The sequence below is a fragment of the Lysinibacillus sp. NPDC096418 genome (assembly GCF_044762775.1).
In the GTDB taxonomy this organism is placed as follows: Bacteria; Bacillota; Bacilli; order Bacillales_A; family Planococcaceae; genus Lysinibacillus.
In genome coordinates this window covers 1-40,483 of the sequence record NZ_JBIWEY010000040.1, presented here as the reverse complement: position 1 = coordinate 40,483, position 40,483 = coordinate 1, and the positions used below count along the sequence as shown (strand labels likewise).

The following is a 40,483-nucleotide window of genomic DNA, read 5'->3' as shown; positions in this document are numbered from 1 at the left end:
TCGCTGTCCGTCAGACTTCATGGAACCGCCGTATACGGATCCGTACGTACGGTGGTGTGAGAGGACGGGAGTTAGTCGCTCCCTCCTACTCGATTATTATACAGTGAGGAATTTCACTAATTTTTCGTTATCTAGTAAGTTACCTACGAAGAATGCACCGAACTCACCATAGCGAGCAGATACTTCGTCGAAACGCATTTCGTATACTAGCTTTTTAAATTGTAAAACATCATCCGCGAATAGCGTTACGCCCCATTCGTGATCATCGAAACCTACAGATCCTGTGATGATTTGTTTTACTTTACCAGCGTAGCCACGACCAATCATGCCATGTGAACGCATTAAACCTTTACGTTCTTCCATAGGCAGCATATACCAGTTGTCATTGCCTTGACGGCGCTTATCCATTGGGTAGAAGCACACATACTTAGAACGTGGAAGTTCTGGGTAAAGGCGTGCGCGTACATGTGGATTTTGGTAAGGATCTTCGTTAGAATCACCAGCTAGATAGTTTGAAAGCTCTACAACAGATACATACGAATATGTAGGAATTGTAAAATCAGCAATGGCTAATTTGTTGAAATCTGCTTCAAGTTCTTGAAGTTCATCCATTGTTTCTCGTAGAGTCATAATCATAAAGTCAGCTTTTTGACCCACAATTGCATAAAAAGCATGAGCGCCCGTTTTAGCCACATCTGCTTCATTTAATTTGTCTAAATATGTGATAAATTCTTCAACCGCTTCTTGACGTTCTTCTGCAGAAACTAGTTTCCAAGAAGCCCAATCCATTGAGCGGAATTCATGTAAAGCGTACCAACCATCTAACGTAATCGCTGCTTCATTCATAATTCAATACACTCCTCCTAAATGAAAATCATTCACAGTAAGTTTATCATAGTTTGTGCGAAAACAATAAGGTCATGTTAGCGATTTCATGAATTTGACACCTCGAGTAGATGCGGTATGCTAAAAGTGAGAGAAATAAAGGAGTACGACTAGATGAAAAATAGTTTACAACAATCAATCTGGCGTTTTTACGACCAATCTATTAGCGCAAAGAATAGCTCCCCGCTTGAGTCTTTTGCGATGGATGATACACTTTGCCAATTAGTTGGGCAACTGCAATCGCCACCAACAATACGTACGTGGGTTCATGATGCATCTGTTGTACTGGGTATACAAGATCATCGTTTACCATATATGCAGCAAGGGATGAAATTACTGCAATCAAAAGGCTATCATCCAATCGTCCGAAACTCTGGAGGTTTAGCAGTTGTACTTGATGCAGGTGTGCTTAATATTTCGGTTGTATTATCAGAGCAAACAGAAGAACTGAGCATTAATGATGGTTATGATACGATGGTTGCTTTAGTGAAGTCGCTTTTTCCAGAAGTAGCAGAAAAAATTGAAGCATATGAAATTGTTGGCTCTTATTGTCCAGGCTCTTATGATTTAAGTATTGGTGGCAAAAAGTTCGCTGGTATTTCACAACGCCGTTTGCGCCAAGGTGTCGCTGTTCAAATATACTTATGTATTGAAGGGAGTGGTGCAAAACGTGCAGAGCTAATCCGAGATTTTTATGCGGAAAGCTTGCAAAATGAGGAAACAAAATTTGCATATCCACAAATTGTGCCGGAAGTAATGGCATCGCTAAGTGAACTGGTTGATGCGCAACTTACGGTGGAGGCAGTTATGATACGACTGCAGCAAGTGTTGCACAATTTTTCAGATGAAGTCCGAGCTGAGCCACTACATGATGAAGAACTAGAATTATATGCTTTTTATTTACAGCGAATTTTCGAGCGGAATAAAAAAATGTTGGAAAAGTAAAATAAAAAAAGGCGATGCTGCTAACTAAGCACATCGCCATTTTCTTGTTGAAAAGCAGGACTGCTAACAACAAGGTTACCGTTTTTCTCCATTTTAAATACTGGTGCTACTCGCTCTTCCTCTTCATCTAGTGTCACTAGACGTCTAGCACGATTCATAATTTGGACAAACTGCTCGTAGTCTTTACGAATCGCTCTATTTTCCTCTTCTAATTGTGCAATTGTTTTCTCTAGTTTTTTATTTTTCTCAGATGTCACATGCACGAGTTGGCGCCATTTTGTAGACTCATTATTTAACTCACCAGAATGCTGTAAACGTAGTAAATAAGCTATAACAATATCAAGTGATAACGCAGAAAGAGGAATCGATTTACCCTCTGTATCTGCACTTACTGTAAACATATTAGAAGAACGACGTCTTGCTGGTGCTCCTAAAACTCGCATTCTTTCTTTTCTTTCTTTTTTTGCCTCTGCTAACTGCTCCTCATAAACCTTACGTACAACGGCATTCCAACGAAAACCACATGCTGCAGCTGTGCGATTAAGTGCATCACCAGCTTCTTCAAATGCATTTAACTGCGTACTACCTTCTGTAACGTGACGAATTACCGCATCTGCTAATAGTTCATCGTTTTCATCTAACCAAGCATCTTGTCTTACTTTACTCATCTTAAATCCTCCCACCTTCATTAAACTTTCTTTAATATATTTCTATCATGGCCAATCTTTTAACCTTTTATTCATCTATGTTTAAGGAATTATGCTTGAATGCAAGGTGAAAAATGCGATACAATACCCGTTGTAGGTTTGTACGTATTCTGCATACTTAACTATGTGAATGTAATACGCACAGTAGATAATTTTTGTATGAGAAAAATAACATATAGAAAGGGTTGTTGACAAAATGGCAAACGAATTTAAAGTTTGCGATGAATGTCAGGCCGTTAACTTAAAAACGTTAATTCCAAAATTAAAGGAAATCGATCCTGATGCAACCATCGAAATTGGCTGCCACTCATATTGTGGCCCAGGTCGTAAAAAAACATTTACCTTTGTAAATAGTAGACCTGTCGCAGCATTAACTGAGGAAGAGTTAATGGAAAAAGTTTTAACAAAGTTAAAGAATAAATGAAAAAAAACTATCTTCACGATGTTGAAGGTAGTTTTTTGTTTAGATGAATTAGTATATGCAATTTTACAGAAAAGGCTTGCTTTTCCTAGAAAACAGTGTAAAGTGTTGGTTTATTTCATATAATAGAAGAAATACAGAAAAAGAAATGGGGTGCTGTGCAAATGACACATTATGCAGAAGCAAAATTACAAGAGGAAAAAGTGTTTAAAGATCCTGTTCACCGCTATGTCCATGTAAGAGATCAGGCAATTTGGGACTTAGTCGGTACAAGAGAATTTCAACGTTTACGTAGAATTCGTCAGCTAGGCACGACCTTTTTAGTGTTTCATGGGGCAGAGCATAGCCGTTTTAATCATTCACTTGGCGTCTATGAAATTATACGCCGTATTGTCGATGATATTTTTGTAGGTCGTCCAGAATGGGATGAAAGTGAAAGACTACTAGTGCTTTGTGCAGCACTTTTACATGATTTAGGACACGGGCCATTTTCGCATGCTTTTGAAAATGTGTTTGAACTCGATCATGAATATTATACGAGACAAATCCTTCTTGGTGATACAGAAGTAAATACAGTGCTGAGAAAAGTATCACTAGATTTCCCAGAGAAAGTATCCCAAGTTATTGAGAAAACCTATCCAAATAAGCTTGTTGTTAGCTTGATTTCGAGTCAAATAGATGCCGATCGTATGGATTATTTGCAACGTGATGCCTATTTTACAGGGGTTAGTTATGGACATTTCGATATGGAGCGTATTTTACGTGTTATGCGTCCACGCGAAAATCAAGTGGTCATTAAATCGACTGGGATGCACGCAGTAGAAGATTATATTATGAGTCGCTATCAAATGTATTTGCAAGTTTACTTCCATCCCGTGTCACGCAGTGCAGAAGTAGTTTTGAATAATATATTAAAACGTGCGAAGCAATTGAGTATGGAAGGCTATAAGTTTAAGCATGAGCCGACTCATTTTAAAGCATTTTTCAAAAATGAGATTACGCTCGAAGATTATCTATCATTGGATGAAAGTATACTTTTTACATATTTCCAATTTTGGATGAAAGAAGATGATGCGATTTTAAGTGATTTAAGTCGTCGCTTTGTAAATCGTAAACTATTCCAATATATTGACTTGGACCCAATCGTTGAATTAGAGAAGTATCAAAGGCTACAAGCATTATTTAGACAAGCTGGTTTGAATCCAGAATATTATTTAGTACATGATACGACAGCCGACTTACCCTATGATTTTTATCGACCAGGTGAGGAAAATGTCCGTGTTCCAATTTTCCTTGAAATGAAAAATGGAGAGTTGTATGAATTATCGACTGAATCCATTATTGTCGATTCTATTTCAGGAAAAATGAAGCGCGATCACAAAATCTACTTTCCTATGGATTTCCTCGAGGATACCAGTACGCACGGTGTTTTGAAAAAGCAAATATGTAAGATATTAAAAGGTAATTAACAGTGTTATGCACCAGATGTGTGCATAACACTGTTTTTTATTTTGAGGGAAAATAAATGTTTGTATTTCACCGGAGGTGTTATAGAAGCAGAATTAATTGTACATAACGATTTAAATAGTAGAGAACTCGGTACGAATGCTCACGAAGGATGATATGCAATTATCACCATTTATATAGCAAAGAATATTAATTTTCCGTATACTGTTATTTTTTAAAAAAATTCGAGATAACACTGTTGAAAGTTTTAAACTATCGACAAACTGAAGATTACATTTTTTATATTTTTTAGGCTGGAGTTTATTAATAGTAAATTATAGGCTATTAAAATCCGCATGGGTGAGGGTATTATAACTGGTTGTTCAGAAAATGTTTAGTGCTGATATTTATAATGGAGAGAAAACCTGAAAGGGGGTGAGGCAGATTATCGTTGGCGCAGAAAAGTTAAATACGAATGCATGCAGATGTGTACATCATGGCTTTACATACATCAAGATTGCTCGCTTCTAATGGAGTACTTTTTAGAAAAACATGTATTCGAAAAGGCGATAAAAATAAAGGAAAGAGACTAACATTAAATAGTTTGTATAATCACTTACCTTAACTTAAGAGATTAGCATCGTCGACAAATTTGTTAGTTTTCGCCTTAGTAAGGAGAGAAGGATGAAGAAGAAACTAAATATCATTATTCTAACAATGTTAGTAGTGTTCCAAACGGTGCTTTCTCCAATTTCAGTGTTTGCAAGTGAATTACCCGCAGACAATGTAACTGCTGAGGAAAATACAGATGCAGGGTCGCAATTACTAGCAGAGCCACCAGCAGAGGACCTCGGAACTGATGCAACCACTACCTCTGGGGATTCGGCAACGTTGAAACCAATTGTACCACTATCACTATCCGAAGCAGCTGTTTTCGAAGATAGTGATGTAACGATGACTTTTGAAAAATTAACTGTTGCAGGTAAAGAGATTACTGCTGCAACGGATCCAGCTGATTATCCTAACCCTAAAATGGGGGATACGACTTCTATCCATTATGAATTTCAGTTAGGTGCTTTAAGTAAAAACTATGGTGTGGGTTCTACTTTTACATTTGAGTTACCCGAACACTTATTAGTATTTACACCAACTGCACTAAGCGGTAGTAAATCAGCAGACGGCGTTGACTACACTTATAGTACAACGGGCAATGTAGTGACGGTTACAATACAGACCGAACTAGAAGAAGCGTCGCAATATACTATCTTTTTCAATTTTGATGCGCATTTTGGGAATAGTGCTGATGACAGTAAACTAGAGCAAAATCTCATCATCCCTATCAAAGGTGGAGCTGCAGTTACACTGCCATTCGTATTTAAACCAAGTACGAATGAGAAGCCATTGACTAAGACATTTGATGCGATTAAACGTGATGCTGATGGTACAGTTCGCATCCCATGGACTATTTGGGTAAATAGAGGTGGAGAAACACTAATAGGCGCAGAGCTACAAGATACGATTGGTGATGGACATGTTTTAGATACTGACATTACAGTTGAGGAATATAGAGTGGGGTTAACTGGTAATGCTACGCTTGAGTCTAGCTTTACAGAAAATTCATTCCCGATTACTTTAGGGAATACAAACAAGGCGTATAAAATCACGTATAACACAAAAGTAGAACGTGAGCCTGCAAATCAAACTGAATTGTTCACTAACACAGCAACGCTTGTATCAGCTAATTTAAACCCAGCTCCAGTACCTGCTACCCAAGAAATCAAGTATGGTACACCTTTAGAAAAGAAACTAATTTCTAGCGGGGATTCTAACAAAGACAAGTACAAGGCAGAGTGGCAGATTAAATATAATTACTTGGGTCAATCAATCCCAATCGATAAAGCGACACTTACAGATACAATAACAAATAAACATAAAATAAAATATGATTCTACGTTTAAAGTATATAAAGTAACGCTAAGTGCGGATGGTCTAAGTGAACAATCAGCAGAGCTTCTTAGCGAGGGCAATGGTTATGACTTAACTACATCTGATGATCATGAGTTTGTCATCGACTTTAGCAGTAGTGCAGCTAATGGATCTGTTAAATCTGCCTTTAAGGTCGCATATGAAACTGAGCTTGTTGATGAATTCATTACAACAGCTAATCAAGGTACTGTTACAAATACTGTAACTACAGGTACAGGTAAGGAAGATAAAGATAATTTATCACTTGCACCAGATATCTTTAAAAAATCTGGTGGCTCAGGAACTGTTGACTATGTGAATAAAACAATCACATGGACACTTACGATTAAGGCAGAAAAAGACTTAGTAAATTTCCGAGTGGAAGATAACTTCACTACAGACAATAAAAATGGTAAATCATTGAAGCATACACTAACTGAGTGGAGCGCGACAGAACTTTACAACGTGTCAGGTGTAAATTCTTCAAATTATACAATTACAAATCCAGCTAGTGGTACTCCAGCGGCGGGTGATGAAGGATTTGTCTTAACGTTTACAAATACAATTCCAAAAGGCACAACTGTAACGGTTCAATACAAAACAAAATTTGAAATTGAACCAAATGGTGGTGTTGCAACTGCTTATACAAATACAGCAGATGCAACTTGGACAGGCAGTACGCCAGGTAAAACATTTGAAGCAAACGATACTAAAGATTACAAACCAGGGGGCACATCACCAACTGGTAATAACGGTTATAAAAAAGTTGATGTAAACCATCAAACACAAGAATTCTCTTGGAGAATTGGTGTGAATATTAATAAAAGGGATATCAATAACGCAACATTAACAGATACTCTGGGTGCTGGTCATCATATCGTGATTCCAGATGGACAAACACTAAAAGAACAAATTACTGTAAAACGTTTATCATTAACAACTGAAGAAGGTAAGCCAATTGGAGATTTAGATTCAAGTAAATGGAATGTTGAAACAGTGACAGGCGACAACGGAGCAGTAACAGCCTTTAAAATTACATTTGTAAATTTAGATACTGGTGACAACAACGAAGCATATTTGATTGAGTACAAAACAAAGGATTCTGATGATATTTTTGGTCAAGCAACAGGTGGTAAAGATAAATACACAAATAACGCTACGCTTGCTACACCATTTGACGGAAGTTATCCATACGATGCTACAGCTACGATTAAAAATGCAAATGAGCTAATTTCCAAAACGGCTAGTGTTAACAGAAATGACGAAACAATTACTTGGAAAGTGACTGTCAATAAGTCACATTCACATTTAGGCAATATTACGTTAACAGATACGCCATCAGCTAACCAAAAAATATTACCAAATACATTTACTAAGAAAGAAATAACAATGGCTACGGGTGGTGGAACTGGCCTTGGGACTTCTATGGAAATCCCTGAAAGCGAAGTTAAAGTAAATGCAGATGGTAGTTTTAGCGTTAATTTAGGTGATTTAACGCAAAAGGGCTATGAAATTGAGTACAAAACATTCTACATGGGTGGAAATGGCGAAACAGTTTCAAACCAAGCTTCAATTGGTTATGCAGGTGCAGAATCTGCTGGTACAAGTGATAAAGGTAACGCTAATGCAGTGTTTAACTATAACTCTTCTACTACAGATGTATCCGCTACAAAAGGTTCATTTAAATTAGAGAAAATCAAAGTTGATCCTGTTTCAGGTGTGCGAGAAAACTTTGAGGGTGTTGTTTTTGAACTTTGGAACAATGCGAAAACTGTAAAAATTGCTGAGGCAACAGCTGACGCTAACGGTTTAGTAACGTTTGAAAATGTTCGTTATGGAAAGTACCAAGTGAAAGAAAAAACACCAGCAGGTTACCATCCAATTTCAGATTTTGAAATTAAAATGGGGGATGCTAACAATATATTAAAACCTGAAGCTGCAAATGTTGTACTTCCTATCGAAAACGTTAAAATTGTTGATCCTAACAATATGTGTACAAACTTCGAATTAACAATTAAAGACGTTAATGGAAAGCTTGTAAAAAACAAGGACATTACACTACAAGACAACGGTGGCAACATTAAATTTACAGGCAAAACTGATAATTCAGGGAAAGTAAATATCCCACGCGAAGGTGCAGGTAAAGTACAAGCCGGTACCTACAAAGTATATGATGGAACTGTCCATTTAGGTGATGTAACTGTGAAATACGGCACAGGTGACTGTCAAGGCGAATTACAGCCTAAAAATACATGTACGGTATTCACAATTACATTAAAGGATGAAAATAATAATCCACGTCCAAATATTTCAGTAACATTAAAGGACAAAGCAGGTAAAGAAATTGCAACAGCAACAACAAATGAAGATGGTGAATTTGAAATACCATCTACAACACCAGCAGGAGAATATGATCTTTATGAAGACAAGCAGTTCCTTGAAGAAGTAACAGTTAACTATACTGATTGCCGATCAGACGTAACACAAAAACCAAACTGTCCAAAATTCACATTAACAGTGAAGGATGCAGATGGAGAAGTTCGTAATGGTGCAACAGTTACAATTCAAGACAAAGCAGGTAATCCAATTGAAACAGGTACGACTGACGCAAATGGTATCTTTAAAACAACTAAACCTCTTAATCCAGGTGAATACAATGTATATGAAAGTACTACCTGGTTAGGTAAATTTACTGTAGATACAAAATGTGAAGCAACAGTACAACCAGCGCCAGTATGTACAGAATTTACGATTACTGTAAAGGCTGAAAATGGTGATTTACGTCCTAACGTCTCAGTGACATTGAAGGACAAAGATGGTAAAGAAATTACTACAGCAACAACAAATAAAGATGGTCAAATCACGATTCCATCGACTACTGAACCAGGAAAATATAATCTTTATGAAGATAAGCAATTCCTAGGTGAAGTAACGGTTAGCTATGTGGATAAATGTGAATTTGAAATGACACAGGCACCGGAATGTCCAACATTCACATTAACAGTGAAGGACGTAGATGGGAATGTTCGAGATGGAGCAACAGTTACAATTAAAGACAAGTCAACTGGTAAAGATATTGCAACAAAAACGACTGATGTAAATGGCTCATTAACAATTGACAAGCTTGCACCAGGTGAATATGAGGTATACGAAGGTACTAACAAGCTAGATGAATTTATTGTTGATGCAACATGTGCAGAGGAAGTTCAACCCGCTCCGTCATGTCCACTATTCACAATTACATTGAAGGATGAAGAGGGTAATCCACGTCCAAACGTAGCTGTGACACTGAAGGACAAAGCAGGTAATGTCATTGTTTCGACTACAACAGATGCAGCTGGTAAATTTACAGTACCAAATACAACACCAGCAGGAGAGTATAACCTTTATGAAGGCGATCAATTCCAAACAGAAGTGACAATTAGTTATTTGGAAGATTGTGAGACAGAGGTGAAAGTAGCGCCGAAATGTCCAATCTTTACGCTTACTGTTCAAACAGTGTTGGGTACACCACGTCCAAATGTAGCACTTACAATAAAGGATTCAAGTGGAAATATTATTAAAGGTGCAAATGGCCAAGACGTTGTCACAACCGGAGTGAACGGCACGGTTATCTTCCCGAACGTAGCTATTACGAAGGGGACATATACTGTCTATGAAGGTTCCCAATCAATTGGTTCATTCACAGTAACAGATACATGTGGTGCACTTGTGAAACCAGATCCAGGCAATACGGGAGAACCAGGCAACCCAGGCAACCCAGGAGAACCAGGTAACCCAGGTAACCCAGGTAACCCAGGTAACCCAGGTAACCCAGGAGAACCAGGTAACCCAGGTAACCCAGGCAACCCAGAAGAACCAGGCAACCCAGAAGAACCAGGCAACCCAGGCAACCCAGGCAACCCAGGCAACCCAGGAGAACCAGGCAACCCAGGCAACCCAGGCAACCCAGGAGAACCAGGTAACCCAGGTAACCCAGGAAACCCAGAAGAACCAGGCAACCCAGGCAACCCAGGAGAACCAGGCAACCCAGGCAACCCAGGCAACCCAGGAGAACCAGGCAACCCAGGTAGCCCAGGAGAACCAGGTAACCCAGGCAACCCAGGCAACCCAGGCAACCCAGGCAACCCAGGCAACCCAGGCAACCCAGGCAACCCAGGAGAACCAGGCAACCCAGGTAACCCAGGTAACCCAGGTAACCCAGGTAACCCAGGAGAACCAGGTAACCCAGGCAATCCAGGCAATCCAGGCAATCCGAGCCCAGGGACACCAGGAAATACTAATGATGTGAAAAACGTACAAGATGTTATTGACCAAGGTAAAAAATTACCACCTTACAATGAAACAACAACGCCGAGTCAAAGTACTTTAGATAAGTACAAAGACTTCCTAAACAACTACTCTAAACTTTCAAAAGAAGATCAGTTGGCAGTAGGCGAATCTGTTGATATTGAAAAGATAAAAGCAGCTGTGAAGCAAATGGAAGCACAGTTAGCAAAAGGTAAGCTACCACAAACAAATGGTGCAGACCAAACAGGTATGATGGCCATTGGTTTATTATTAGTAGCGGCAAGTGTATTCTTCTTACGCCGTCGTAACGTTGAAACAAAATAGGGATCTAAAAAAACGCTCCAAGAGAAGAAATTCTCAAGGAGCGTTTTTATTGTTTAACGAAAAATCACTGATAACTAGTAACTATAAGCATAAAAAAATACTTATCTTTACTGGTCGATCATTTGAATGAGACTAAAATCATATGAATTCCTAACTTGTAGAAAATGCTTCAGAAAGCGCTTCGGGTGCATCAATCATTGGATACTGCGTAACAAAGTCAGCTTGCACCATGAGTCGCTGTTTGCCGTCCTCAGTGCATGTAATTAGTGTTAAAATGTTGCCTTCTGTATCTTCAATGACATAGACATCTGTTGCTTCAATTACTTCTTTTACAGAAAGTTTGTATTCATAGATATTTGTTAGATCTGTTAAGTAAATTGCATCGCCTATATTCGTGCGATAGAGAGGTCCAAATAATATATCTTTGCCCTCGAAATAATGGCTGGCTAATGCGTAGTTGCCTTTACCTAATTGTTGAGTAGGTTTCATCGTACCTGCTCCGACAGCGAGTGCAGATTTACCAACGCCTTTTAAAATAGGTAACTGTAATTGTACTTCAGGAATGACGATGCTACCGATAACAGGAAGTTTTTCAATAGATGCTTGAGCTTTTAATACTTCCGTAATGGATAAAGATTGTACTGCTTCAAAATCAAAATCTGCTTCCTTATCTAAATTGGCCTGCAAATCTTCCACAGTGTAATCAGTTGTGTTTAATCGATCACTCAAATGGGCTATGATGAAGTTTTGAATCGGATTAATGAAGATAAGAATAAGACCTATGATGAGCGTAAAGATGAGTAGTGTCATTTTGAGTTTCCTCATCATTATTGCACCCCCTAGTGTGTAGGATATTAAAAAATGGGTAGAGCTCAAAATTGCTCTACCCAGTCTAATTATTATTTATCGCTAAAGCGAACGCCAGCAACACCGTAATGGTTTTTAGACATTTCTTCGATGAAAACAGTAACGTTTTCTACTGGTGCGTTGACTGTACGAGAAACAGCTTCTGTTACTTCTTTGACAAGTGCGCGTTTTTGTTCTTCAGTGCGACCTTCTATCATTTTCACTGTAACGTATGGCATTATATAGCCCCCTTAATGGTATTTTGGTGTATATTTAAATAATAGCAGAATGGAGGGAATTAAAGTATGACAAAAGAAGAAAAATCAAAACAAAAAATGGGCTTTACCATTATAAAAAATGACCCTACAGATGGCCATAAAGGATTTGGTGTCGGTTCGCTTTCACTAGAGAACGTGTCACCAGTCATTATCGATATAGAAGAAGGCAAGGCTTCAATTGAAATTGGTGCGATGCATGCGCGTAGCGATGTGGAAAGAGGCATTAAGTTCACGACAAACCGTGAAGATTCAGAAGGTGGCAAAGCATATTGGTTAGTATGGGTGACGATTGACCATAAAGAAGACGGCCCTTACTATGCAGGTGTTACCGCTTGTGAGATGGTTGTTAATCGTGAAAAACGTCGTGGCTATAAAATTTTAGCTGATCATGTAAATAAAATGGATAAATCGATGAAACGTCATATTATCGTTGACCATATGGATGAACCATCTAAAAAGATATTAACAGACTTCCTAGAAGGTCATAATCCTGATATGTGGAAGCGCAGTACAGAACAGTTGCGTCAAGACTTATTTGTATAATTGACTTGTAATGATTGAACAATCTGTGACATTTTGCAATCGCTTTCGATATGTGGTTGAAACTGTCTAGGAAAAAAAGTACACTTGATGCAGAGCTTACAATTTAGTAAGCTAGGACACTTGGTCTCGCGAAATGTGATGAGCGCTATGCGGCATTTGAATTACCCAAGCCGAATGCCCCATGATGCTCACCCTTTCCGCTGACCATGAAACAAGAAAAGCTTTCTGTTCCCACGGACAAGTCTCCGGGGAAGAGAAAGCTTTTTTTAGTAAAGCGCACCTCAATAATTTGGTCGCTTACCAATTTCTATCATAACTGCTTTGTCGAGAGATTTCATTATAATTAAACGTTTAGGAACTGTAAAGGTTTCACTTATTGCTCATTATTTTTATTGCCTTTAAAAATAGAGAACGGCAACATATTCCAAAATTCACCCCATGTCTTACTATCCAATACATCAAAGTTTGAACATTTCTCTGTTGGAACATCTTCTGTTTTAAGGTACACAAGACGCTGCTTCGGGCATGCCTTACTTGCAAGCTTGCCTGTTTCAATATCGACGACTACACCTTTAACGCCTTTCGGCTTTGTGAAGTCTTGATTTTTAGTTCCGCTATTTACGTTTTCCATAAAATCTATCCATATTTGTTTAGTAGCAGCCATGTCTTCTTTTGCAGAAAGAGTTTTACCTTGGTCATAACCATTCCAAACACCAGCAGTTAGATTAGGTGTATAGCCAATGAGCCACTGGTCACTATTTGTAGATCCTGATTTCGCTGCATACGTATGTGTCATACGGGAGCGAATTGCAATCCCAGTCGCAGGCGAATAATCGCTGAATACAGGATCAAAAATACCTGTCATCATCTCTGTGAGCATATACGCATCTTTTTTCGAAATTACAGGTTCCGTTGCTTGTTCGATTTCTTTGTTTTCGTAGATAATTTCACCATTTGCATCTTTGATGGAAATGATTGTTGTTGGCGCCGTTTTTTGACCTTGTGACGCTAAAATATTATAGGCATTTGTCATTTGATATAGTGTTGTTTCTGCTGTACCAAGTGCGATTGATAAATTGTCTTTGGTACCAACATTAACGTCAAAGCGACTTGCCATCTCATGGAACGTTTTGAAGCCAATCTCTTCTAATGTTTTTACGGCATAAATATTATCGGAAATAGCAATTGCTTGTGCCATGGACATATCATGATCAGCAAATTTTCCATTAACATTTTTCGGTGCATATGTTTGGCGCCCCTTATCATAGGTGAAAATTGTTTCCCCCACATCAAGGAATGTTAACGGTGTATAACCGTTTTCAAGTGCAGCAGCGTACAAAATTGGTTTTATAGTTGAGCCGGGCTGACGTTTTGCCTGTGTTACACGGTTAAAAGAGCTTATCCCATAATCCCGTCCACCGACAAGCGCAGTTACTGCACCTGTTTTTGATTCCATACTGACAAATCCAGCCTGCAGATCATTTTTCGGCATATTATCTGCAACGGCTGCTTCGGCTGCTTTTTGATGAGCTGTGTTTATTGTTGTTTGTATTGTCCAGCCACCTTCACTAATATCCATATTCTTCGATTTCAGAATTTCACTTGCTTCTTGCCATGCAACGTCTAGAAAATACGGAGCAATTGATTTTGCTGCTACCCACTTATCATTTTTTAGGACAATTGCTTCTTCTTTAGCGCGATTTTTTTCTGTTTCAGAAATAGCACCTTGTTCAGCCATAAGGTTTAAAATAACGTGCTGACGATTTGATGCTTTTTCAAGATTTACGATAGGTGAGTATAAGCTCGGTCCCTTTGGTATACCCGTGAGCATTGCCGCCTCCGCAAGTGTTAAATCGCTTGCAGATTTACTAAAATAGTAACGGCTTGCTGCCTCGACACCATACATACCGTGACCGTAGTATACAGTGTTTAAATAGCCTTCTAGTATTTCGTCCTTGTCATAAAAAACTTCTATTCTATAAGCATAAAGTGCTTCGTTTAATTTACGTGTCCAAGATTTTTCATGTGATAAATATAAGTTGCGGGCGTATTGTTGGGTAATTGTACTCGCCCCTTGAACTTTACTACCAGCCTTAATATCAACTAAAATAGCCCCTGCAATACGAGAAAAGTCAAAGCCACTATGTTTATAAAAATCTTTATCTTCAACAGCGACAACGGCTTTTGTTAAATATGGTGACATTTCATCAAGGTCAACCCAATAACGACGCTCACTTGTAAAGTGGTCGCCAATTTGATTTTCGCTTTGGTCTAAGAAAATAGACGCTTTTGGTACAGTTAATGGAGGCGCACCAGCCACTTGAACATATATACGTAGTGCTATAAAACCTACTACAATTGCAGATGCAAAGGCGACAAAAAGCGTAAGTGCTTTACGTGTACGTTTTACACGCTTTTGCTTACGTTGATAGCTTTTTCTTTTCATCCTTCTTCACCCCGTTTTCTCACAACTTGAATTCAGTATGTGTCTGAACATTCGTATTTAATCGAATTTATGCATAAAAACTATTGCACTTTGTTCAAAAACATCTATACTTTTTTTGTATCTATTGGAAATCGTTATTTGGTTTTGCGAGATTCTATTATTCGACAAAATCGTCGCAGTTGTAGATATTACACGATTTTTATACAGTATGCCAATATAGTATACGTGAAAGTAGGTAAGAAGGTTTCCTACTCTGCGACTATATTGTAATAGAAAATATATGAAGCTGATTTCGTTTGAGCTTTAATGGAGGACTAGAAATGAGATTTGATGAAGCTTACTCAGGAAATGTTTTTATAAAAAGCCATCCGACTTATGAGGATGCGCAAGCGGTTATTTACGGTATGCCAATGGATTGGACAGTGAGTTATCGTCCAGGTTCTCGTTTTGGGCCACAACGTATTCGCGAAGTATCGATTGGTTTAGAGGAATACAGTCCGTATTTAAATCGTGAATTAGATGAAGTAAAGTATTTTGATGCGGGGGACATTCCACTTCCATTTGGTAATGCCGGGCGCTCTTTAGATGAAATTGAAAAATTCATCGTGAAGCTTTTAGAGGACGGTAAAATTCCAGTTGGTATGGGCGGAGAGCATTTAGTGTCATGGCCTGTAATGAAAGCAGTATCAGCAAAGTATGACGATCTTGCCATTATCCATTTTGATGCACATACAGATTTACGTGTTGAATATGAAGGGGAGCCACTTTCTCATTCAACACCAATTCGAAAAATTGCAGAGCATATTGGACCTAAAAATGTGTACTCGTTCGGAATTCGCTCAGGAATGAAGGAAGAATTTGAATGGGCAAATGAAAACGGCATGCACATTTCAAAATTTGAAGTGCTAGAGCCTTTAAAAGAAGTATTACCAAAATTAGCTGGACGTAATGTGTACATAACGATTGATATTGATGTATTAGACCCAGCACATGCACCTGGTACAGGTACGGTGGATTGTGGAGGTATTACATCAAAAGAGTTATTAGCATCTATTCATGCAATTGCAGCGAGTAGCGTGAATGTAGTTGGCTTTGACCTAGTAGAGGTGGCACCGATTTACGATTCATCTGAAATGACTGCTAATACAGCGTCTAAATTACTACGAGAAATGATTTTGAGTTGGGTAAAATAAATAGTAGAGAGTGTTCCATTATGTTTTTCGATGGAGCACTTTTTTAGTAGGTCATGATAATCCTGTTCTATTTGAATGCATTGCTTTGTTTAGCGTTTACTTCCTTCTTGAAAAACGACACTCATTCATCCTATAATAAGAAGGTTATAGTAAAAGATATAGAAGGAGCAATCCATGATGGCGAACGATACAAAATCGCAGGTGAACATTAAGCTCATTTCTACGATTTGTCCGATTGATGGAGAGTCCGAAACATTAGAAATGTGGTTAAATGGGCATCTACTTGAAAAAGCAGGTAGTATGTATTTGAAATATGAAGAGGTGCAGGAGAATAAGACAATCCGCACAACGATGAAGCTTGGCGAAGAGCAAGCACTCATTATGCGCGCGGGGGCTGTCAAAATGCGCCTACCACTAAATATAGTTGAACAACAAATTGGGCATTATGAAAGTGAAATCGGTTCAATACCACTCGTTATTCACACGACAAAAATGACGTTTACGCGACACGGAGTAAGCGGAGATTTTTATGTACAATACGACTTACTGATGAGTGGGCAGTCCGTTGGCAATTATACATTAGATATTAAATTTACGGAGGTACAATGATGAACGCAGTAGAACAAGTACAACAAGCCATTAAAGCAGCGATTGCGCAGGCAGTAGAAAAAGCAGGCCTAGTCGAAGCGGGCACAGAGTTAAATATTCATCTTGAAACACCAAAAGATAAAACAAATGGTGACTATGCGACAAATATCGCTATGCAATTGACAAAATTAGCGAAGAAACCACCTCGTGCGATTGCAGAAGCTATTTTAGAAAACCTTGAAACAGCCGGTACAGATATCGAGAAGATTGACATTGCAGGACCTGGCTTCATGAACATTACTGTTCGTAAAGATTTCCTTGCAAATGTAGTAACAGCAGTTCTTGAGCAAGGTGCTGATTATGGTCATTCTACTGCAGGTGCTGGTGAAAAAGTACAAGTGGAGTTTGTATCTGCCAATCCAACGGGTGATCTTCACTTAGGTCATGCACGCGGAGCATCTGTAGGGGATTCATTATGTAACGTTTTAGATATGGCAGGCTATGCGGTATCTCGTGAATACTACATTAATGATGCAGGGAACCAAATTAATAACCTAGCATATTCTCTTGAAGCACGCTATAAGCAAGCTTTAGGAATGGATGCTGAAATGCCTGAAGATGGCTATCATGGTGCTGATATTATCAATATCGCTGGTAAATTAGCAGAAGAGCACGGCGATTCAATTTTAGCTAAATCTGATGAAGAACGTTTTGCATTCTTCCGTCAACACGGTCTAGCTTTAGAATTAGAAAAATTAAAAACAGACCTTGCAAACTTCCGTGTAAACTTTGACGTTTGGTATTCTGAAACTTCATTATACGAAAACGGTAAAATTGAAGTAGCACTAGATAAATTAAAAGCGAACGGTCACGTATTTGAAGAAGACGGAGCGACTTGGTTCCGTTCAACAACATTTGGTGATGACAAAGACCGCGTACTAATCAAAAACGACGGTTCATTCACGTACCTAACTCCTGATATTGCGTACCACGAAGATAAAATTGTACGTGGTTTCGATAAATTAATTAACATTTGGGGTGCTGACCACCACGGTTATATTCCACGTATGAAAGCGGCAATCCAAGCACTTGGCTATGACCGTGACACACTTGAAGTGGAAATCATCCAAATGGTGCAACTGTATAAAAACGGCGAGAAGTTCAAAATGAGTAAACGTACAGGTAACGCAGTGACTATGCGTGAACTTGTAGAAGAAGTAGGCCTAGATGCTGTACGTTACTTCTTTGTGAAAACAGCCGGCGATTCACACATGGACTTCGACTTAGACCTTGCAGTATCGCAATCAAATGAAAACCCAGTGTATTATGCACAATATGCACATGCACGTATTTCATCGATTTTACGTTCAGCTGGTGAGCAAGGATTTGCGGCTTCACCTGACAACTTAAATCTATTAACGGCGGAAAAAGAGATCGATCTTCTGAAAAAAGTGGGCGACTTCCCGAAAGTCGTAGCAGATGCTGCGAAACACCGCACACCGCACCGTATTGCAAACTACATTCAAGAAACTGCTGCAACATTCCATAGTTTCTATAATGCAGAAAAGGTACTAGATGCGTCGAACAAGGAGCTAACAGAAGCTCGTCTAGCTTTAATTACTGCAGTTCGCACAACAATTGCCAATGCATTACGTCTAATCGGCGTATCTGCACCAGAAAAAATGTAAGAACGAAACTATCAAACAGTTTCTGATGAAAAATCAGAAACTGTTTTTTTTTATGTGGATTTAAGATAGAGACGGATAGATTGGTTGAACTGACGGATAAAACACCTGGATGATATTGTAGATAATTTACTTAGTGTGCCTTTTTCACTCTTTAATTCAATTATTTTGTTGTGGTTAACGTTAACGTCAATGATATACTGATGAAAATTGTGAAGGGGTGGTGGCGTGAAAACAATTCAAGAGGTAGCAAAGCAATTTAAAGTTTCGACGCGTACAATTCGTTATTATGAAGAACTCGGATTACTTAACCCCAATCGTTCAAATGCAAACCAACGAACCTTTTCAAAGAAAGAAATGGCAAAGCTCAAGCTAATTTTCCGAGGTAAGCGTTATGGTTTTTCATTGGATGAGATAAAGGAGATGGTGCTGTTATTTGATTTTGATCGTACAGGTATTCAACAATTGGAACGCACTGTCGCATACGGAGAACAAAAAATGGACGAGATTGATGAAAAAATAGCCGAGCTTACGCAAATGAAAAACGAATTGCAACAATTGCATAGCATGTTTAGTGAGAAGTTAACTACTTTAAAGGGAGAGATGCTAGATGAATAGTTCAAATTTATTAGCCCGCAATGCCCGAAAGTATCCGATGAATGAGGCTATTATTTGTCATGGTAGAAGAGTTTCTTATTCCCAATTGGATGAACAAGTGACACGCTTTAGTCATGCTTTATTGAAGCAGGGGATTGAACCTGGTGATAAAGTGGTCATTTTTATGCCAAATGTCTTGGAGTTTGTCGTAAGTTATTTTTCAATTCAACGTATCGGGGCGATTGTTGTCCCTGTAAACGCAAAATTTACATTGTCTGAAGTACTATTTGTCACGCAGCATGCGGGGGCAAAAGCAATTATTGCTCATGAAGCTATTTTTTCATCAGTCGAAAGTATATTGACAGTACCAATCAAAATCAAAACAGGTCAAGTCCAGGATGGATGGCTTAGTTATGATGCACTTATTCAAGAGGCGTGTTCAGAAACAATTGATTGTCAATTGAATGAGGATGATGCTTCTACAATTTTATATACATCAGGTACGACAGGTAAGCCAAAGGGTGTGCTCTTTATTTATCGAAATATTTTAGCAGTGGCACAAATGATTGCGATTGAAATGGAAGTAAAACCGGAAAGTCGCATACTATTAATGATGCCGTTAACACATTCAGCACCATTGCATTTGTTTTTTATGGCGGGCATGTTAGTCGGATCAACAAATGTATTAACACCTACGTTTACACCTGACTTATTCATTGACATGATCGAGCAGGAAAAGACGACGCATTTCTTTGGTGCGCCAGTAGCGTACTTATTAACGGCCCAAATGCCAAGGTTGCAAACAGCTGATTTGACGTCGATGAAATGGTGGGTTTACGGTGGTGCGCCATTATCTCAAAAAGAAGTTCGTTTTATTCAAAATGCACTCCAAACAGATAACTTAACTTGTGTTTACGGCTTAACCGAGGCGGGGCCAAGTGGGGCAATACTGTTTGGGCAGGAGCATACGCAGAAAGCAGGGAGCATTGGTAATCGTGCCCCGTTTGGTACAGAGCTCAGAATTGTTAATGAGAATGGTGGAGATGTGCTAGTCGGTGAGATTGGTGAAATCGTATTGTATGGTGAAGGAAATATGATGGGCTATTACAAGGACGAAGAAGCGACAAAGGTTGCGTTTATAGACGGGTGGATACGCACTGGTGATTTAGCTCGTTTTGATGAAGACGGCTATATTTGGATTGTAGATCGTAAAAAGGACGTTATTATTTCAGGCGGGGTGAATATTTATCCGAAAGAAATTGAAGATTGTCTATTAAGCTATGAAGGTGTTTTTGAGGTAGCGGTTATCGGTGTGCCGCATCCACAGTGGGGAGAGACGGTGAAGGCTGTCTATGCTTCGAAGGTAGATGTTAATGAAGAGGTGCTTGTAGCTTACCTAGGGGAGCATTTAGCGAAACATAAAATTCCACGTATTTTTGAATGTGTGGAAGCACTTCCTCGAAATGCAGCGGGCAAAATTTTAAAACAGTCGTTGAAGGGACAAGAGGTGAGCTAGCATGAAAGTATTACAGCAGGAAGTAGCACGAACAACTAATTTTTTTACGAATGATGAGACATTGCATAAACTATTAGAAACGATGCTAGATGAAGAGTTTTTAACATATGCAAAGCGTGAATTAACGGATTTTGGTGAACTTTGTGCAGGTGATATTGATGTGCGAGCCAAGCATACAGATCGTGAGGGTGAGCCTCGTTTACAACGTTATGACCAGTATGGCGAAGAAGTGTCAGAGGTTTGGGTGAATGAGGGGTATAAAAAAACGATTGAAGAAACATACAATACAGGAATTGTTGGTTATGTGCATAAGGATATTCCGCAGCTAGGTAGAAAAGGGAATTATGTGTATAGCTTTGCACAAGGTTATTTGTTGTCACATGCAGAGCCTGGATTTTATTGTCCTGTAACATTAACGATGGCAACAGCTTATTTACTCGATCATTATGCGAATGATGAGGTGAAAGAACGATTTTTATCGCATGTATGTGCAACTGGTGATACAGAACTTTATGAGGGTGCGACGTTTTTAACGGAGCGGCAGGGAGGGTCTGATGTCGGTGCAAATGTGGTGAAAGCTGTGCAGGACGGTGGAAGTTATCGTTTATATGGCGAAAAGTATTTTGCTTCCAATGCTGGTATGTGTGGAGTAGCAATGGTATTAGCACGCATGGAAGATGCTCCAAAAGGATCGAAAGGTTTAACTTTATTTGCGGTACCTTGGCGTAGTGAGGATGGCGCAGTTAATCATTTACGCATTCGCCGTTTAAAGGATAAACTAGGCGTTAAAGCAGTACCATCAGGTGAGGTTGAGTTCGATGGAGCAATTGCTTATATAGTTGGCGAGCCGAATAAAGGTATTTATTATATGCTGGAGGCGCTAAATTTATCGCGTATTTGTAATGCAGTTGCGTCGATTGGGATTATGCGTCGAGGTTTTTTGGAAGCGAAGCATTATGTAACGAATCGCCATGCGTTTGGTCAGCCTTTAATACAATATCCAATGGTTCAGGATTCATTAGGGAAGTTTGCGGCGAAGTTACACGTAGAAGTTGCTACAGTGTTTGATTTGATTCAATTGTACGATACTGTGACAAGTGGCAAAGGATGCGAACAAGATGTGATCATGAATCGTTTGAATATTGCCATTATGAAAAAAGAAACCGCAGAGCAAGCGGTGCATTATGCAAGTGAAGCTATTGAGTTACATGGCGGGAATGGCTATATTGAGGATTTTGTTACACCTCGTTTATTGCGAGATGCTCAAGTGCTAACGGTTTGGGAAGGAACGGCGAATATTTTAGCGTTAGAGTTAATTCGTCTAGTAGATAAATTTAATGCGCATGAGGTGTTTATCAATACGATGTTGAAACGCCTAGAAAAGCTTGAAACGAATCAATTAGTTGAAATAGTTCATAGTCAACTTGAGAAACTGACTGTTCAATTGAACAAATTTAGTAAACTTGATGATGCAATGAAAACATTTGAAGCTAAACAAGTTGCACAAAAAATGGCGCATCTTTATGAAAGTGTAGTAGCGGTTGAATGGGCAGTAAGGTATGGCGGTAAGTATGAAAAGTTAGCAGATATCTATTTAGAGGATACCTGGGAGTTACGTGAATTGGGCGGGCCAATGAAAACTGTCCAATATTTTGCATATATTGTTTAGTGTATGGGGGCTCTGTTGTAGAGTCCCTATTTTTTTATCGTTGTATAATTCTATTTTCATGTATAATAAGAAAAGATTGAATAAAATGATAAAGGTTCTTTATCTGCCAAGGATAAAGTGAAAAGGGAAATCGGTGTAATTCCGGTGCGGTCCCGCCACTGTAAGTGTGAGTTTTTTCAACCGATGCCACTGAAAATTTTTCGGGAAGGCATGAAAAAGCGTTTGTAGCACGAGCCAGGAGACCTGCCTTTATAGATCAACACGTAACAGCCTACGAGGATAGGGTGGTGATTTTTTGCGACCGTAATATCGTGCAAGCATCGCCCCTCGTTGTTTTCTGATGAGGGCTTTTTTATGTTTTGTAAGGTGGATGTCGATAAATTTGAAAATGTGGGCGATCAATATTAAAGTCCATCGACAAACCACGGAAATAGGGCAATAAATGCATATTCTAGGAGGATTCAGTATTGGACAATTATAGGGAAATAGAATTGACCGCATATAATATGAAAGAAGCGACAACAAATGAGCAGACTAATGCACAATTGGATGGGGAATTCGAGTGAGTAAAACATTCTTTGCCTATATGCTGACGATTACACTCTTAATCGTCAGCATATGGTGTGGTGTATCAATAGGTTCAGCCAACATTCCATTAGAGGTGCTATGGAATAAGGCTGCAGATGAAACAGCAGCGAATATTCTATGGAAGATTCGTATGCCGCGTGTGGTTCTAGCAGGGCTTGTCGGTGCATCACTTGCGATTGCAGGGGCGGCATTCCAAGGGCTATTAAAAAATCCACTTGCTGATCCTTATACATTAGGGGTTTCTTCAGGCGCATCGGTGGGAGCAGTCATGACGCTATTTTTCGGACTTTCCATTCCAGTTGTGGGTATTTACACGTTACCGACGTTCAGTATGATTGGTGCGGTCGTTACGATGGTAGCTGTTATGAGCTTTGCAAGGCTTATCGATCGTTCGCTGAAAATGGAGACGCTTATTTTAACTGGGGTTATTTTTAGTTCGTTTCTAGGCTCACTAATTTCGTTAATGGTCGCGTTAACGGGTGAAGAATTACGCCAAATTATTGGCTGGTTGCTTGGATCTGTGTCCATGCGAGGCTGGCCGTATGTGCAAATGATTGCGCCGTTTGTTGTGATTGGCTCAGTTATGCTATGGACGCAAAGGCGAGAATTAAATGCGTTATTGTATGGTGAAGAGCGAGCAAAACATTTAGGTGTGAATGTGAAACGAAGTAAGTATCTAATATTAGCAGGTGGCTCAATGTTAACAGGTGCAGCTGTTGCGGTATCAGGTACAATCGGCTTTGTCGGACTCGTGGTTCCACACATGACGCGTATGATTTGGGGTTCAGATCATCGTCATTTATTACCTTTATCGTTTTTAAATGGTGCAACGTTACTAATTATTTGTGATTTAGTAGCACGTACTATTATTATGCCACGTGAGCTTCCAATTGGTGTCATTACCGCATTTATCGGAGCACCCGTCTTCTCATACATTTTCTATAAACAAAGAAGAAGTAAGGGGGTACGTGCATGATTAAGGTTGAACAGCTATCAGGAGGTTATGGTGGCGTACCCATTGTTAAAGATGTAAGTTTTACCGTTGAAAAGGGTAGAGTGCTTGGTATTTTAGGTCCCAATGGAAGTGGGAAATCGACTTTGCTAAAAGTGATGAGTGGTATTTTGCCTGCAGCTAGTGGCTCGATTTTATTAGATGGAAAAAATATAAAATCTTATAATGCACGTTCATTAGCGAAGAAAATGGCGGTACTGCCCCAACTTCATGCAAATGCTTTTTCGAATACGGTGCGTGAGGCAGTTTCACTTGGTAGATATCCACATCAAACTGGTTTTTTCTCGAGCTGGTCAGACAAAGATGAGCAAGCCGTACAACATGCAATGGTGCAAACGGGTGTAATGCGCTATGAGGATACGCCGATGGAATTTTTATCGGGTGGTGAACAGCAACGTGTTTTTGTGGCGCAAGCATTAGCCCAAACAGCAGAAGTTTTATTATTGGATGAGCCGACAAACCATTTAGATATTGCTCATCAACGACAAATTTTAGATATGGTACGTAAAGAAGCAGTTGAATGTGGATTAACAGTAGTTATGGTATTGCATGATATGAACTTGGCGTCACTGTACTGTGATGAGTTATTATTAATGGAGAACGGACAAATGCGAGCGATTGGTGCGCCACATGAAGTGTTAATTGCTTCGCAAATTGAGGAAGTCTACCATGCGAGAGTAACGACGTATGCACATCCGGAAATTCCAAAACCGCAAATTACGATGATGCCTGCAGCGACTAAGGATCAACATCGAGCAATTATTACGGATGATAATTTCTCAGTAGTAGACGGATTTATACAGATGAAGTCAGAGATTCCGCTTAAAACAGTATCTTCAGCTGTTCATAACCCGGGTATAGGTTGGTATGAGTGCTTTTTAAATCGGTCAGTGCCAGGTGATTACATTATTAATGATGTAAAGCAGGAAGTAGCTGAGTTTTTACAAAGGAAGCATTTTTCTTCAACGGGAACAGTAGTGATGCTGACAGCTGTTTCAACAAGTCTTGTCGCTTTGAACGAATATAAAACCGATTTTGGCAGTGTGTTTGTCATGGTGACTGCTGGTGTGGGCAACGCTGTAGACGTATCTCGTACACATGAACGACTTGATCAGCCGTACGTTGGAACAATTAACACATGGGTTATTATTAATGGTTGTCTATCAGAAGAAGCATTTTTCCAAGCAATGATGACTGCCAACGAAGCGAAGACAAAGGCATTGCAATCGGAAGATATTCGTGATAATCGAACGAATACCATTGCGACAGGTACTGCAACTGATAGTCTGCTCATAGCAGCAACACAAAACGGGGAAGAAATGATTTATGGTGGCCCAATAACAGCAGTCGGCAAAATTATTGGTAAAGGCGTTTTTGAAACGACAGTGCAAGCCATTCAAAACTATAAAACAAAAGCTTAGGAGATGAGAAGGATGAAACTTTACACGAAAACAGGCGATAAGGGGAAAACGAGCATTATTGGTGGTCGCGTAGATAAAGATAACTTGCGCGTTGAAACATACGGAACAATTGATGAGCTAAATTCCTTTATCGGCAAAGCGATGAGCGAGTTAGATCGTGAATTATTTAAAGATATTTTAGGTGATTTAGAAACGATTCAGCATGAGCTTTTCGATGGTGGTGGTGATTTAGCGAATGTGATGAAAGAGCGTCATTATAAATTGACGGAAGCGCCGATTGAAGCAATGGAGGCTCGTATTGATGTGCTAACGGAAGAAGCACCACCGTTAGAACGTTTCATTTTACCAGGAGGCGCACCAGCAGCAGCTACTTTACACATTGCACGTACTGTAGCGCGTCGAGCAGAGCGCCAAATGGTAACGCTAATGAAAGAGATTGAAGATGTACCAGCGGTTGTGCAGAAATATTTAAACCGTTTATCTGATTATTTATTTGCTGCAGCACGTGTAGTCAATGCACGTTTAAAAGTTTCAGATGTAGAGTATGTTCGAAGTGCAAAGGTCTTTAAATAAATTAAAAAACTACCCTAAAAAATTAAAATTTTTTAAGGGTAGTTTTTTATAGCTGAAATGTATAATAATAAATTATCAGAAAAATTTATATTTTTATGTTGACTGAATGCTCATTCATTATTAGAATGTGAATATAATGGTAAAATGCCATACATTTACGTATGAACTAGCAAATTTACTACAAAGTGGGGTTCATAAGATTCTAAAGGGGGGACTAAATATGAGTCCATTATTAATTGCAAACATTGTGTTGACAGTTGTTGTTGTATTATATGCAGCTGGATTATTCATCTACTTGTTGAAAACACGATACAAGTATGTACAACTAGGGAAAAAGGTTGAATTCGATGAAAGTATTAGTGAGCGAATTCGTTATTTAATGGTCAATGTCCTTGGTCAAAATAAACTACTAAAAGATGCGAAAAGTGGTTTAATCCATGTGATGTTTTTCTACGGCTTCTTGATGGTGCAATTAGGTGCTATTGATTTGATTTGGAAGGGCTTAGCGCCTGAGTCACATTTACCACTTGGTGTTTTCTATGGAGTGTTCACATTTACACAAGAGCTAGTGGTGTTAATGATTTTAATCGCTGTAGTGTGGGCGTTTTATCGCCGTTATGTAGAGAAGCTTGTTCGTTTAAAACGTGGTTGGAAAAATGGCCTTGTGTTGATTTTCATTGGGGGATTAATGGTTTCAACATTATTTGCAAATGGTATGGGCTTAATCTGGCATGGCGAGGGCTTAACGTATACAGAGCCTGTAGCATCAGGCATTGCAGCCATCTTTGGTTTCTTACCTGAATCTGTAGCAGCAGGTGTGTTTTACGCTATGTGGTGGGCGCATTTACTTATCTTATTAACGTTCTTAGTATATGTACCACAATCAAAGCATTTCCATTTAATCACAAGTATGCTTAACGTCTACATGAACCGATTAGATCGTGTTGGAACATTAACACCGATCGACTTCGAGGCGCTAGAAGAAGCGGGCGAAAATGCAGAAAGCGAAGATGATATCCCATCAATTGGTGTTGGTCGTATTCAGGACTTTACACAAAAGCAAATGCTTGATTTATATTCCTGTGTAGAATGTGGTCGCTGTACGAATATGTGTCCAGCAACAGGAACAGGGAAAATGCTATCACCGATGGACTTAATCGTGAAATTACGTGACCATCTGACATTCACAGGTGCAGTTGTAACAAGACAAAAACCGTGGGTGCCATATCAAATGTTCACAAATACAAAGGGTAATCAGCTTGCAATGGCAGCAGGTGCTGAAGGCGCAGTGATTGAAGATATTTACAGCCCATCATTAATCGGTGATGTAATTACAGAAGAAGAGATTTGGGCATGTACTACTTGCCGTAACTGTGAAGATCAGTGTCCAGTAATGAATGAGCATGTTGATAAAATTATTGACCTTCGTCGTTACTTAACGATGACTGAAGGAAAAGTAAACCCGGATGCACAGCGTGCGATGACAAACATCGAACGACAAGGAAATCCATGGGGCTTGAATCGTAAAGAAAAAGAAAATTGGCGTGATCTTGATCCAACAATTAATATTCCAACAGTGAAAGAGCTAAAAAAATCAGGCGAAGAAATGGAATACCTACTATGGGTAGGTTCGATGGGTGCGTTTGATAACCGTTCACAAAAAATTACGCTTGCGTTTTGCCGATTATTAAATGAAGCTGGCGTGAAATTCGCAATTTTAGGTAACAAAGAGAAGAACTCAGGAGATACACCACGTCGTCTTGGAAATGAGTTCTTATTCCAGGAGCTTGCAACAGCGAATATCGATGAGTTTGAGAAAAATGATGTGAAGAAAATCGTCACAATTGACCCACATGCCTATAATATTTTCAAAAACGAATACCAAGACTTCGGTTGGAAAGGTGAAGTATATCATCATACGGAAGTTTTAAATAAACTGATTGAAGAAAATCGTTTAGTAATGAATTATGAGGTTGATGAAACAATTGTCTTCCATGATTCTTGTTACTTAGGCCGTTACAATGATGTGTACGATGCACCGCGTGAAATTTTACGAGGTATTCCGGGTGTGAAGCTTGTTGAAATGGAACGAAACCGCGAATCAGCAATGTGCTGCGGTGCTGGTGGTGGTTTAATGTGGATGGAAGAGCATGTTGGAAACCGCATTAACGTTGCACGTACAGAGCAAGCACTAGAAACAAATGCATCGGTAATTTCTTCAGGTTGTCCATATTGCTTGACGATGCTTGAAGATGGTACAAAGGCAAAAGAGGTGGAAGATACAGTTAGCACGTTCGATGTAGCAGAATTATTAGAGCGTTCAGTGTTTGGTGAAAAAGTGAAAGCCGTTGAGGAAGTGCCAGAAGAGGAGTCAATCCAAGAGGTTGTTGCGTCTGTTGAAGGTGCTGAAAAGAACTGAAAAGTCGATTTAAACGAAGGAATTTAATAGTTATTGGAGTAATATTATTATTTTCTGAAAAATTTAAATTGCATAACAAAAAGATATTTTGTAAAATATAACTAAGTAGAAATGGGAGTTTATTCAATGACTCCCATTTTTCATTGAAAACTGTTGAGCGAGCGTTCAGTCGTTAGGGATTTTCGTCGAATGCTTGTCGACAAGTGTAAAACAAAAGGGGTGTTTTACTTGAATAGAGCAGTGATTTTAGCGGGGGCACGAACAGCCTTTGGAAAATTTAATGGGAGCCTAAGTTCGTTAAGTGCTAGCGATCTTGGAGCAGTTGCTGTTAAAGGAGCGCTTGAAAAAGCAAGAGTTACTCCAGAATCAGTTGATGAAGTGATTTTAGGCTCAGTATTGCAGGCTGGTCAGGGACAAATTCCATCAAGACAGGCGGCTATTAAAGCAGGTTTACCGGTGGATATAAAGACTGAAACGATTAACAAAGTTTGTGCTTCTGGTATGCGTGCTGTAACACTAGCAGATCAATTAATTCGTTTAGGGGACGAGGAAGTAATTGTTGCGGGTGGTATGGAGTCTATGTCCAATGCACCTTATTATTTATTAAATGGTCGCACTGGCTTACGAATGGGCGATACAAAAATGATTGACGGTATGATTTATGACGGTTTATCTTGTGCTTTTGATGCTGTAAGACCACATATGGGGAGCTACGGTAACTCGACTGCCAAGGAATTCTCATTAAGTCGTGAAGAGCAAGATGCTTGGTCTGCGAGAAGTCATGAGCGAGCATTAGCGGCGATTGAAAAAGGCTATTTTGCAGAGGAAATTGTACCGGTGGAGATACCTCAACGAAAAGGTGAACCACTTCTTATTGAAATAGATGAAGCCCCGCGAGCGTCTACATCTTTGGAAGTGTTGGCAAAGTTAAAGCCAGCCTTTGATAAGGATGGGACAATTACGGCAGGTAATGCACCTGGTGTTAATGATGGCGCATGTGCACTTGTGTTAATGAGTGAAGAGCGAGCGCAGCGTGAGGGGAAGGAAGTACTTGCAGTTGTCCTTAGTCATGCGGAAATAGCAGTTGAACCAAAGAACTTCCCGCAAACACCAGGTTTAGTTATTAATAAGCTTTTAGAAAAGACTGGGAAAACTTTAGCGGATATTGATATTTTCGAAATCAACGAGGCTTTTGCGGCTGTTGCACTAGTTAGTAGCCAACTTGCTGAACTTAACCCAGACCAAGTAAACGTTAACGGTGGCGCAGTAGCACTAGGTCATCCAATTGGGGCATCTGGGGCACGAATTGTTTTAACACTTGCCCATGAACTAAAACGTCGTGGTGGTGGCATTGGTATTGCAGCAATTTGCTCAGGCGGTGGACAGGGTGATGCTGTAATGATTGAAGTACCAAAAACAGGGGGAAATGCATGATGGGAATTCAAAATGTAATGGTCATCGGTGCTGGACAAATGGGTTCTGGTATAGCACAAGTTTGTGCACAGGCCGGTTATAACGTCAAACTCAATGATATGAAGCAGGAATTTTTCGAGCGCGGTTTAGGTGTCATTACAAAAAACTTAACGCGTGACGTTGAAAAAGGCCGTAAAACAGAAGATGAAAAAGCCGCTATTTTAGGGCGTATTACGATGTCACTAGACTTACAGGATGCTAGTGAGGTAGATATCATTATTGAAGCGGCTGTAGAAAACATGGAAGTTAAGCAGTCTATTTTTAAGCAATTAGATAAGATTGCACCAGTCCATGCAATTTTAGCTACGAATACATCTTCTCTACCGATTACTGAAATTGCTGCAGTGACAAATCGCCCAGAGCAAGTAATCGGTATGCACTTTATGAACCCAGTGCCAGTGATGAAGCTTGTTGAAATTATTCGTGGGTTGGCAACAACCGATGAGGTGTACAAAGAAGTTGAAGAAATGACTGTGAAATTATCAAAAACACCAGTGGAAGTTAATGACTTCCCTGGCTTCATCGCGAACCGAATTTTACTGCCAATGATTAATGAAGCAGTATATGCATTGTATGAAGGTGTTGCGTCAAAAGAGGCTATCGATGACGTGATGAAACTGGGCATGAATCATCCGATGGGGCCACTAACATTAGCTGATTTCATTGGCTTAGATACATGCTTGTCGATTATGGAAATTTTACATGAAGGTTTGGGCGATAGTAAGTACCGTCCATGTCCACTATTACGTAAATACGTGGCAGCAGGCTGGCTTGGGAAGAAGTCGGGTAGAGGCTTCTTCGTTTATGAATAATTTAAAACTTCAAGCGATGGCTGAGTAAATCCTATTTGGATGGGAGTATGTTGTATTGCATTCAGCAGGCGTCCAAACGTCTACTGAATGCAGTTAGAGACTTGACGGATTTGACAGAGTGGGGTGACATAGATGCATTTACAGTTTTCAGATGAGCAAATCATGATGCGTGATATGGTGCGTGATTTTGCGAAAGAAAAGATTGAACCTTGGGTAGAGCGTATGGAAGCTGGGGAGTTTCCGCGTGAGTTACTTTCGCAAATGGGCGAACTTGGTTTAATGGGTATTACAGCTCCTGAGAAATTAGGCGGCTCTGAGATGGATTTCACCTCGTATATTATTGCTATTAATGAGTTATCGAAAGTTAGTGCAGTAATGGGTGTTATTTTATCGGTACATACGTCAGTTGGAACGAATCCAATCATTTATTTTGGAAATGACGAACAAAAACAACGCTATGTACCAAAGCTTGCCTCGGGAGAGTCTTTAGGAGCATTTTGTTTAACGGAGCCAAGTGCAGGGTCAGATGCAGGGTCATTACAATCAAAAGCGATAAAAGATGGTGATGATTATGTGATTAATGGTTCGAAGGTGTTCATCACAAATGGTGGAGAGGCAGATGTGTATATCGTCTTTGCTTCGACCAATGCAGAGGCCAAAACGCGTGGTGTGTCAGCATTTATTGTTGAGAAAGGAACACCAGGTTTAGTTATTGGGAAAGACGAAAATAAAATGGGTTTGCACGGCTCACGTACGGTGCAATTGACGTTCGATAATTGCCGTGTGCCAGCGAGAAATCTTCTTGGGCATGAAGGGGAAGGATTTAAAATTGCGATGGCCAACTTAGACGTAGGTCGTATTGGTATTGCAGCGCAGTCTTTAGGTATTGCAGAGGCCGCGCTTGAAGCAGCAACAGCTTATGCAAAAGAGCGTGTGCAATTTGGGAAGCCTATTGCGTTACAACAAGGAGTTGGTTTCAAGCTTGCAGATATGGCAACAGCTGTGGAAGCGGCAAAACTACTTGTGTACCGTGCGGCAGATTTACGTGCTAAAGGTTTACCATGTGGGCAAGAAGCATCGATGGCGAAGATGTTTGCATCGCGTACTGCGGTTCAAACGGCAATTGAGGCAGTCCAAATTTTCGGTGGCTACGGCTACACCGAAGATTATCCAGTGGAGCGTTATTTCCGAGATGCGAAGGTAACTGAAATATATGAAGGTACAAGTGAAATCCAAAAAATTGTTATTAGTAAACATTTACTTAAATAAAAAGGGGATATGACCGATGAATTTTCAATTATCAGAAGAACATGAACAATTGCGTGAAATGATTCGTGACTTCGCAATTAATGAAGTAGCACCAACAGCAGAGGCACGTGATGAACACGAAGAATTCGATCGTGGCATTTTCGACAAAATGGCTGAGTTAGGCTTAACAGGGATTCCATGGCCAGAAGAGTATGGTGGTGCAGGCTTCGATTACCTTGCGTATGTAATAGCAGTAGAAGAATTATCACGTGTATGTGCTTCAACAGGGGTAACGTTATCGGCGCATACATCATTAGCGGGGTGGCCGGTATATAAATACGGTACAGAAGAGCAAAAGCAAAAATATCTTCGCCCAATGGCAGAAGGTAAACATATTGGAGCTTATGGCTTAACTGAGGCTGGTTCAGGTTCAGATGCAGGAGGCATGAAAACATATGCTAAACGTGATGGCGATGACTATATATTAAATGGTTCAAAGATCTTTATCACAAACGGTGGTGTGGCAGATACATATATCGTATTTGCAGTAACTGACCCTGAAGCAAAAAATGGTACATCTGCATTTATCGTAGAAGCAGGTTTTGAGGGCTTCTCAGTTGGGAAGAAGGAAAAGAAATTAGGTATCCGTTCATCACCAACGACTGAAATTATTTTCGAGAACTGCCGTGTACCTAAGGAAAACTTACTGGGTGCAGAGGGCGATGGCTTTAAAATCGCAATGACAACACTTGATGGTGGACGTAATGGTATCGCTGCCCAAGCAGTAGGGATTGCACAAGGTGCACTTGATGCTTCTGTTGAGTATTCGAAAGAGCGTGTACAATTTGGTAAACCAATTGCGGCAAATCAAGGGGTATCATTTAAGTTAGCGGATATGGCGACATCGATTGAAGCTTCAAGACTTCTAACATATCAAGCAGCTTGGTTAGAGTCAAATGGCTTACCATATGGTAAAGCATCGGCAATGGCGAAATTAATGGCTGGTGACACGGCAATGAATGTAACAGTAGAAGCTGTTCAAGTATTTGGTGGCTATGGTTATACAAAGGACTATCCAGTAGAGCGCTATATGCGTGATGCGAAAATAACTCAAATTTACGAAGGTACACAAGAGATTCAACGTCTTGTTATCTCGCGTATGCTCACTAAATAATTTATGACTGAGAAAACAAAAGGTCCACAAGTTCAGTCTACTGTAAAAGATGAAAGTCTAATTGCCATTCGTCGGGAGCAAATGATTCAAGGTGCGATAAAGTTGTTTAAAGAAAAAGGTTTTCATCGTGCAACGACGAGAGAAATTGCCAAGGCTGCGGGTTTCAGTATCGGCACACTCTATGAATATATTCGCACGAAAGAAGATGTTCTCTATCTCGTTTGCGATAGCATTTATAAGCAATCGATGGAGAGTTTAGCAAGCTTTGAAATTAAAGAAGGTACGGTTGAGGAGCTGAAGGCGGCCATTCGTGAGTATTTTTTACAAGTGGATGGCATGCTAGATGAATTGACAATCATGTACCAAGAGACGAAATCTTTAGCAAAAGAAGCTCAAATCTATGTGTTTAGTAAGGAGTTTGAAATTGTTGCTGTATTAGAACGTTTACTGAAGCGTTGTGTGCAGACAGGGGAAATTTCAATGACTGATAAGCAAATTCATATGGCAGCGAATAATTTAGTTGTTCAAGGACAAAGTTGGGCGTTCCGTAAATGGGCGCTTCATCGTCAGCATACGCTCGAAGAGTATATTGATATGCAAACAACACTGTTCATTTCAGGAATTAAGGGGTTTTAACGTAAGTATTACTAGGAGAAAAGCCGGTAATTGCATAGTGCTACATTGCAATTACCGGCTTTTTATTCATACTAAGTTAATTTTAGTTAATCATCAAAAGTCAGGGTGACATTTGGTTAAAGAGCATAACGATATTAGAATGCTCGTTGATTGAAGTGGAGGCTGGGCGACTCCTTGGAGCGAGCATCTAGAGGAGCGAAGGCTAATAACGTCACGTCCTGTGACAATTTATCTGCGCGAAAGCGAAGCGACAGGAGCACACGCCATCGTGACCAATATCATTTTGGCCTGAAGCGTCTCATCAGACGCTCCCGGAAAGCGCACAGCCGGAACGAAAAATCAACACCAATCTATGATGATGAATCTAATTTTGGGGAGAAAGTAGGGATTTCATATGACAAAGGTAGAAGTACATCGTCCAACTAATCATGTTCGTTTTGTTACAGCATCAAGCCTTTTTGATGGGCACGATGCATCGGTAAATATTATGCGACGTATTTTGCAATCGAGCGGAGTGGAGGTTATACATTTAGGGCATAACCGTTCAGTTGAGGAAGTCGTAAATGCAGCAATTCAAGAGGATGCACAGGGTATTGCGTTATCTTCCTATCAAGGCGGGCATATGGAATACTTTAAATATATGTATGATTTATTACGTGAAAAAGGGGCACCACATATTAAAATTTATGGCGGTGGCGGCGGAGTTATTTTACCTCGTGAAATTAAAGAGCTACATGCATACGGTATTGCGGGGATATTCTCACCAGAAGATGGTCGTGTATTAGGCTTACAAGGGATGATTAATGAGAAAATTAAAGGTACAGATTTCCCTACTGCAACAGGTGGCTATGAGGAGAAGCTGGACGCTTTAACGACAGATACGCCTGAGATTTTAGCAAATTTAATTACTGCAGCCGAATCTAATAATGATGAAGAAACGAAAGCGATGTTAACAGAAGCGCGTAGACGTTCAAAGGGCACACCGATACTTGGTATTACAGGAACGGGTGGAGCCGGGAAATCTTCGTTAACAGATGAGTTGATTAGACGTTTCTTAAAAGAATTTCCGGATAAACGTGTGGCAATTCTTTCTGTTGACCCGACAAAACAAAAAACAGGTGGAGCATTATTAGGAGATCGTATTCGTATGAATGCAATTTTCAATAACCGTGTGTATATGCGTAGTCTAGCAACACGTGGCTCAAGGACGGAGTTATCAGCTTCTATTGGCGATGTTTTAGATGTTGTACGTGTCGCAGGCTATGATTTAATCATCGTAGAAACGAGTGGGATTGGTCAGGGTGACGCGGAAATTACAAAGTATACAGATCTGTCTATGTATGTCATGACAAGTGAATTTGGCGCACCAACACAGCTTGAAAAAATCGATATGATTGATTTTGCTGATTTAATCGCTATCAATAAATTCGAACGTAAAGGCTCTGAGGACGCACTTCGCCAAGTGCAAAAACAATTACAGCGCTCACGTGAGTTATGGGATACACCAATTGATAGTATGCCAGTTTACGGAACGATTGCTAGCCAGTTTAATGATAAAGGGACAAATGCTTTATTTGCAGCGTTAGTGGCTACGATTAACGAAAAAACGGGTAGTAATTGGGAAACGAGTTATGAGCAATTTGCTAAAACACAAAAGCAGGATGTTATTATTCCAAATGATCGTCGCTATTATTTACGTGAAATTACAGATACAGTACGTGGTTATCATAAAAAATCAGAACAACAAGTGGGATTCGCCCGTCGTTTATTCCAATTAGAAGGGGCAATTGCAGCTGTAAAGGAGAAAGCGGCAGATGATGCACTTGTTGCATCTCTTACTTCTTTAGCTGAAGGTGTCAGAGATGAATTAACTGCGGAATCGAAGCGTATAATAGATAATTGGCAAAAATTAAAAGAAGCATATGCCGGTGATGAATTTGTCACGAAAGTTCGTGATAAAGAGATTCGTACGATTTTAACGACAACAAGTCTTTCTGGTACGAAAATTCCTAAAGTCATCTTGCCGAAGTTCGTGGACTATGGTGAAATTTTACGCTGGGTTTATCGTGAAAATGTCCCAGGTGAATTCCCTTATACAGCCGGGGTATTCCAGTTTAAGCGTGAGGGTGAAGATCCGAAGAGGCAATTTGCTGGTGAAGGGACGCCTGAGCGTACGAATAAGCGCTTCCACTATTTATCGAAAGACGATGATGCAAAGCGATTATCTACTGCATTCGATTCAGTGACTTTATATGGCGAAGATCCAGATCATCGTCCAGATATTTTCGGGAAGATTGGAGAATCTGGGGTATCGGTTTGTACGTTAGATGATATGAAGAAGCTATATGCGGGCTTTGATCTTTGTGCGCCATCTACATCTGTGTCGATGACAATTAATGGACCAGCACCTATAATTCTAGCGATGTTCATGAATACAGCAATTGACCAGCAAGTGAGATTACGTGAAGAAGAGCTTGGTCGTACGTTGACAATAGAAGAGTTCACTGATGTGAGAACACGAACATTGCAAGTAGTACGTGGAACGGTACAAGCTGATATTTTAAAAGAAGACCAAGGGCAAAATACATGTATTTTCTCAACCGAATTTGCACTCCGCATGATGGGGGATATTCAACAATACTTTATCGACCAAAAAGTACGTAATTATTATTCCGTATCGATTTCTGGCTATCATATCGCAGAAGCAGGTGCGAATCCGATTTCGCAGCTAGCCTTTACGCTATCAAATGGCTTTACTTATGTTGAGTATTATTTGAGTAGGGGTATGCATATCGATGATTTTGCACCGAACTTATCGTTCTTCTTCTCCAATGGGCTAGATCCAGAGTATACAGTCATCGGTCGGGTTGCTCGACGAATTTGGGCAGTTGTAATGCGTGATAAATACGGTGCGAATGAGCGCGCTCAAAAATTAAAATATCATGTTCAAACATCTGGTCGTAGCTTACACGCACAAGAAATTGATTTTAATGATATTCGTACAACGTTGCAGGCATTAATGGCGCTACAGGATAACTGTAATTCATTGCATACTAATGCTTATGACGAAGCAATTACTACACCAACGGAAGAATCAGTTCGTCGGGCAATGGCCATTCAAATGATTATTACGAAAGAACATGGCTTGGCGAAAAATGAAAACCCGTTACAAGGTGCTTTTATTGTAGAAGAGTTAACAGATCTGATAGAAGAAGCTGTACTTGAAGAATTTGACCGCATTAATGACCGCGGTGGTGTTCTAGGTGCAATGGAAACCCAATATCAACGAGGTAAAATTCAAGAGGAATCTATGCATTATGAAATGTTGAAGCATTCAGGTGAATTACCGATTATTGGTGTGAACACTTATTTAAATCCAAACCCACCAACAGCTGATGCAATTGATAACATGGAAATTGCGCGTGCGTCTACAGAAGAAAAGGAAACGCAAATTCGTAATTTACAAAGCTTCTGGCAACAGCATGATGTGGAAATAGAAGCGGCACTTGAGCGTTTGCAAAAAGTTGCTGTGAACAATGGCAATATTTTTGAAGAGCTAATGGAGACTGTAAAAGTAGCGAGTTTAGGACAAATTACGAAAGCTTTATACGAAGTAGGCGGTCAATTCCGACGTAACATGTAATACTAAACTTAAATATCATTTTTGTATATTGCTGCAACACCAAAAGTCGGGGATGACTTTTGGTTCCCCGAAAAGCGCTCAGCTGGAACGGAAATCAACCCTGAGCCATGGCGATGGGCATTACTATCTTTATGTATTACAGTTTTAACTAATTAATACAGAAGTTCTCTATAATTTATCAGTGTCTAGTCATTTGATTAGGCACTGCTTTTTCATTTTCGCTATAATAGAACTGTTGAACAAAGGGGGCGTAGTAGAGGATGAAATCCATTATTCACTACATTATCATTTTAGCTTTAGTATTGGGTGCTGTTTTCCTGTATAATAAGCAAGTTGGCGCAATTCCTTTGCTATTATTGTCGATATATTTATTTTACGTAGGTATTAAAATAATGATTGATTTAAAAAAGAGTAATTGAAGCTAGCAAAGAGGTTAAAACTTTGTATATAATGGGTATTATGCTTATGGTATAGAAGGTTACTTTTGCGCGGCTTTTTTTAAAGTGCGCTTTTTATATAATTTTCTAATTATGCACCAATTAATTTAAAACATCTTAAATGTGATGAGAGAAAGGACGTGCACGAATTGAATTTTCGTGAAATGACAAAAGAACAATTAGCTGAAGAGTCGTTAATTAATTTAACGCATGCAATTTTAGAAGAAAAACGCACTTCGATTCCATTAAATGATTTATTAACAATACTTAAGGAACTAACAGGATTAAAAGATGCTGAAATAAAAAAACGTTTACTACAATTCTATACTGACCTGAATGTGGATGGCCGCTTTTTATACAATCAAGAAAATGGATGGGGCTTACGTGAGTGGTTTAAAGTAGAACAAATTGAAGAAGAAACAGCTCCTTCTGTAAAAACGCATAAGAAAAAAGCTAAGGTCGTTGATTTAGATGAAGATGATCTTGATTTAGATGAAGATGACATCGACTTTGATGAAGACTACGAAGAATTTGTAGAAGAAGACTTAGATGAAGAAAAAGTAGACATCGATTTTGATGATGACGAGGAAATCGAAGAGATTGAAGTAATTGAAGAAATTGATGAAGACTTCATCGAAGAAGAAGAAGAAGAATTTGACGAAGAAGATGAACTAGAGGAAGATATTTAATTTTCCGAATGCAGCTAGAATTTTCTCTTTTTACGTTTGGAGTAAAAAATCTTGACTTCTTACGTAGTTCCGTTTAATCTTTTACTTGGGCTCCTTAAAAGAGGAGATTGACCGTGTATTTAATACGCTCCCCCTGCAAACCTATGCAGGAGGAGCGTTTTTTATTTTTTAAAAAGGGAAAGTATAAAAGAGATAGAAACTATTACAGCTTCGAATTGCATGCGCCAGTTGCATACATTCTCGGCTTTTCTTATTTTTAAAAGCTATTTTAGATTAATAAGGAGGATTTTTTTATGACTAAGTATATTTTCGTAACAGGTGGGGTTGTATCTTCACTTGGAAAAGGTATTGTTGCAGCATCTCTAGGGCGTTTACTTAAAAACCGCGGACTAGAAGTAACAATTCAAAAATTTGACCCATATATCAATATTGACCCAGGTACGATGAGTCCTTATCAACATGGTGAGGTGTTCGTAACAGATGACGGCGCAGAGGCTGACTTAGACTTAGGTCACTACGAGCGTTTCATCGACATTAACTTAGGAAAACACTCAACAGTGACTTCTGGTCGTGTGTACCAAACAGTTCTACAAAAAGAACGCCGCGGTGATTATAATGGCGGAACTGTACAAGTAATTCCTCATATTACAAATGAAATCAAAGAGCGTATTCAACGTGCGGGTCGTGAAACAAATGCAGACGTTGTTATTACAGAGGTAGGCGGAACTGTAGGGGATATCGAATCGCTACCATTCCTTGAAGCAATTCGCCAAATGAAAACAAACCTTGGCCATCACAATGTAATGTACGTACACTGTACGCTAATTCCGTACATCAAAGCAGCTGGTGAGTTAAAAACGAAACCAACACAACATTCTGTAAAAGAATTACGTGCTTTAGGTATTCAGCCAAACATCATCGTTGTGCGTACAGAACAAGAAGTACCACAAGAAATGAAAGAAAAATTAGCGTTATTCTGTGATGTGCAACCTCATGAAATTATCGAATCTCGTGACGCAGAGCACTTATATGAAGTACCACTTAACTTACACGCACAAGATTTTGATGATATCGTACTTGATCACTTCGGCATTGAAGCACCAGAGGCTGATATGGAAGAATGGCGTGACCTTGTAGAGAAAGTTAAAAATTTACCAAACAAACGTAAAGTTGCATTAGTTGGTAAATACGTAGAGCTGCAAGATGCTTATATTTCTGTTGTAGAAGCATTAAAGCATGCTGGTTACGCATTTAACTCAGATATTGAAATTGACTGGATCAATGCAGAGCATGTAGATGCTGAAAATGTTGCCTCATTACTAAAAGATGCAGATGCTATTTTAGTGCCAGGTGGTTTCGGTGATCGTGGTGTTGAAGGTAAAATTCTTGCAACGCAATATGCACGTGAAAATGATGTACCATTCTTAGGTATCTGCCTTGGTATGCAGCTTGCAACAGTGGAATTTGCACGTAATGTATTAGGATTACAAGGTGCGCACTCTACAGAGCTAGATGCAACAACGCAATATCCGATTATTGATTTCTTACCAGATCAAAACGAAAGTGTAGACCTTGGTGGTACATTACGTCTTGGTTTATATCCATGTAAATTACAAGAAGGTTCAAAAGCGAGCAAAGCTTATGGCAAAGAGCTTGTTTATGAACGTCATCGTCACCGTTACGAATTCAACAATGAATACCGTGAAGCAATGGAAGCTGCAGGTCTTGTGTTCTCAGGTACAAGCCCAGATGGAAAACTAGCGGAAATTATCGAACTACCAGAGAAAAACTTCTTCGTAGCTTGTCAATTCCACCCAGAGTTAGTGTCACGTCCAAACCGTCCACAACCATTATTCCGTGACTTCATCGGTGCAACTTTTAAATAACCTAAGAAATAATAAAAGCTCACTTTCCTTTAGACTGAACTGAACCCCGAATAGTGGACACTTTAAAAAGTGACCCTATTCGGGGTTTTTTGTTCATTTCACAAAAAAATCTCGTTATACTAAATATA

28 protein-coding genes and 1 riboswitch are annotated in these 40,483 nt (G+C 39.5%); of the genes, 23 read left to right on the top strand and 5 right to left on the bottom strand.

Annotated features, from left to right (window positions below; all coding sequences use genetic code 11):
• Positions 1 to 96: 96 nt before the first annotated feature.
• On the bottom strand, positions 97 to 846 hold the full coding sequence (gene hemQ, locus ACIQZG_RS21165; protein WP_402757588.1) for a hydrogen peroxide-dependent heme synthase: 750 nt from the start codon (positions 844 to 846) through the stop codon (positions 97 to 99).
• 153 nt (positions 847 to 999) lie between these two features.
• On the opposite strand from hemQ, the gene lipL reads away from it, so the two are divergent.
• Positions 1,000 to 1,830, top strand: coding sequence for an octanoyl-[GcvH]:protein N-octanoyltransferase (gene lipL / locus ACIQZG_RS21160; protein WP_402757586.1), 831 nt, complete (start codon positions 1,000 to 1,002; stop codon positions 1,828 to 1,830).
• A 20-nt stretch (positions 1,831 to 1,850) separates the two neighbouring features.
• On the opposite strand, the gene ACIQZG_RS21155 is transcribed toward lipL, so the two are convergent.
• Positions 1,851 to 2,498: an RsfA family transcriptional regulator gene (locus ACIQZG_RS21155; RefSeq protein ID WP_402757584.1), complete on the bottom strand. Its 648-nt coding sequence runs from the start codon at positions 2,496 to 2,498 to the stop codon at positions 1,851 to 1,853.
• Positions 2,499 to 2,733: 235 nt separating this feature from the next.
• On the opposite strand from ACIQZG_RS21155, the gene ACIQZG_RS21150 reads away from it, so the two are divergent.
• From ACIQZG_RS21150 to ACIQZG_RS21140, 3 genes are all read left to right on the top strand, one after another.
• Positions 2,734 to 2,961: a YuzB family protein gene (locus tag ACIQZG_RS21150; RefSeq protein WP_008179127.1), complete on the top strand. Its 228-nt coding sequence runs from the start codon at positions 2,734 to 2,736 to the stop codon at positions 2,959 to 2,961.
• 161 nt (positions 2,962 to 3,122) lie between these two features.
• Positions 3,123 to 4,427 carry an HD domain-containing protein gene (locus ACIQZG_RS21145; protein WP_402757581.1) on the top strand — a complete coding sequence of 435 codons (1,305 nt, stop codon included), beginning with the start codon at positions 3,123 to 3,125 and terminating at the stop codon, positions 4,425 to 4,427.
• Positions 4,428 to 5,088: 661 nt separating this feature from the next.
• Positions 5,089 to 10,983, top strand: coding sequence for a collagen binding domain-containing protein (locus ACIQZG_RS21140; protein ID WP_402757579.1), 5,895 nt, complete (start codon positions 5,089 to 5,091; stop codon positions 10,981 to 10,983).
• A gap of 150 nt (positions 10,984 to 11,133) precedes the next feature.
• Here ACIQZG_RS21140 and ACIQZG_RS21135 read toward each other — a convergent pair whose 3' ends face one another.
• Positions 11,134 to 11,811, bottom strand: coding sequence for a class A sortase (locus ACIQZG_RS21135; RefSeq protein WP_402757577.1), 678 nt, complete (start codon positions 11,809 to 11,811; stop codon positions 11,134 to 11,136).
• 71 nt (positions 11,812 to 11,882) lie between these two features.
• Entirely contained in the window at positions 11,883 to 12,068 is a 186-nt protein-coding gene (locus tag ACIQZG_RS21130; protein ID WP_024362848.1) for a 2-hydroxymuconate tautomerase, read from the bottom strand.
• A 66-nt stretch (positions 12,069 to 12,134) separates the two neighbouring features.
• On the opposite strand from ACIQZG_RS21130, the gene ACIQZG_RS21125 reads away from it, so the two are divergent.
• Complete coding sequence (locus ACIQZG_RS21125) at positions 12,135 to 12,650, top strand: YwhD family protein (protein WP_402757575.1); 516 nt, start codon at positions 12,135 to 12,137, stop codon at positions 12,648 to 12,650.
• A gap of 373 nt (positions 12,651 to 13,023) precedes the next feature.
• Here the strand turns inward: ACIQZG_RS21125 and ACIQZG_RS21120 are convergent, their stop codons facing one another.
• On the bottom strand, positions 13,024 to 15,096 hold the full coding sequence (locus tag ACIQZG_RS21120) for a transglycosylase domain-containing protein (RefSeq protein WP_402757573.1): 2,073 nt from the start codon (positions 15,094 to 15,096) through the stop codon (positions 13,024 to 13,026).
• Positions 15,097 to 15,416: 320 nt separating this feature from the next.
• Between ACIQZG_RS21120 and speB the strand changes: the two genes are divergently transcribed.
• The 18 genes from speB (at position 15,417) to ACIQZG_RS21030 (ending at position 40,355) form a co-directional block, all read left to right on the top strand.
• A complete protein-coding gene (gene speB / locus ACIQZG_RS21115; protein WP_402757571.1) occupies positions 15,417 to 16,289 on the top strand; it encodes an agmatinase in 873 nt (290 codons plus the stop codon).
• A 177-nt stretch (positions 16,290 to 16,466) separates the two neighbouring features.
• Positions 16,467 to 16,898, top strand: a complete 432-nt coding sequence (locus ACIQZG_RS21110) for a YwiB family protein (protein ID WP_402757569.1) — start codon at positions 16,467 to 16,469, stop codon at positions 16,896 to 16,898.
• Entirely contained in the window at positions 16,898 to 18,565 is a 1,668-nt protein-coding gene (gene argS, locus ACIQZG_RS21105; RefSeq protein ID WP_402757567.1) for an arginine--tRNA ligase, read from the top strand. Before ACIQZG_RS21110 ends, argS begins: the two co-directional genes overlap by 1 nt.
• A gap of 225 nt (positions 18,566 to 18,790) precedes the next feature.
• Positions 18,791 to 19,180, top strand: coding sequence for a MerR family transcriptional regulator (locus ACIQZG_RS21100; RefSeq protein WP_402757565.1), 390 nt, complete (start codon positions 18,791 to 18,793; stop codon positions 19,178 to 19,180).
• Positions 19,173 to 20,675: a class I adenylate-forming enzyme family protein gene (locus tag ACIQZG_RS21095; protein WP_402757564.1), complete on the top strand. Its 1,503-nt coding sequence runs from the start codon at positions 19,173 to 19,175 to the stop codon at positions 20,673 to 20,675. The genes ACIQZG_RS21100 and ACIQZG_RS21095 overlap by 8 nt, the downstream gene beginning before the upstream one ends.
• Position 20,676: 1 nt before the next feature.
• Positions 20,677 to 22,344: an acyl-CoA dehydrogenase family protein gene (locus tag ACIQZG_RS21090; RefSeq protein ID WP_402757562.1), complete on the top strand. Its 1,668-nt coding sequence runs from the start codon at positions 20,677 to 20,679 to the stop codon at positions 22,342 to 22,344.
• 75 nt (positions 22,345 to 22,419) lie between these two features.
• Positions 22,420 to 22,609, top strand: a riboswitch (cobalamin riboswitch).
• Between the two features lie 321 nt (positions 22,610 to 22,930).
• Entirely contained in the window at positions 22,931 to 23,908 is a 978-nt protein-coding gene (locus tag ACIQZG_RS21085) for a FecCD family ABC transporter permease (RefSeq protein ID WP_402757590.1), read from the top strand.
• Positions 23,905 to 25,365: an adenosylcobinamide amidohydrolase gene (locus ACIQZG_RS21080; RefSeq protein ID WP_402757560.1), complete on the top strand. Its 1,461-nt coding sequence runs from the start codon at positions 23,905 to 23,907 to the stop codon at positions 25,363 to 25,365. The genes ACIQZG_RS21085 and ACIQZG_RS21080 overlap by 4 nt, the downstream gene beginning before the upstream one ends.
• 12 nt (positions 25,366 to 25,377) lie before the next feature.
• On the top strand, positions 25,378 to 25,938 hold the full coding sequence (locus tag ACIQZG_RS21075) for a cob(I)yrinic acid a,c-diamide adenosyltransferase (RefSeq protein ID WP_402757558.1): 561 nt from the start codon (positions 25,378 to 25,380) through the stop codon (positions 25,936 to 25,938).
• 220 nt (positions 25,939 to 26,158) lie between these two features.
• Positions 26,159 to 28,357, top strand: coding sequence for a heterodisulfide reductase-related iron-sulfur binding cluster (locus ACIQZG_RS21070; RefSeq protein WP_402757556.1), 2,199 nt, complete (start codon positions 26,159 to 26,161; stop codon positions 28,355 to 28,357).
• A gap of 228 nt (positions 28,358 to 28,585) precedes the next feature.
• Entirely contained in the window at positions 28,586 to 29,791 is a 1,206-nt protein-coding gene (locus ACIQZG_RS21065) for an acetyl-CoA C-acetyltransferase (RefSeq protein WP_402757554.1), read from the top strand.
• Positions 29,791 to 30,642 carry a 3-hydroxybutyryl-CoA dehydrogenase gene (locus ACIQZG_RS21060; RefSeq protein ID WP_402757552.1) on the top strand — a complete coding sequence of 284 codons (852 nt, stop codon included), beginning with the start codon at positions 29,791 to 29,793 and terminating at the stop codon, positions 30,640 to 30,642. The genes ACIQZG_RS21065 and ACIQZG_RS21060 overlap by 1 nt, the downstream gene beginning before the upstream one ends.
• A gap of 132 nt (positions 30,643 to 30,774) precedes the next feature.
• Entirely contained in the window at positions 30,775 to 31,911 is a 1,137-nt protein-coding gene (locus tag ACIQZG_RS21055; RefSeq protein ID WP_402757550.1) for an acyl-CoA dehydrogenase, read from the top strand.
• 16 nt (positions 31,912 to 31,927) lie between these two features.
• The gene (locus ACIQZG_RS21050; protein ID WP_402757548.1) at positions 31,928 to 33,064 is read left to right on the top strand and encodes an acyl-CoA dehydrogenase; all 1,137 of its coding nucleotides are present in this window, start codon (positions 31,928 to 31,930) and stop codon (positions 33,062 to 33,064) included.
• Between the two features lie 3 nt (positions 33,065 to 33,067).
• Entirely contained in the window at positions 33,068 to 33,700 is a 633-nt protein-coding gene (locus ACIQZG_RS21045) for a TetR/AcrR family transcriptional regulator (protein ID WP_402757546.1), read from the top strand.
• A gap of 394 nt (positions 33,701 to 34,094) precedes the next feature.
• Positions 34,095 to 37,343, top strand: a complete 3,249-nt coding sequence (icmF, locus tag ACIQZG_RS21040; protein WP_402757544.1) for a fused isobutyryl-CoA mutase/GTPase IcmF — start codon at positions 34,095 to 34,097, stop codon at positions 37,341 to 37,343.
• A 586-nt stretch (positions 37,344 to 37,929) separates the two neighbouring features.
• The gene (gene rpoE / locus ACIQZG_RS21035; RefSeq protein ID WP_402757543.1) at positions 37,930 to 38,469 is read left to right on the top strand and encodes a DNA-directed RNA polymerase subunit delta; all 540 of its coding nucleotides are present in this window, start codon (positions 37,930 to 37,932) and stop codon (positions 38,467 to 38,469) included.
• A 293-nt stretch (positions 38,470 to 38,762) separates the two neighbouring features.
• Positions 38,763 to 40,355 carry a CTP synthase gene (locus tag ACIQZG_RS21030; RefSeq protein WP_402757541.1) on the top strand — a complete coding sequence of 531 codons (1,593 nt, stop codon included), beginning with the start codon at positions 38,763 to 38,765 and terminating at the stop codon, positions 40,353 to 40,355.
• The last annotated feature ends 128 nt before the right edge of the window (positions 40,356 to 40,483 follow it).

Bases quoted from the DNA above. Each gene is read 5' to 3' on its own strand.
- ACIQZG_RS21085 (WP_402757590.1), top strand. From the start codon at position 22,931: ATGCTGACGATTACACTCTTAATCGTCAGCATATGGTGTGGTGTATCA.
- ACIQZG_RS21125 (WP_402757575.1), top strand. From the start codon at position 12,135: ATGACAAAAGAAGAAAAATCAAAACAAAAAATGGGCTTTACCATTATA.
- ACIQZG_RS21060 (WP_402757552.1), top strand. From the start codon at position 29,791: ATGGGAATTCAAAATGTAATGGTCATCGGTGCTGGACAAATGGGTTCT.
- ACIQZG_RS21145 (WP_402757581.1), top strand. From the start codon at position 3,123: ATGACACATTATGCAGAAGCAAAATTACAAGAGGAAAAAGTGTTTAAA.
- ACIQZG_RS21095 (WP_402757564.1), top strand. From the start codon at position 19,173: ATGAATAGTTCAAATTTATTAGCCCGCAATGCCCGAAAGTATCCGATG.
- ACIQZG_RS21045 (WP_402757546.1), top strand. From the start codon at position 33,068: ATGACTGAGAAAACAAAAGGTCCACAAGTTCAGTCTACTGTAAAAGAT.
- ACIQZG_RS21120 (WP_402757573.1), bottom strand. From the start codon at position 15,096: ATGAAAAGAAAAAGCTATCAACGTAAGCAAAAGCGTGTAAAACGTACA.
- ACIQZG_RS21155 (WP_402757584.1), bottom strand. From the start codon at position 2,498: ATGAGTAAAGTAAGACAAGATGCTTGGTTAGATGAAAACGATGAACTA.
- ACIQZG_RS21075 (WP_402757558.1), top strand. From the start codon at position 25,378: ATGAAACTTTACACGAAAACAGGCGATAAGGGGAAAACGAGCATTATT.
- hemQ (WP_402757588.1), bottom strand. From the start codon at position 846: ATGAATGAAGCAGCGATTACGTTAGATGGTTGGTACGCTTTACATGAA.
- ACIQZG_RS21080 (WP_402757560.1), top strand. From the start codon at position 23,905: ATGATTAAGGTTGAACAGCTATCAGGAGGTTATGGTGGCGTACCCATT.
- icmF (WP_402757544.1), top strand. From the start codon at position 34,095: ATGACAAAGGTAGAAGTACATCGTCCAACTAATCATGTTCGTTTTGTT.
- speB (WP_402757571.1), top strand. From the start codon at position 15,417: ATGAGATTTGATGAAGCTTACTCAGGAAATGTTTTTATAAAAAGCCAT.
- ACIQZG_RS21135 (WP_402757577.1), bottom strand. From the start codon at position 11,811: ATGATGAGGAAACTCAAAATGACACTACTCATCTTTACGCTCATCATA.
- ACIQZG_RS21110 (WP_402757569.1), top strand. From the start codon at position 16,467: ATGGCGAACGATACAAAATCGCAGGTGAACATTAAGCTCATTTCTACG.
- ACIQZG_RS21030 (WP_402757541.1), top strand. From the start codon at position 38,763: ATGACTAAGTATATTTTCGTAACAGGTGGGGTTGTATCTTCACTTGGA.
- argS (WP_402757567.1), top strand. From the start codon at position 16,898: ATGAACGCAGTAGAACAAGTACAACAAGCCATTAAAGCAGCGATTGCG.
- ACIQZG_RS21070 (WP_402757556.1), top strand. From the start codon at position 26,159: ATGAGTCCATTATTAATTGCAAACATTGTGTTGACAGTTGTTGTTGTA.
- ACIQZG_RS21055 (WP_402757550.1), top strand. From the start codon at position 30,775: ATGCATTTACAGTTTTCAGATGAGCAAATCATGATGCGTGATATGGTG.
- ACIQZG_RS21140 (WP_402757579.1), top strand. From the start codon at position 5,089: ATGAAGAAGAAACTAAATATCATTATTCTAACAATGTTAGTAGTGTTC.
- ACIQZG_RS21090 (WP_402757562.1), top strand. From the start codon at position 20,677: ATGAAAGTATTACAGCAGGAAGTAGCACGAACAACTAATTTTTTTACG.
- ACIQZG_RS21130 (WP_024362848.1), bottom strand. From the start codon at position 12,068: ATGCCATACGTTACAGTGAAAATGATAGAAGGTCGCACTGAAGAACAA.
- ACIQZG_RS21050 (WP_402757548.1), top strand. From the start codon at position 31,928: ATGAATTTTCAATTATCAGAAGAACATGAACAATTGCGTGAAATGATT.
- lipL (WP_402757586.1), top strand. From the start codon at position 1,000: ATGAAAAATAGTTTACAACAATCAATCTGGCGTTTTTACGACCAATCT.
- ACIQZG_RS21150 (WP_008179127.1), top strand. From the start codon at position 2,734: ATGGCAAACGAATTTAAAGTTTGCGATGAATGTCAGGCCGTTAACTTA.